Origin of the sequence: Aeromonas allosaccharophila, assembly GCF_000819685.1 — a bacterium.
GTDB lineage: Bacteria > Pseudomonadota > Gammaproteobacteria > Enterobacterales > Aeromonadaceae > Aeromonas > Aeromonas allosaccharophila.
Genome location: NZ_CDBR01000017.1, coordinates 57,672 through 113,838, shown reverse-complemented (window position 1 = coordinate 113,838; position 56,167 = coordinate 57,672). Strand labels below are relative to the sequence as shown.

Here is a 56,167-nt window from a genome sequence, read left to right as displayed (position 1 = left end):
AGAGTTGGCTCTCTATTGTCTGAATTTGGAGCGGGAAACGAGACTCGAACTCGCGACCCCGACCTTGGCAAGGTCGTGCTCTACCAACTGAGCTATTCCCGCATTGGTCTGGCTGACTGCCTGACTACGAGGACGCATTCTAGCGATGTTCCTCGCCCAGTCAACCAGAAATATTCAATTACCTGATCGTTCGGGCATTTTTTGCCCTTTTTGAACAGTTTTAGCGCCTTTGGCCGTTTTCTGCCTCAAATCAGCGGAAACCTCACCTTGCGGCGCGGGTGACTCACAGCTTGGCGTGGTGGGTCAGATCGCCCCAGGCCGCCTTCATGTACTGGAACATCGACCAGAAGGTGAGCACGGTGGCGACATAGAGCATCACGTAGGCGAGCCACACCATCCAGACGTTGTATTGCCAAATCAGACCGGTGAGCGACACCATCTGGATCATGGTCTTCCACTTGCCAATCCAGCTGACCGCCACCGAGGAGCGTTTGCCCAGTTCGGCCATCCATTCACGCAGGGCAGAGATGATGATCTCCCGGCCAATCATGGTCATGGCGGGGATGGTGACCCAGATGGTGTTGTAGTGTTCGACGATAACCACCAGTGCGGCGGCGACCATGATCTTGTCGGCAACCGGGTCGAGGAAGGCGCCAAAGGCGGTGGACTGATTGAGCTTGCGAGCCAGATAGCCATCAAACCAGTCGGTGGCAGCGGCCAGAATAAAGATGAGGGCAGCCGCCAGATAGGACCATTGGTAAGGCAGATAGAACAGGATGACGAAGACGGGAATGAGCAAAATCCGGAAAAACGTCAACAGGTTAGGTATGTTTGTCATTATTTTTTCAGCCACTTCTTGTACGTCGCTACATAGTGCGCCAAAGCCGATTTGCGATGCAACCGCACTGGCGCCCGTCCTGGTCTTCTTAATCCATCAATCTTCTCAAGATGCGGGGCCATTATGGCATTTACGGCCCCCCCGCGTCACGGCTCTTGTGCATCAAGGAGTTAGCGATTTTTCCTGGCTGCTGGCTGCGCCTAAAAGCTGTTCAGGCGCCGTGCAAGCCATCGTGGATGGTCTGGGCCAGCTCCTGACTGATGCCGGGTACCTTGGCCAGTTCATCCACGCTCGCCTTTTTGACCTCCTGCAGGCCGCCCAGATATTTGAGCAGTGCCTGCCGCCGTTTCGGGCCCACCCCCGGAATATCCTCCAGACTGCTGCTGGTGCGGGCCTTGGCACGCCGCGCCCGGTGGCCGGTAATGGCAAAACGGTGGGATTCATCGCGAATATGCTGAATAAGGTGCAAAGCGGGCATATCTGCCGGCAAATGCAGCTCTTCGTGGCTCTCCCCCATGATAAGGGTCTCCAGCCCCGCCTTGCGGGTAACCCCTTTGGCAATCCCCACCAGCAGCGGGTATTTGCCGCCGAGGAACTCCAGCTGACGGGCCAGGATCTCTTCGGCGCGACGCAACTGGCCAAGGCCGCCGTCAATAAACAGTACGTCCGGCACCTTGTCCGGCTCCTGCTGCTTGCCAAAGCGGCGCTCCAGCGCCTGCTCCATCGCCGCGTAGTCATCACCACCGGTGATGCCGTCAATGTTGAAACGACGATATTCCGATGAGAGCGGCCCCTCCCGGTTGAACACCACGCAAGAGGCCACCGTGCGCTCCCCCATGGTGTGGGAGATATCGAAACACTCCATGCGGGCGATCGGGCGCTCCAGCTCCAGCAGCGCTTCCAGCTGATCGTAGCGAGCAGTCATCGTACTCTTGTGAGCAAGCCGCGAGCGCAGCGCCGTCTCGGCGTTGATGGAGGCAAGCTTGATAAAGCGGGCCCGCTCGGCGCGGGTACGGCTCACCACCCGCACCTTGTAACCTGCAGTCTGGCTCAGGGTCTCGGCGATGACGCTCTCGTCCTCGAGGGCCACATCGAGCAGCACCTCGCTCGGGATCTGCCGCCCCCCCTGACCCGACAGATAGAACTGCAGCAGGAAGGATTGCACTACCTCGTCAAGCTGGGTGTCGGCCGGTACTTTCGGGAAGTAGCTGCGCGAGCCCAGCACCTTGCCCTGACGGATAAAGAGCACGTGGATGCAGGCCGCACCTTGCTGGAAGGCCACCCCCACCACGTCGAGCTCGTCCAGCACGTTGCCGCTCACCGACTGCTGCTCGGTGACCCGGCGCAGCGCCAGGATCTGATCCCGATAGCGGGCCGCCTCTTCAAAGCGCAGATCGCCGCTGGCGGACTCCATCTTGCCTACCAGCTCGCCAATCACCTGCTGGTTCTTGCCCGCCAGAAACAGCTTGGCCAGCTCCACCTGCTGGGCATATTCGGCCTCACTCACCAGCCCGGGTACGCAAGGACCGGCGCAACGCTTGAGCTGATAGAGCAGGCACGGGCGAGTGCGGTTGGCATAGACCGCATCCTCGCACTGGCGCACCGGGAAGATTTTCTGCATCAAATGCAGGCTCTCGCGTACCGCGCCGCCAGAAGGATACGGGCCGAAGTACTCTCCCTTGATCTTGCGCGCACCACGATGCACGCCGATGCGCGGATGCTGGTGCGCGGTGATGATGATCCAGGGGTAGGATTTGTCGTCCCGCAGCAACACGTTGTAGCGGGGCTGGTACTGCTTGATCAGGTTGTGTTCGAGGATCAAGGCCTCGGTCTCGGTGTGGGTGACGGTGACCTGGATATCGGCGATCTGGCGCACCAGGGTGCGGGTCTTGATGCTATCGACGTTGGTGCGAAAGTAGGAGGCGAGCCGCTTTTTCAGATCCTTGGCCTTGCCGACATAGATCACGGTGCCACCGCTGTCATACATGCGGTAAACGCCGCTCTGATGGGTGACTGCGCTCAGAAACGCCTTGCTGTCGAAGAGAGGTTCGGGAGAGAGGGTCATCAGCTACTCGGCTCACACAAAGGCAAAAATTGACGGTCAGAGCATACTGCCCCCGCCGCCTGAAAAGCAAAGGGGCAGAAAAGCAAAAAGGCGGCACTCGCCGCCTTTGTGACCACACGCCACCTGATTACAGGGTATCGGCATCCAGCATGCCATAGCGAATGGCCAGATGGGTCAGTTCCACGTCACCGTTGATCCCCAGTTTGCTGAACAGACGATAGCGGTAGCTGTTGACCGTCTTCGGGCTCAGGTTGAGCTGCTCGGAGATCTCGGTCACCTTCTGCCCCTTGGTGATCATCATCATGATCTGCAGCTCGCGCTCGGAAAGGGACTTGAAGGGATTCTCGTCAGCGGAGGCAAACTGGCTGAGGGCCATCTGCTGGGCAATCTCCGGGGAGATGTAACGCTGACCGGAGTGCACCAGCCGGATCGCCTGGATCATCTCGTCAGGGGCTGCTCCCTTGGTCAGGTAACCGGCGGCGCCCGCCTGCATCACCTTGGTGGGGAACGGATTTTCTGAATGAATGGTCAGCACTATGATGCGCACATCGGGGCGGATCCGCAGAATTTTGCGGGTTGCTTCCAGACCACCAATACCCGGCATGTTCATGTCCATCAGGATCACGTCCGGATGGTGCTGGCGACAGAACGTAACTGCGGTCTCGCCGCTCTGTGCCTCGCCCACCACCTTGATCCCGCGTACATCTTCAAGAATGCGTCTTATCCCTGTACGCACCAGCTCATGATCATCGACCAGGAATACATTTATCACCCAAACACCCCGTTTTTATCTCGTTTTAGCCGCCCAGTTAGGGTTAACAGGGCGTCTTGCATCATAACCAAACTCGTCGCTTTGGCAAACCATGCGCGCCAAAAGTTTGAGAAAACCCATGTTTAGCGTTTAAAATCAAATAATTATATAAATTTTCAAAACAAAAAACGGTACCTTGCGACACCGTTTTTCATGACTTTCGTGCAGTGGCCATCACTTGGCCAAAAATGCGCGCACCTTCTCCAGATCTGCCTGGGTATCTACTCCCACCGGCGGCGCTTCAAACGCCTGGGCGACGTGGATCTTCTCCCCATACCAGAGCACCCGCAGTTGCTCCAGCGCCTCGACCTGCTCCAGCACGCTGGGCGCCCAGTCCACATAACGCTGGATAAATCCGGCGCGATAGGCATAGATGCCGATATGGCGCTGGTAGTGGTCACCAATTTGCTCGTGACTGTTGGCAAAGCGATCCCGATCCCAGGGAATGCTGGCGCGACTGAAGTAGAGGGCGTAGCCATCCTTGTCAGTCACTACCTTGACGGCATTGGGATTAAACGCCTCTTCGGCATCCTTGATCGGCACCGACAAGGTCGCCATCGGCGCCGTGGCGGCGGCCAGATTGTCCGCTACCTGACGAATGATGGCGGGCGGAATGAGTGGCTCATCCCCCTGCACGTTGACGATGATGGTATCGGCGGCAAAGCCGTAGTGACGGCACACCTCGGCCAGACGCTCGGTGCCGGACTGGTGATCCGGTGAAGTCATGCACACCTCGACGCCGGTGGCCTGCAGCGCCTGCTGCACCCGGGCATCGTCAGTGGCGACAATCACCCGATCGGCACCCGACTGCAGGGCCTTCTCCACCACGTGTTGCACCATGGGCTTGCCATGGATATCCGCCAGCGGCTTGCCCGGCAGACGGGTTGACGCATAGCGGGCAGGAATAACGACGACGAAACTCATGACGGCAACTCATCGCTATTGAGCGGACGGGCGCGGTTCTCCAGCAGTACCGGGATCCCCTCCTCCAGCGGATAGGCAAGCTTGTCGAAGCGGCAGACCAGCTCATGCACGGCCTTGTTGTAGTGCAGCTTACCCTTGCAGACCGGGCAGGCGATGATGTCGAGCAACTTGATGTCCAAAGCCAAAACGATACTCCTTCAACGATGTCGCGCTGGCGGCTTCATCACGCCAGCGATGGATGTCGAGCAACCAGATATTCCATGCGGGGCATATCACCCCCTGCTCTCCCGCCGAGGCGAGAGAGGTTAATCTTGCGCCTTGGCAGCGCCCTTCGCCCCCAGCTTGTGCAGCAGGGTGTCGAGCAGGGAGGCGGGCAACTCGGCACTGACCGGCAGATACCACCAGTTATCGAGGGCAAACGCGCGGCACTTGACCGCATCCTTCTCGGTCATCAGCAGCGGCTTGCTGGCAAAACGGCCCACCAGCTCATCCCGATCGAAGGGGTGATGATCGCCGTAGGCTGCCTGCTGATCCAGCTGATAGCCGAGCCCCTCAAGGGTGGCAAAGAAGCGGGGCGGATGACCAATCCCCGCCAGCGCATCAACCGGCCCCGACAAGGGGGCCGCCAGCGGCGCATCGTCGCGCACCCGACGCGGGGTGTCGGCAACCAGTTGCATGGGGTACTCCCCCTTGCCCGGCTCGCCGCCGTTGCAGATGATGCCATCCACCCGCTTGAGACGAGTGACCGGCTCGCGCAGCGGCCCCATCGGCAGCAGGCAGGCGTTGCCGAAACGGCGGGCACCATCCACCACCACCAGCTCAATGTCGCGGGCCAGCGCGTAGTGCTGCAGGCCGTCGTCGGTGATGATGATATCCACCTCACCGCTCTGCTCCAGCAGTCGTACCGCATCGGCCCGTTTCGGGGCAACCACCACCGGACAGCCGCAGCGCCGGGCAATCAGCACTGGCTCATCCCCCGCCAGCGCCGTGGTGCTGGTTTCATCCAGCCGATATGGATAATGGGGCGCCTTGCCGCCATAACCACGGCTCACCACCCCGGGGCGATAGCCACGGGCTTGCAACTGCTCCACCAGCCAGACCACCACCGGCGTCTTGCCGTTTCCCCCCACCGAAATATTGCCTACCACGATCACTGGCAAGGAGGCGCGATACCCCTTGCGCCAGCCGTGGCGATAGGCGTAGCGGCGGGTGCCGCTGATGATGGCGAACAGCAGGGCAAGGGGGGCCAGCAACCAGCGCCAGCCACTCTTTGCATACCAGAGCCGTTCCAGCATCAGGCCTTGTTTCCCGCGTTGCCAAACTGAATGGCGCGCAGCTGGGCATAGGTGCCGCGCTGCTCCATCAATGCTTCGTGGTTACCGCGCTCGACGATATGGCCTTCGTCGATCACCAGGATCTCGTCCGCCTTCTCGATAGTGGAGAGACGGTGAGCGATCACCAGCGAGGTACGGGCCTTGCACAGCTCGTCGATGGCCGCCTGAATGTGGCGCTCGGACTCGGTATCGAGGGCCGAGGTGGCCTCATCCAGCAGCAGAACCGGCGCATCGCGCAGCAGAGCGCGGGCAATGGCGACTCGCTGGCGCTGACCGCCGGAAAGAGAGGCACCATTCTCGCCAACCACGGTGTCGTACCCCAGCGGCATCTTGCTGACGAACTCGTCGGCGTGGGCGATGCGAGCGGCCTGCACGATCTGGTCACGGCTGTATTTGTCTTCTGCCGCGTAGGCGATGTTGTTGGCCACCGAGTCGTTGAACAGGTGGACATGCTGGGAGACCAGCGCGTACTGCTTGCGCAGCTCGCTCAACTTGTATTCACGGATGTTGATGCCGTCCAGCAGTATCTCGCCCTGATCGATGTCATAAAAGCGAGTCAACAGGCTGGCAATGGTGCTCTTGCCGGAGCCGGAACGCCCCACCAGCGCCACCGATTTACCCGCCTCAACCTTGAAGCTGACGTTGTGCAGCGCCGGGGTATCTTTGGTCGGATAGGTGAAGGTGACGTTGCGAAACTCGATCTCGCCACGGGCGCGTTCCAGAGTACGGGTGCCGGTATCCTGCTCCGGCTCGGTGTCGAGCAGGCCAAACAGGCTGTGGCAGGCGGTGATGGCACGCTGGAACTGGTTGTTGACGTCGGTCAGGCTTTTCAGCGGCTTGAGCAGCATCATCATGGAGGTGATCATGACGGTGAAAGTACCGGCAGTCAGGGTTGATTTGACGCTATCAATGGTCGCGACGTAGAGGAAGGCTGCCAGCGCGATGGACGCAACCATCTGCACCACCGGGCTACCGATGGCATCGGCGGCGACCATCTTCATGGTCTGCTGGCGCATGTTGTTACTGACCTGGAAGAAGCGCTTCTCTTCTACCTTCTGGCCACCAAACATCAGCACCTCTTTGTGCCCTTTGAGCATCTGCTCGGTGGAGGTGGTGATATCCCCTACCGCCTGCTGGATGTGACGGCTGATCTGGCGGAAACGGCGGCTGATCAAGCCAATGATGATCCCCACCAGCGGGCCAACCACCAGGAAGATCACCGACAGCTGCCAAGAGTGCCAGAACATCAGGCCGAGCAGGCCGACCACGGTCGCCCCTTCCCGCACCAGGGTCACTAGCGTGGTGCTTGCCGCCGAGGAGACCTGACTGGCGTCATAGGTCACCTTGGAGAGCAGATGACCGGTGTTCTGACGGTCGAAGAAGCTCATCGGCATCGCCACCATGTGATTGAACACCTGCTGCTGCAGACGCATCACTACGTGGTTGCCGACCCAGGCCATACAGTAGTTGGAGAGAAAGTTGGCAACACCGCGCAGGGCCACGATGCCGAGGACGAAGAAGGGCATCCATTTCAAGACGGTGCTGTCGTTGCCATTAATGCCCTGATCGATCAGCGGCTTGATGGAGTAGACAAAGGTGGTATCCACGGCGGCGTAGCCGAGCATCCCGATGATGCCACCGACCAGGCCCAGCTTGCGATCACGGACATAACCGAGCAGGCGTCGGAATACAGGCCAGCTCTCTTGTGAGGTTTCTTGTTGCATGAATAGCCGTTAGTAATGGAAATGACGGGCTATTCTAGCCAAAGCGCAGGATTACACCAAGCGTCGCCACCGATATAGAATCCATCCGCGGCGGAAATGACGGATTATTGCTCAAACCACGCTCGTGGTCGCCACCACTCGCCACCGCGCCGGTACCAAGGGCCCTGATCACGCTCGGCAGTCACACTCAACCCCGCTGCGGTGGGCTCAACCAGAATCGCCCCTTGCTGGCCGGTGATCCACTGGCGGGCATCCCGATAGCGGTCCACCACATCGGGGCGGGGAAAGCCCCATTGATTCATAAAACCGGCGCTGTGGATCACCTCCTGCGCCGCTACCGCCGCGACAAACGGGGGCGTGGAGGAGGTGCGACTGCCATGGTGTGGGCTCACCAGCAAGGTACTGGCCAACCCCTCCCCCTCCAGCGCCACCAGTCGCTGCTCGGCCTGCCGCTCGATATCGGCACTGAGCAACACGCTGCGCTCGCCATCGCTGATACGCACCACGCAGCCATCATTATTGTGCCCGCCGCCGGGTCGTTCGGGCCAGAGCACCGTAAACGCGAGCCCTTGCCAGCGCCACTGTTGCCCACGCTGGCAGAGGGTGGTTCCCTCGCTAAAGGAGTAAGAGGAGAGCTCGTGACGCACCGGCATGGCGCTGAGCAGTCGCCTGCGATTGCCGGCATGATCCCGATCCTTGTGGCTGATGATGAGGCGATCGATCATCCGGATCCCCAGATGGCTCAGCTGGGGCAGGATCACCGCATCCGCCATGTTGTAGCCACCGGGATAGCGATCACCGGTGTCATAGAGGATTGCACGCTCCCCCTTGCTGATCAGCACCGCCAGCCCCTGCCCCACATCCAGCACCCGCAGTTGCCAGCGTGGCGGTGCAGGCCAGCACGCCAACACCAGCGCAAAGGCGCCCGGCAACCACAGCCAGCGTGCCGGGCGCCACTGCGAGGCGAACCAGAGCAGCAACAGCAGGGTGCAAAGCGGCAGCCACCAGCCGGGCAGTGGCCACCACAGTTGCAGTTGTTCGGAAAGCCAATTCAGGATAGTCAGCACCCACCCGAGCCCCATATCCGCCAGCCAGAACAGGCCATAGGCGAGCGAGGTGGAGAGCGGCGCCAACAGCACACCGATCAGCGCTAGCGGAATGATGGCGATACAAAAGAGCGGCACCGCCAGCAGGTTGATCACCATGGCCAGCGGCGCGATCCCCTCGAACAAGGCGAGCTGCAACGGCAATAGACCGAGCAACAGCCAGAGCTGGATCTGCCATAGCCCCGGCTTGTCGTGGATGTATCCCACCAGCAGCAAGATGGCCACCGCAAGAAACGAGAGCCAGAAGCCGGCCGAATAGAGGGCGAAGGGATCCCAGAGGGTCAATACCACAAAGGACCACAGCCAGATGCGCCAGGCCGGCCACTCTCGCCGGCTCCAGCGCAGCACACTCCACACCAGCACCATGAGCAGGGCCCGCTCGGTGGCCACCGCAAACCCCGCCAATGCGCTGTAGACGGCGGCAAACAGCAGGGAGGTGATAATGGTGCCGCGCAGGCCAAACAGCCTGCCCAACCACCACCCGAGCACCGCCACCAGCGCGATGTGCTGCCCTGAAATCGCGATGATGTGAGTCAGGCCGCTGCCGCGAAACAGCTCCCACTGGGCATCCGTGATGCCGCTCTGCTCGCCAAAGGTGAGGGCCGCCAGCAAGGGTGCATGGTCAAGAGTGCGCCAACTATCGGTCGCTGCGTCCAACCAGCGTTCGCGCCAGCCCGGTGCAGCCTGATGAATGTCGATCACCCGGCGCAAATTGCCGGTGGCGGTGATCCCCTTGCCCAGCAGCAGACGCCGCCCATCCAGCCCCGCCTCGTTGGCAAGGCCATGAGCCGGTTTCAACGAGGTCACCAGCGAGATCCTGCTGCCCACTGTCATGGCGGGCAACGCCTGATAGGCATTGACCCGGATCAGGGGCTCAGGTGCCACCGGTTGCTCGTCAAGGGTGCTCACCCGCAGCAACAGCCGGACAAATTTATCCCCCTCGGGCTCTGCACTTTGCAGCTGTGCGGTTATCATGTGGCTCGTCTGATCGCCCAATCGCTCCAGCCAGGCCAGCCGATAGGCAAGATTGGCCTGCATCCATAGGATGCCGAGCAGGAAAAACAGCCACCGCCAGGCACGGCAATATGCAAGGGGGATCAGCAGGGACAGCAACAGGCCCCCCCATGCGAGTGAAGGTAACCATGGCCAGAGCAGTGAGGAGCTTGCCCCCAGGGCAAACGACAACAGACGCAGATCCATGGAGCAAGTATTTAGCAAGGTTTCAATATGCCCAAACGACTCATTAAACGCTGGATGCCCGATCAGCAAACCCTGAAAGAACACAAGCACTTGCGGCTGTTCGGCAAACTGCTGCTCGATGCCAACCTCTGGCACCTCAACCGCCGCTCGGCCGCCGGAGCATTTGCGGTGGGCCTCTTCATGGCCTGGGTGCCACTCCCCTGCCAGATGCTGCTGGCCGCCGGTGGCGCCATCCTATGCCGGGTCAATCTGCCGCTCTCGGTGGCGCTGGTCTGGATCTCCAACCCCTTTACCATGCCGCCCCTGCTCTATGGCGCCTATCTGGTGGGTTGCCAGCTGCTGGGACATTCGGCGCAGCAGATCGAGATTGAGTTCACCTGGGAGTGGCTGGTCTCGGTGCTGGGCACTGTAGCGCCGCCGCTGTTGCTGGGATCGCTGATCCTGGCCCTGCTGAGTTCCCTTATCGGTTACACCCTGATCCGCACCTTCTGGCGGATCAGCACGGTGCGCCAGTGGCAAAAACGCAAGATGGCCCGCGCATGCTGAGTCGCTGGTTTGCCCGTTTCAAGCTCGATCCCGACACCCTTCGCCAGCAGAAGTGGTTTGCCCTGTTTGGTGAGCGACTGCTCGCCCCGGCCCTCTGGCAAGGGAGCACCCGCGCCCTGAGCGGCGCGGTAGCGGCCGGGATCTTCGCCTGCTGGTTCCCCATCCCGATGCACTCGCTCATCGCCGTCGGGCTGGCCCTTGCATTCAGCCTCAACCTGCCGCTGGCGCTGCTGGCTGTCTGGTTCAACAATCCCCTGACTCTGCCATTCATGTATCTCTACGCCTATCGCACCGGCTGTCTGGTGTTGCACCAGACGCCGGAGCCTTTCCACCTTACCTGGACCCTCCACTGGCTGGAGCAGGAAGCGGCGACCCTGGTGCCCCCATTCCTGCTCGGCAGCCTGCTGCTGGCTGTGCTCACTGCCCTGAGCGGTGGCGCCCTGACCGCGCTGCTGTTGCAACTGCGCAAACGGTGGCAAGGCGCCCGCCACCGCTGAGCCACCCTTCCCATTGTTTGGCGATCAGCCGTTGGCGATCAAAAAAGCCCGTCACCAAGGTGACGGGCTTTTTATTACATAGTGCCAGAGCACAAGACGATGCGATTACAGTACCTTGGCGATGGCCTCGCACAGGGGATCGATGTTGGCACGGGTGATACCAGCCACGCTGATCCGGCCGGAGCCGACGATGTAGATGGCAAACTCGCTCTTGAGCTGTTCAACCTGATCCTTGGAGAGACCGGAGAAGGAGAACATGCCGTTTTGCTCGCGGATAAAGCTGAAATCCTGGCTCACGCCGAGGGTAGCCAGCTTCTCTACCAGCAGCTCGCGCATCTCGCGAATACGCACCCGCATGGCAGCCACTTCTTCGACCCACTCGGCATAGAGAGCCGGATCGCTCACCACGGCGGTGACCACAGCGGCACCGTGTGACGGCGGGTTGGAGTAGTTGGCACGGATCACGGTCTTGACCTGGGTAAAGGCCACATCGGCGATCTCTTTGCTCGCGCTGACCAGCGTGAAGGCACCGACCCGCTCGTTGTAGAGGCCGAAGTTCTTGGAGAAGGAGCTCGCCACCAGCAGCTCGTCATGGCACTCGGCGAAGATACGCAGACCTTCGGCATCCTCTTCGATCCCACGGGCAAAACCCTGATAGGCGAAGTCAAACAGCGGCAACCAGCCCGCGGCAGCACTCTGCTTGGCCAGGGCGCGCCACTGTTCGGCAGTGGGATCGATACCGGTCGGGTTGTGGCAGCAGCCGTGCAGCAGCACCAGATCGCCTTCCTGCACTTCAGCCAGCGAAGCCTGCATGGCGACAAAGTCGAGCCCCTTGGTGGCTGCGTCGTAGTACTTGTACCACTTGACGGTCAGGCCCGCGGCCTGGAATACGCTGACGTGGTTGGCCCAGGTGGGATCGGAGATCCAGATGGTCTTGGCCAGACCATTGCGCACCACGAATTCGGCCGCGATACGCAGGGCACCGGTACCGCCCGGCGCTTGCGCGGTCTTGGCTCGGCCACTGGCAACCAGCGCAGAGTGCTGCCCGAACAGCAGTTGCTGCACGATGCGGCCATATTCGATATTGCCTTCAATACCGAGGTAGTTCTTGGTCTTCTCATCGGTCAGCAGCTTCTGCTCGGCTTTCTTGACGCAGTGAAGAATGGGGGTGGCACCGGACTCGTCCTTGTAGATCCCTACGCCCAGATTGATCTTGTGGCTGCGAGAGTCAGCGCGGAAGGCTTCGGTCAGGCCCAGGATCGGATCCGCTGGGGCGGCAACAACCTTTTCAAACATGGTATTCCCTGTATTCCGTTGAGTTCGTTGGGTGGCAAAGCGGCTTGATAAACAAAAGCGCTCATCTGGCGAGCGCTTCGTCAACTCTTTATATCACCGCGTTCAATGGGGGAAAACCGCTTTTTGGCTCGCTTTCAGGCCAATTTCAACCAACAGCATGCCACGCTGGCGCCAGCGCGCACACCTCGGCCGACAAGCCACCATTGGACTCAACCAAACCGCTACAAACTGCTAACAATGACTTGGGGATCCGGCTCGGTTCCCACGGCCGAGCCTCAGTCAACGGTTGGGCATACGCGCTGAGGATGGGGGCCAGATCACGGGGCAGCCACCAGCTGGCCGGACGACCCAGCCGCTGGGCCAGCGCCTGCAGTCGATCCACCCCGCTAGGGTCGAGGGCGGTGAGATGGCTCCACAGCACATTGGGGGGCAAGGCGGCCACTACGTGCTGCAAGGCAAGGGGAGCCGAGGGGGGGGCCCACACCAGCAAGGTGCCAGCATCAAGGGGCAGCTCGGCAAAGGCGCCGACGCTGTCTGTGGTGATCACCCGCTCGATATTACCCTCCCCCCACAGGATCTTGCCAAGACCCGCCAGGGTGCGCTCGGGTAGGGCTACCTCCCCCAGTGCCTGCAACCAGGGGGCTGCGTCGATCAGGGTGCCGCCGCTGAAAAAGAGGCTGAACGGCTGGGCGGCACGCAAGCGCAACAGCTGATCGGCACAGAGCCGGATCCCCTTGTCCTCAAAATCGATCTGCTCGTTGGGGGTGAAGTTCACCTCTGACTTGCGATAGAGCGCCGCCAGCACCCGCTCGTTGACCTGCTCCCCCAATTGCCAACCCTGAGCATGCAACCACTCCTCGGGATCGGGGGGGGCGGTGGCGATCTCGGCCAGCATCAGCTCCCGGGTGAGATAGCGCCGTCCGGCCGGGGTGAGCTCATAGCTGTGGCTGCCATGGGCGAGCAGCAGCTGGTTATCCTTGAGCAGGCCCACCAGCGGTTGCCATTGGCGGCCACGGATCACCACAGGCGAGTGGCTCAGCAACTGCTGCGCCAGCGCCCGCCATTCGGGGTGACTAAAGTCGATCAATTACAATCCATCCCTGTCAGTGCTCAATCGGATAAACAGCCTGAAAAGGTACCGTTACCGGCCGATGACGCCAAGCCTCCCGCGCCAATTACGTGACCTTGCTCCCTGCAATTCTCCCCAAACAGAAGAGCCCACCGTGGGGTGGGCTCTTCCTTAGATAACACTCGACGCTTATTCGACGTTGAGGCGCAGCTCGGCGTCGTGCCAACCCAGTGGCAGGGTCAGCAGCTGATCGATCAGCTCCCGGCGATCGGATTTCTCCAGATAGGCGAGATAGAGCGGACGGCTCAGCGGCTGGCCCCCCTCCACCAGATGGAGCGCCCCTTTCTCGAGGAAGGGGCTGACCATCCGCCGTGGCAGGTAGGCAGCACCACCGTTGGCCAGCACAAACTGCAACGCCATGCTGGCGGAGCTGGAGTGCAGCACCGGGGTCTTTTGCAGACTCTGCAACCGGCTGGGTTGCGGCTCGAAGCTGGTGCCCCAATCGAGGTGGATGTGCGGCATCTGCATCAGGTTGTCGGCATTGGCAGCCGGATCCCGGCTCACCAGCTCGAACACCAGCTCACCGATGGGATGCAGGGCAATCTCGTCGATCTTGGTGGGCTCGGAGAGCAGGGCCAGATCGAGGGAGCGCTCCAGCAACTGGCGGCAGAGGTGCTCGCGGGAAGCCGTTTCCAGCCGCACCGCCAAGCCGGGTGCCAGCGCATAGATGTGATTGAGCCAGTCGTTGAAATCGAGTTCCCAGAACACCGCGGGCGCGCCGATGGCCAACTGCTGACTGAATCCAGGCGAGAGCGCCACATCCTGCTTGGCACGACCGAGGGTGTGCAAGATAGCGTCTGCGTAGGGCAGCAGACGCTCACCGGAGGCGGTCAGGCGTATATTGTTGCGATGACGGGCAAACAGACTGACACCCAGTTGCTGCTCTAGCTGGCGGATCCGGAAACTCACCGCCGACTGGGTCAGGTAGAGATTTTCAGCAGCCCGGCCAAAGTGCCGGGTCTTGCTGACCTCGATAAAGGTCCGAAGCAGCTCGGTATCCATTAATCGATGGACTCGTCACTGCCACCACCGCTGCCACCACCGACATCAAAGCTGGCACCACCGCTGCTCTCTTCGCTGGCACCGCCAACGACGGTGCAAAGGCGATGGACGCGCTTGGGGCCGATCACCTTGAGGTATTTGAACCACACCTTGGCATGGGGGTTGGCACCGGCCGCGCCGGACTTGACCTGCTCGACGAAGGCGGACTCGACATCGTCACGGGGAGTCAGATTGCCCTGATAGAGAGCCAGCATGGCGGTACCATACTTTTCCAGACTGTCCGCTTCGGCCACAGTGAATTCACCACTGCGACGCAGGCCACGGGGAAAATGTTTGAAGTCGTTGAAACGCTTGTCTGATTCGAAGCTCATAGTGCTCTTTTTCTGGTTAGTTTGACCTTTGCGGGCAAGTATCATCAGGCCATCGCTGAGTGCAAAATCAATTTTCTCACTATATTAATAAATATCTTTTATCGAAGTCACTTTGCCCCATAGCTGGCGCCGATTTTGTGGCAGAGCACACAAAAATCGTTGATAAATAATAAACTTATGTAAACGTACAGCCCGATTTCACGTCATTTTCTGGACAATTCAGGTAAAAATAAAGCGCCGAACGGCGCTTTATTTGTCACATCAGATGAACCAGCTGAACCCTGGGTTCAAACATGCTTACTCAATCATGGCCGGTTGGGCCAGGTTGTCGGCACGCCACAGGCGGTAGCGCACTTCATACTCCTGCGGCACGTAGATAACGAACGGCAGCTTGGAGTTGTAGTTCACGAAAAAGCCCTGACCGTAGATCTGGACGAAGGTCTCTTTCTGCTGGGCATCCGGGCAAGCCATCAAGGTAGTGATGGGGTCGGAGACCTTGCCCAATTGCAGATAGTTGTAGCCCCAGCCTTTGACGCTGTGCTGTTCCAGGTTGCCGGCAAAACGCGGTACGTTGCAGTCAACCATCATCTTTTTACCGACCTGCAGCTCGACCATCATGTCGGATTCTTTCTCGACTTCTGGCAGGCGGATCACCACACGTTCCTGATTCACGTCAGCGGCTGGGAACATGCTGATATCAAATTTTTTCGGCTCGGCGGCGAAGGCATGGCCACCCAACAACAAGGCGCCCAGCAGGCTAAAACGCAATACGGCTTTCATCTGTACCTCATGGGGTTGGTTCAACGCCGCTAGACTAACCGCTCCGCCGATTTCATGCCAGCGATCTGCTACGTAAAAAGTGCGTAAAATGATGCAGATCCGGCACACCATGACGTGATCTGGCTATTTTCTGACAGGGCGCACACTCCCGTTGCGGGAACCTCCAACAAAAAGCGAGGCCAACTGGCCTCGCTTCACACTCAAATGACACCACTTAGCTATTTAGCCGCCCCTTCATGGGCCTTGATCACGGCTACCGCCTTGTCGGGGAAGTCGCTGAACACCCCGTCCACATCGGCCTGATAGAGGAAGATGTTGAGCAGATCGGTGAAGTCCTTGGCATAGGCAGGGATCTGCCCCTCATCCTGACGGAAGGTATAAGGATGCACCTTGAGACCCGCCGCGTGGGCCTCTTTCACCATGCCGGTGAAGACCGGCTTGCCCAGGGTGCCCGGCTCGGTGACGATCATCGGTTTCCACGGGCCAATCCCTTCGGCATAGCTGGCGATGGTTTTCATCGCCCCCGGCTTGAACATCCAGTCATAGTTGTAGGGGGTCGCCTTGCCCTTGGCGTCGTAGACCATGGTCTCGTTCCAGTCGGTCTCGGCCATCAACTGCACCAGTTTCAGATCCATCCCTAAGGCAGGCATCAGCTCGCTGTTGATCCGCTTGAGTTCATCGGCATCGAAGCACTGCAGATAGACCTTGTCATCCTTCCCGGTGTAGCCGTACTCCTTGAGCACCTTCAGTACCGCCTTGGAGATATCCTTGCCTTCGTGGCGGAACAGCCAGGGTGCTTTGATCTCCGGGTAGATGCCGATGTTTTTGCCGGTGCTCTTGTTGAGCCCCTGGATCATCTCGATCTCCTCCTGGAAGGTGTGGATCTTGAAGTTCGACTTCCACAGCGGGAAGCGGGCCGGATAGACCGGCACCTGCTTGCCATCCACCAGCTGGAACGGCTCGGTCATGCGCAGGGAACGCACCTCGTCCAGGGTGAAATCCACCACATAATAACGGCCGTCCGGGCGGGCGCGACCGGGGAAATGCTCGGCCACATCGGTGATGCCATCGAGGAAGTGATCATGCATCACCACCAGTTGGTCATCCTTGGTCATCACCAGATCCTGCTCCAGATAGTCGGCCCCCATGCCATAGGCCAGCGCCTTGGACTCCAGGGTATGCTCGGGCAGGTAGCCGGAGGCGCCACGGTGGGCAATCACCACCTTGCCTTCATCGGCAGCAAACACGGGTAATGAGAGGGATGCCCCAAGGCTCAGGGCGATGAGGGAAACGGCGAGTTTTTTCATAGGTGAGGCTCTTTATTATTGTGTGTAGGTAATTGTTCTATCAGAGGTTTGTTGCATATTTACGGTAGAACGCGGTGGGCAGCAGCGCACTGCCCACCGTCACACATCAGCTCGCCTTGCGCAGAGCGTGATGATATTGGTCGAGCCAGATGCTCAGCATCTGCTGCTCTGACTCGTTCAGGCGCAGCCCCAGCTTGCTGCGGCGCCAGAGGATATCGTCCAGTGAACAGGCCCACTCCCGCTCGATGAGATAGCGCACTTCCGACTCGTAGAGACCGCCACCGAAGTGAATGCCACGATCCTCTTTCAGCCAGAGACGGGCATGGGCGCCATAGGCCTCGGCAATGCGCAGGGCGCTGCGATCGTCGAGCCAGTCAAACTCCAGCGCAAAGGCGCGGGCCAGCTCGCGTACCGAGCAGTCAAACTCGCCGCCGGGCAGACGGCTGGTCGCAGTCCAGTCATCCCCCATCTGGCTGAACCAAGGTTTGAGCTTGTTGCAAGCGGCCTGCGCCAGCTTGCGATAGGTGGTGAGCTTGCCGCCAAATACCGAGAGCAGCGGCGCACCATCCGATTCGCCAGAGAGTTCGAGCGTATAGTCGCGGGTCACCGCCTGCGGTGAATCTGACTCGTCATCACAGAGCGGACGCACTCCGGCATAGGTCCAGATCACATCTTTCGGGGCGATCTGGCGAGTAAAGTGGGCGTTGACCACCTTGCACAGGTAATTGATCTCGGCCTCGCTGATCTTCGCTTCCCGCGGGCTGCCGTGGTGCTCCACGTCGGTGGTGCCGATCAGCGAATAGTCCTGCTGGTAAGGGATGACGAAGACGATGCGATTGTCCTCGTTTTGCAGGATATAGGCCTCTTCGCGCTCATGGATGCGCGGCACTATCATGTGGCTGCCTTTAATAAGGCGAATGCCACGGGGGGATTTCTCGTTCAGGCTCTCGTCATAGAAGGTCTTGACCCAGGGGCCGGCCGCATTGACCAGACCACGGCAGGTGACGGTGAACTGCTCGCCGCCTTCTCGCTCCAGCGTCAGCGTCCAGTGTTTGGATCCGCGCACCGCCTTGATGCAGCGGGTGCGGGTCTGCACATCGGCGCCCTTGTCACGAGCCATCATGGCGTTGAGTACCACCAGCCGGGCGTCGTCAACCCAGGCATCCGAGTATTCAAAGCCCTTGTTGATCCCTGCGGTCAAGCCATCTTGCGGCAGGAAGCGCACGCCGCAGCTCCCCTTGAGCTTGTCGCGCTTGGCCAGATTGTCATACAGGAACAGGCCGGCGCGGATCATCCAGGCCGGACGCAGGTGCGGGCGGTGCGGCAGGCGAAAACGCATCGGACGGGCGATGTGAGGCGCCATACCGAGCAGCACCTCACGCTCCGCCAACGCCTCTTTCACCAGCCGGAATTCGTAATGTTCGAGATAGCGCAAACCGCCGTGGATCAGCTTGCTGGAGTTGGAGGAGGTGGCAGAGGCGAGATCTTGCGCCTCAAACAGGGCAACCTTCAGGCCCCGTCCTGCCGCATCGGCTGCGATGCCGACCCCGTTGATGCCGCCACCGACGACGACCAGATCATAATGTTCGCTCATGTTCACCTACTTTCATTTTTATGATTGCTATAACAGCAATGTTTGGTTTCGCTCATTTTAGAACATGAAAATACAACAAACGAACATTTTATGGCGAAAGTGTGATCGCCACAGCCCGCCAGAGGTGGCAAAAGTGGTACTGCAGGTGAGCGACAGGGATCAGGCTAAAACTGGCGAGTGAATAGCCAAAACAGCCAGGTTAGAGAGTTCTTTTTGCAATACCCAGAAAGGGGTGAAATGAACGTGAGAATGGGAGCAGGAACAGAAAGGAGGCCGCCCGAACGGGCGACCGGCACAGCCTTGGCCTCTTCAGCCGTCAGCAGATGTGGCAGGCGATCTGGTGTTGCGCCATCAATCGCGTCAGCTTTTCCGGTGGCTCCTGATCGGTAAAGAGGGCGTGGATCTGGTTGAGATTGCCCAGATTGACCATGGCATTGCGACCGAACTTGGTGTGGTCGGCGGCCAGGAACACCTGACGGGAGTGAGCGATGATGGCCTGGGCGATCTTCACCTCGTGATAGTCGAAATCGAGCAGGGAGCCGTCGTTGTCGATCCCCGAAATCCCGATGACGCCATAGTCCATGCGAAACTGACCGATAAAGTCGCGGGTCGCCTCCCCCACGATGCCGCCATCGCGGTTGCGGATCTCGCCACCGGCGATGATGACTGTGAAGTCATCCTTGGCCGTCAGGATGCTGGCCACGTTGAGGTTGTTGGTGACGATGCGCAGCTCGCGGTGATCGAGCAGGGCGCGGGCAATCGCCTCGGTAGTAGTACCGATGTCGATAAACAGCGATGAACCGTCGGGAATATTGGCCGCTACCTCGCGGGCGATGCGCTCTTTCTCCTTGAGTTGCATCACTTTACGGGCGCTGTAGGCGGTATTGACGGTACTCGAATGCAGGGAGGCACCGCCATGATGGCGCCGGATCTTGTTCTGTTCGGCGAGATCGTTCAGATCCCGGCGAATGGTCTGGGGGCTGACGTCAAAGTGGGTCACCAGATCGTCGGTCGAGACAAATCCCTGCCGCGTCAGGACGTCCAGGATCTCCAGATGTCGTTGGGTTTGCTTCACGCTTGCACTCCGATGATGAAACGAAAAAAGGCCCCGGCAGATGCGGGGCCTTTTGGCAGTTTACCTGATCCCCTTTGGGATCAATAAGCTGACGATCACGTTTTATGCCTTATTGGCAGCCGCTTTCTTGGCTGCAACGGCAATGTTCTCGTGTTTGAGGGTCATCGCCAGCAGGATGATGGAGAGCACGCACGATACGGTCAGCACCATGAAGCCGCCATCCCAACCGAAGTGGTCAACGGTATAACCCAGCATGGCGTTGGCTGCCACGGCGCCGCCCAGATAACCGAACAGACCGGTGAAACCTGCCGCAGTACCGGCTGCTTTCTTCGGTGCCAGCTCAAGAGCATAGAGGCCGATCAGCATGACAGGGCCGTAGATCAGGAAGCCGATAGCCACCAGTGCCATCATGTCGACGGTCGGGTTGCCGGCCGGGTTGAACCAGTAGACCAGCACAGCCACGGTCACCAGCACCATGAACAGGATACCGGCTGGCGCACGGCGGCCCTGGAACATCTTGTCAGAGATCCAGCCACACAGCAGGGTGCCCGGAATACCGGCCCACTCGTAGAGGAAGTAAGCCCAGGAGGAGTTGTCGACGGTAAAGTGCTTGGCCTCTTTCAGGTAGGTTGGCGCCCAGTCCAGCACACCGTAACGAATGAGGTAAACGAAGGCGTTGGCAATCGCGATGTACCACAGCAGTTTGTTGTGCAGCACGTACTTGACGAAGATCTCCTTGGCGGAAAACTCCTGCTCATGGCTCGCGTTGTAATCCTTCGGATAGTCGTCCTTGTACTCCTCGATGGGAGGCAGACCGACCGATTGCGGGGTATCACGCATCACGAAGAAGGCGATCACCGCGATGGCTGCCGCAGCCGCCGCAGGCACATAGAAGGCACTGCGCCAGTCGTTGAACCAGCCCATCCCGAGGATAAACAGCGGGCCAATCATGCCGCCGCCCACGTTGTGCGCCACGTTCCAGACCGCAACCACTTCGCCGCGCTCTTTCTGTGACCACCAGTGCACCATGGTGCGACCGCAGGGCGGCCAGCCCATGCCCTGTGCCCAACCGTTGAGGAACAAGAGCACGAACATGATGGCGATGCTGGAGGTCGCCCAGTGCATGGTACCCATCATGAACATGATACCGGCCGAGAGCAGCAAACCGGCGGAGAGGAAGTAACGGGCGTTGGAACGGTCAGAGACGTTCCCCATCAGGAACTTGGACAAGCCGTAAGCGATGGACACCCCGGAGAGGGCCAGACCCAGATCGCCACGAGAGAAACCCTGCTCGACCAGATAGGGCATCGCCAGACTGAAGTTTTTCCGTACCAGGTAGTAACCGGCATAACCGAAGAAGATCCCGAAGAACACCTGCCAACGCATGCGTTTGTAGAAGGGGTCGACCTTGTCAGCCGGGAGCCTGTCGATGTGCGCCGCAGGCCTGAAGAGACTAAGCATGTTCTGCTTCCTTATTGTTGTTATGGGCGGTTGAGGATGCCCTGACCATTCCGACGAACCATGTGAGTCCACTGATTCGTAAGCGAGCCCATTGTGCTCATATGCGCTCATTTAATCTGTGATGCATGCTCAAATATTTCATTTTTATTACAAATAAAAGTTCCAAATGAGCAGTTACTCATCTGCCTCAAACCCTTGCCGGGCAAGGGATAGGGAGTACCCCCTTAGTGGTATCTTGCCGCCATCAAGTTGCTATACGTCACATTTTCTTAGCAATGAGTGGGATCTTGTCCACATTTCCCATGGCAGGGGGATGGTGAATTTCGCGGGAAGGTTTATTTTCTCTCTCGTCCGATAACGAGCGCAAACGAGCATAACGTTTGCGCAAGACGCAAAAACAACAAGGAAACGTTTTCGGCCGCAACGGATAGACACAAAAATGAAAAACGGAACATTAAACCTCTATGGCCTCTACGGGTGGATATAAGGAATAAAGATATGAGCATACAAAGACCCAATACCCTGCTTGGCGAATGCATCGCCGAGTTTATCGGAACCGGCTTGCTGATATTTTTCGGCGTCGGTTGTGTCGCCGCTCTGGTGCTGGCAGGTGCCAACTTCGGACAATGGGAAATCTCCATTACCTGGGGTCTGGGCGTCGCGATCGCCATCTATGTGACCGGCGGTATTTCAGGTGCCCACCTGAACCCGGCCGTGACCCTGGCGCTGATGACCTTCTGCGGGTTCGACAAGCGCAAGGTAGTGCCCTACATCATCGCCCAGATGGCCGGTGCCTTCTGCTTCGCGGCCCTTGTCTACTTCCTTTATGGTAACCTTTTCACCCAGTGGGAAGTGACCCATAACGTGGTGCGCGGCAGCGTCGAGAGCCTCGGCACCGCCGGGATCTTCTCCACCTACCCGAACGCCCTGCTGACCAACATGCAAGCCTTCGCCGTCGAGCTGGTGATCACCGCCGTGCTGATGCTGGGCATCATGGCGCTGGGTGACAACAACAACGGCGCCCCCAAAGGTTTCGCGGCCGCCCTGCTGATCGGTATCCTGATCGCGGTGATCGGCGCCTCCCTTGGCCCGTTAACCGGTTTTGCCATGAACCCGGCCCGTGACTTTGGTCCGAAACTGTTCGCGTTCTTTGCTGGCTGGGGTGATGTCGCCCTGACCGGTGGTCGTGACAACCCCTACTTCTGGGTTCCGATCCTTGGCCCCATCGTTGGCGCCCAGCTTGGTACCGCTCTGTATGTCAAAGTGCTGGCTCCCTGCGTCCCGGGCAACCGTGTTGCCGCCGCCGAGCAAGCGACCCAAACCACCAAAGAAGAGGCTGCCGCGTAAGACGGCACCCAACGTAGAAAATAAACGTGGAGAACATCATGTCTGCAGAAAAGAAATATGTCGTCGCTCTGGACCAGGGTACCACCTCTTCCCGCGCCATCGTGTTTGATCAGGACGCCAACATAGTAGCGACCTCACAGCGCGAATTTACCCAGCACTACCCGAAAGCGGGCTGGGTAGAGCACGACCCGATGGAGATCTGGGCGACCCAATCCTCCGTCTTTACCGAAGTGCTGGCCAAGAGCGGCCTGCGCAGCGAAGAGATCGCCGCCATCGGTATCACCAACCAGCGTGAAACCACCGTCGTCTGGGAAAAAGCCACCGGCAAGCCCATCTACAACGCCATCGTCTGGCAGTGCCGCCGTACCGCAGCCATCTGCGAAGAGCTGAAAGCGCGCGGTCTGGAAGAGTACGTCCGTGACAACACCGGCCTGGTGCTGGATGCCTACTTCTCCGGTACCAAGGTGAAGTGGATCCTCGACAACGTGGAAGGTGCCCGCGAGAAGGCAATGAACGGCGAGCTGCTGTTCGGCACCATCGACACCTGGCTGGTCTGGAAGATGACCAATGGCGAAGTCCACGTCACTGACCCGACCAACGCCTCCCGTACCATGCTCTACAACATCCGCGACCTGAAGTGGGACGAGAAGATGCTGGACGAGCTGGGCATCCCGATGTCCATGCTGCCGGAAGTGAAACCCTCTTCCGAAGTGTACGGTTACACCACCCGTGGCGGCGGCTCCCGCATCCCCATCGCCGGTATTGCAGGTGACCAGCAGTCTGCCCTGTTCGGTCAGCTCTGCTTTGAAAAAGGGATGGCCAAGAACACCTACGGGACCGGCTGCTTCATGCTGATGAACACCGGCACCGAACCGGTTCGCTCCAATAACGGCCTGCTGACCACCGTCGCCATCGGTCCGAAAGGGGAAGTGAACTACGCGCTGGAAGGTGCGGTGTTTATGGGCGGCGCCACCATCCAGTGGCTGCGTGACGAGCTGAAGATCATTCACGATGCCCGCGATACCGACTACTTCGCCTCCAAGGTGGGTGACACCAACGGCGTCTATCTGGTACCGGCCTTCGTCGGTCTGGGCGCGCCCTACTGGGATCCGTATGCTCGCGGCACCATGGTCGGTCTGACCCGTGGCGCCAACCGCAACCACATCATCCGTGCCGCGCTGGAATCCATCGCCTATCAGAGCCGCGATGTGCTGGATGCGATGCAGCAGGACTCCGGCATCAAGCTGGCAGCTCTGAAAGTGGACGGCGGCGCCGTGGCCAACGACTTCCTGATGCAGTTCCAGGCTGACATGATGCACACCCCAGTGGTACGTCCGACACGCATCGAGACCACCGCCATGGGCGCCGCCTTCCTGGCGGGTCTGGCAGTCGGCTTCTGGAAGAGCTCCGACGAGCTGGAAGACAAATTCAGCGTGGACCGCGAGTTCATCCCGCAGATGGACAGAGAAGATCGCGCCAAACGTTACAGCGGCTGGCAGAAAGCGGTCGAGCGTTCACGCCGCTGGGCTGAAGAGGAGTGATCGGGCAACTGACCTCCCGTTGAGATAAAAACCAGAGAGGCCGACAGCAATGTCGGCCTCTTTTTTACATTCCCGGCAGGCTGTTACATTGCCAGTTGGGCGCCGTCTGCATAATTCACACATGCTGCGCCAACACCTTTGTGCGGCCACCCACAGCTCATCCAGGCCCACCGTATCAGAGTGATTGGCTGCCCAGCTGTTCTTTAAGAAAATCGAGCCAGACCCGCAGCCGGATATCCCGCTGGGCATCGGAGTAGAAGACCGCATTGATGGGGCGCGAGGCGCCGCTGTTATTGCGCGCCAGCACCTCCACCAGCGCCCCGCTCTCCCGATCCTGCCCGGTCATAAAATCCGACAGACAGACGATCCCCTGTCCCCGCAACGCCAGCTGGCGCAAGGTTTCGCCGCTGCTGGCACGCAGGCTGGGGGTGATGGCAAAGCGATCCCCCTGCTCGGCACTGAGCAGCGGCCAGTGGTTGAGGTGATCGGGATGCAAAAAGCCGAGCAGCTCGTGACCGCTCAGCAGATCCGCCGGTTGGCGCGGCGTACCACGCTCACTCAAGTAGGCGGGAGAAGCCAGCAGCCGCAACCGCGAACGGCCCAGCGGCAGCGCACGCAAGGAGGAGTCGGTCAGCTCGCCGATGCGGATGGCCATGTCCACCCGCCGCTCCATCAGATTGATAAAGCCCTCGGAGCTGTGCAACTGCAACTCGATGGCGGGGTAGCGGCGGCGAAACTCGCCGATGATCGGCACCAACCGGTGCAGGATAAACGGGGTGGCGGCATCGACCCGCAAGATCCCCTCCGGCTGTTCCCGGCGCATCAGCAGATGCCCCTCCGCCTCGCTCATCTCGGTCAGGATCTTCACCGCCCGCTGATAGAACCAGCTCCCCTCCTCGGTCAGACTGACCCGGCGGGTGGTGCGGTTGAGCAGCACGGTGGAAAGCTTCTCCTCCAGCCGCTTGATGCCACGGCTCACCACCGAATTGTCCATGCCGAGGTTCTCCGCCGCCTGGCGAAAACTGCCCGCCTCCACCACTGCCACAAACAGGGTCAGTTCATCAGAATGGGTCTTCATTGCTGTTATCCAGACAAGAGTAATGGGCCTTTATAGACGCAGGAGCTGTGGATTGGCAAGGGTCCGGTGGGCCAGATCTGTTTTTCTACAGAGAAGAACGTGACCGAGAGCCCACATCATGCTTGCGATTTGTCAGTACAATGCAGCCAGAAAAGCACCGTATGGCACCACTTATTTCACAAGGATCAATACCATGACATTTGAAGCGCGGCTGGCCGCCGCCCATCAGGAGCTGGCTCACAAAGGGGTATGGCAGTCCAACTACAATCCCCCCTTGTTCTGGTTGTTGCGCCAACTGGGTTGGTCTGTCAAACCGCCACATTACGAGAGCTGGCTTACCAACTTTATGGTATTTGGCATCGGCCTTGGACTGATCTGGAGCATACTGTTGTGGTTTTTCAGCTGGCAACCCATGGGAATGGATCTGCTATTTGCTCTACGTCAAACCGCCATTTTTGCGGGATTAATCGGCCTCATTATGGCCAGTGTCCTCAGGTTACGGCACAAGCAACTTAAACTGACTCCGTGGGAGCAACTTGCTGAGCACATCGATGCTGATGATGAGGGAGAAGAACGGCATGAACGTCCATGAAAAACTGAACTATGTAGAGTTTGCTGCACGGGATCTTGCAGCGACTAAAGCCTTCTTTCAGGCCGTATTTGGCTGGCAGTTTGTCGATTACGGCCCCGACTACTGCGCCTTTGCCGATGAGGGGCTGGATGGCGGATTTTATCGGGCGGATCAGTGCAGCCAGACAGCTCAGGGCGGCGCCCTGCTGGTGTTCTTCAGCGCCGATATTGAAGCGACTCAAGCCAAGGTGAGCCAACACGGTGGCACCATCAACCGTCCTCTTTTCGATTTTCCCGGTGGCCGCCGTTTCCACTTCGTTGAGCCCAGCGGCAATGAGTTTGCCGTCTGGTCAGACCCTTCCCGCGCCTGATGATGCAGGGCGGTACGTCCGCCCCTTTTCTCATTTTTTACATGCCACCATGGCACTTGCGCCATGTATTTCTTGCTGCCGGATTGCTGCTCTCCCCTCAATACTGTTTTGCGACCAGCGCCCTGTTTCCAGCAAGTCACGGTAGGCATACTGACCCTTCGTTTTTGCCAAGGAGGTTCAAATGTCATCACCCGTGATTGTGATTGCCCAGCTTGAAGCCAAACCCGAATTCGCCGCCCAGTTTCGCGCTGCCCTTGAGCCGCTAATCGCGGCCACGCTGCAGGAGGCGGGCTGCCAGCGCTATCAACTGCATCAGGACTTGGACAATCCAAACAGCTGGATGCTCTACGAGGTATGGGAGAGCGAAGCCGCCCTCACCGCACATCAGGGCCAGCCCCACTTTACCGAATTTGTCGCCAAGGCCGAGCCCTGGTTTGCCAGCAGCACCATTCGCCGCTATCAGCAGCTGGTCGCCTGACGGGCCCTTGCGCCGCTTTCCATTCAGCCCGCCAAGGGCCAACCACCACCCCATTGAGGAACGAGATGATCAATATGCCACCCATGGGTCTGGGCACCTTCCGCCTGAAGGGCGAGCCGCTGCTTGCCACCCTGACCAACGGTCTGGAGCTGGGCTATCGCCATATCGATACCGCCCAGATCTATGACAACGAAGCCGAGGTCGGCGCCGTGCTGACCCGCAGCGCCGTTTCCCGCCAGGATATCTATCTGACCACCAAGGTGTGGACCAGCGAATTTGGCCCGGGCAAGCTGATCCCGAGCCTTGAGGTGAGCCTGGAAAAACTGGGCACCGACTATCTGGATCTGACGCTGATCCACTGGCCCTCCCCCAAGGATGAGGTGCCGATGGCGGTCTATCTGGAGCAATTGGCCGAGGCCAAGGCACAAGGCCTGACCCGGGAGATCGGGGTCTCCAACTTCACCGTAGCCCAGCTCAAACAGGCTATCGAGATCTTGGGGCCGGGGGCCATCGCCCACCAGCAGATCGAGGTTCATCCTCTGCTGCAAAACCGCAAGGTGGTGGAGTTCTGCAAAGCTCACGGTATCGCCGTCACCGCCTATATGCCGCTCGCCTATGGCAAGGTGCTGAGCGAGCCGCTGCTGATGGAGATTGGCAAACGCCACGGGGTATCGGCGGCGCAGGTGTCGCTGGCCTGGCTACTGGCCCAAAATATGGCGGTGATCCCGAGCTCCACCAAGCGGGAGCATCAGGCCGCCAATCTGGCCGCTCTCGATATCACCTTGAGCAGCGAGGAGATGGCCGCCATCGCCACGCTGGATCGGGGCGAGCGCTGCGCCAATCCCGACTTTGCCCCCGCGTGGGACTAACGCGAAAGGCCTGAGACTAACGCGAAAAAAGGGCCGGTTCTGCCGACCAGCCAGATAAAACAGGGAGAGCATCATGCTCTCCCTGTCTCTTTTCTTGCCTCACGCGTTGCCGCGCTTGCTGAACGTCCAGCCAACCTATTGACGCCAGATGCGGCCGCACAATCAGGGTGCGTTCTGACAGAGGGCGGGATCGAACACCTGATTCCAGTCTGATTTCATATCGACCACCACCCAGCCCCGCGCTTTTGCCTGCGCCAGCCCGTCGATCAGCTTGCCGCTGGCTGGCGGATGGCTGTCGTAGGCGTATTCGCGCTTGGCATCTGTGTGGTGTAGCAGCAGGCCAAAGGTGTGGTAATCCGGGTTGGTCGAGGTGTATTGCAGCATGGGCACATCGCCATCACTGTTGCCAAAGGCCGCCACAGGGCGCTGTCCCATAAAGAGGTGGATAGCCGCCGGCTTCGCCTTGCCATCATCAAAGAAGGCGCCATTCATGGTCTTGCGGATCTCGCTGCCCTCCCCGGTCAGGGCAAACTCGCCGAGGGTAAAGGAGCCAATCACCTGCTGGGGCGGGATGCCATACATCTGCTCGGACATCACCCGCATAAAGTCGACGCCACCGCCGGAGACAATCCAGGTCTGAAAGCCATTGTCCCGCAGATACCCCAGCAGCTGCTTCATCGGCAGATAACCGAGCTGATCGTAGTGGCAGCCAAAACGGGGATCCTTGCTGCTGTTGACCCAGCGGCTGACCCGCTCGGCAAACTCGGTGGTGGTCATGCCGCTGTGGGTCAGCCCCACCAGCTTGGCGAGCCCCTTCTCCCCCGATTTGGCCACGGCCTTGAGGTCATTGTTCAGCACTGCCGCGACGATGGGATCGGCCTTCCACTCCGGGTGTTCTGGTGCCAGACGCTTGATCTCGTCCATCGCAAACTGCAGCTGATAGGTCATGGGCGCTTCCGGCCAAAGGGTGCCGTCATTGTCAAACACCACATGGCGCTTCTCGGGCGGAATAAAGGTGGGCAGCTGCTGATCGGTGGCATTGGTCACCCAGCGGGTGATCGCCTGCTTGGCTGCCGTGTCATTCCAGGCAGAGAGGGGGTCGCTCTGGCCAGCCTGTACCGCAAAGGCGCCGCACAGCAGCAAAAGAGAGGAGAGTCGGTTCAATGTCATCATGTTACCTGTCAGCTGGATATTGCCTGTAGATGAAAGCGCGCGGCCATCACACCACCAGCGCGCATGGATTCAACACTCACGGGTTTAACAGGGACAACCCTATGGCGGCCAGCTTGTACTGGAGCTTAAGCAAGCTCAGAAAAGGAGCTGCGCTTAGTCCGTTCTGCGAGGCAGATCACTGCGTTGCGCTCGCGCGGCGGGCAACGCAATTCCATCCCACTCAGCGTTATTGCTGCTGATTTGGCAAAAGTAATTTGATGTCACCGTCATTTTTGCCAACAAATCGCATCGGCATACTGGCGCCATTCTCCCGTCGGGAGTCACTATCCAAGGAGTTGTTATGCCACTGGCGTTATTTGCCCTTACCCTGAGTGCCTTTGCGATCGGCACCACTGAATTTGTGATCGTGGGGCTTATCCCCACCATAGCCCAGCAGCTCAATGTCTCGCTCCCCTCCGCGGGCCTGTTGGTCAGCCTCTATGCCCTTGGCGTAGCCATCGGCGCCCCCGTGCTCACGGCGCTCACCGGCAAGGTGCCGCGCAAGTGGCTGCTGGTGGGGCTGATGGCGCTCTTTACCGCCGGCAACCTGCTGGCCTGGCAGGCTCCCGGTTACGAGAGCCTGATTGTGGCCCGCATCCTCACCGGACTGGCGCACGGGGTCTTCTTCTCGGTGGGCAGCACCATCGCCACCGGCTTGGTGGCCAAAGAGAAGGCGGCGAGTGCCATCGCCATCATGTTCAGCGGTCTGACAGTGGCGCTGGTAACCGGCGTGCAACTCGGCACCTGGATTGGTCAGGTATTTGGCTGGCGTGAAACCTTTCTGGTGGTGAGCCTGCTCGGTGTGATCGCCATGGTGGGCAGCCTGCTGCTGATCCCCAATAACCTGCCCAAGGGGGCGGCCTCGACCATCCGCGAACAGCTCTCGGTACTGACCAAGAAACCACTGCTGCTGGTCTACGCCAAAACGGCGCTCGGTTACGGCGGCGCCTTTACTGCGTTCACCTTCCTCGCCCCGATCCTGCAGCAGGTGAGCGGCTTTAGCGCCGGTGCGGTGAGCCTGATCCTGCTGGTCTACGGGGTATCGGTTGCCATCGGCAATATCTGGGGCGGCAAGCTGGCCGACAAGATGGGCCCCCTACCTGCGTTGAAGCTGCTGTTTGCCGGTTTGGCGCTGGTGCTGCTGGCCCTCACCTTCACCGCCCCCCATCCGGTGCTGGCGGTACTGACCGTGCTGGTGTGGGGCGCCTTTGCCTTCGGCAACGTGCCGGGTCTGCAGGTGCTGGTGGTCAAACAGGCCGAGCTGCACACCCCCAACGCAGTGGATGTGGCATCGGGCCTCAATATCGCCGCCTTCAACGTCGGCATTGCGCTCGGTTCCATAGTCGGTGGCTTGGTGGTGGAGCACCTCGGCCTGATGCACACCCCCTGGATCGGCGCCCTTATCGTGCTGCTGGCCTATGGGCTGACCCATGTCAGCGAGCGCCGCGAAGCCCTCCGGCTCGCCGCCTGTCAGGCATAAGCGGCGCCAGTAGGCCGCACTGCCTCTTCCTTCATCAAATAAAAACGAGCGGCATATGCCGCTCGTCTCTTTTCACGCTCTGTTATTTTTGTGAGTTGTTATGCCGTGCGGGAAACCACTGCCCCCTTGTTTACCGCCCGCGTGAGCCAGTAGTCGAGGCTGACGTAGCGGCCCCCGCCGTAAACCAGCAGCACCAGCAGTGGTTTGCCCCCCGCCGTCAGTTGCCGTCCCGTTCGTCCGCCTGCCAGCGCGCTTCCAGCCAGAGCAGGTTGCACAGGCCCAGCAGCAGGGCGAATCCGAGGCCCAAAATCCAGGTGAAGTACCACATAGCAGATCCCTTGAAGTCAGTAGAGTTGATGGCTGTCGCGCTTGATGCGGGCGCGGTCGAGCTTGCCGTGCACCACCCGATAGACCCAGCCGGTGTAGCCCAGGTTGACCGGCATCAGCACCAGCACGATGCCGAACATGATGGCCAACGTCTTGTAGCTGGAGGTGCTGTCCCACAGGGTCAAACTACTGACCGCATCAAGGGATGAAGGCAGCACGAAGGGGAAAAGGGCGATGGCCACCGAGCAGAGCATGGCGGCGCAGGCGATGGCGCTAGCTAGAAGCGCCATCCGGCCCCGCTCCAGCCAGGCGGCAATCCCGCTCACCAGCGGCGCCAGCGCCCCGATGAGCGGCACCAGCCACAGCAGCGGCTGCTCGTGGTAGTTGTGCAGCCAGCCAGCGACATGCGGGGTGACCCCCTTCATCAACGGGCTGATGGCGGCATTCGGGTCAAAGGGTTGTGTGCCCACCCCGGTCAGCTGAAACCCTTGCAGATCCACCAGATGCCAACCGGCCAGCAGGTAGCAGAGGGTCACCAGCGGGGCCAGCAGGATGGCGATGCCCCGTGCGCGCAGCGCAGGGGTGCCCGTCACCTTGGCCTGCAAGAAGCTGGCGCCGTGCAGCAGCAACAGGCTGATGGCGGTAGCCAGCACCGAGAGCAGCCAGCCCCAGTGGAAGTCAAACGCGCCGTAGTGCAGACGCAGCGCCGTATCGAAGCGAAACGGCAGCCCCTCCATCACCAGACCAATGGCTGCGCCCAAGATCAAGGCAGGCACCAGACCACCGGCCACCAGCGCCCGATCCCACCAGCGACGCCACACCGGATCAGCCAGCTTGCTGCGATAGTCAAAACCGACCGGACGCAGGAAGAGGCCAAGCAGCAACACCACCATGGGGATGTAGAGCCCCGAGAAGGCGGCGGCATAAACCAGCGGCCAGGCGGCGAACAGGGCACCGGCACCGGCAATCAGCCACACCTGATTGCCCTCCCACACCGGCCCCACGCTGTTGATCACCAGACGGCGGTCGTCGTCATCTTTCGACACCACCGGCAGCAGCATGGTGATGCCGAGATCGAAGCCATCCATCACGATAAAACCAACCATCATGAAGAGCACCAGCGCCCACCAGATGAGTTTCAGGGTTGCGTAATCCATCAGGCGATCCTCGCAAGTTCGGGTTGTTCACCGCTGTAGCGGCCGGTATGGAGAATGGCGGGCCCCTTGCGGATCACATGGCGCAACAGGAACAGCTCCACCACCAGCAGCAGGGTGTAGATGGAACAGATGGCGATGAGGCTGAACCAGAGTTGGCCCGGCTGAAGCAAAGAGACCGAGGCCGAGACCGGCAGCACATCGCTGATGGTCCAGGGTTGACGGCCAAGTTCGGCCACCAGCCAGCCCGCCTCGATGGCAATCCACGGCAGCGGAATGCTCCAGAGCAGGGTCTTGAGCAGCCGTGGCGAGTCTTGCAGCCGGTTGCGGCAGAGCTGGACAAAGCTCACCACCATCAGCCCCAGCATCGCGACGCCCAGCCCCACCATCAGGCGAAAACCGAAGAAGAGCGGCGCTACCTGCGGGATGGAGTCCTCCACTGCCTTGGCGATCTCCGCCTCCCCCGCCTTGGCGATATTGCTGGCATAGGGGGTGAGCAGCAGACCGTAGCCGAGATCCTTGCCGTGTTTGGCAAACTGCGCCCGGTTTTCGGCCGAGTCGTTACCGGCGCGGATCTGTTCGAGCGCACCGGAAGCCACCATGCCGCTGCGAATGCGCGCCTCGTGCTGCACCTTGAGATCCTTGATGCCGGTCACCGCCTCATCGAGGGATCGGGTGGCGATGATCCCCATCAGATACGGGATCTTGATGGCGACGTGAGTGGTCTGCTCCTGCTGATCCGGGAAGCCAAACAGGGTAAAGGAAGCTGGCGCTGGCTCGGTATGCCACTCCGCCTCGATGGCGGCGAGCTTGACCTTCTGCACCTCACCGGTGCGATAACCCGACTCATCCCCGAGCACAATGACAGAGAGGATGGCCGCCAACCCGAAGCCGGAGGCAATGGCGAAGGAGCGCAGGGCAAACTGCACCTCGGTCTTGCGCAGCAGATACCAGCTGCTCACCCCCATCACGAACATGGAGGCGGCCACATAGCCCGCCGCAACGGTGTGAACAAACTTCACCTGCGCCACCGGATTGAACAGCACGGCGGCGATATCCACCAGCTCCATCCGCTGGGTCAGCAGGTTGAACTCGGCCCCCACCGGGTTTTGCATCCAACCGTTGCCGATCAGGATCCACAGCGCCGAGAGATTGGAGCCGAGCGCCACCAGCATGGTCACCAGCAGGTGCTTGCCGCGGGAGAGCTTGTCCCAGCCAAAGAAGAAGAGCCCCACCAGGGTCGATTCGAGGAAGAAGGCCATCAGCCCCTCGATGGCCAGCGGGGTACCGAAGATATCCCCCACATAGTGGGAGTAGTAAGCCCAGTTGGTGCCGAACTGAAACTCCATGGTGATCCCCGTGGTGACCCCCATGACGAAGTTGATGCCAAACAGTTTGCCCCAGAAGCGGGTGATGTCCTGATAGATCACCTTGCCGGTCATCACATAGGCCGACTCGGCGATCACCAGGATCCAGGACAGCCCCAGCGTGAGGGGCACAAACAGGAAATGGAACAGGGCCGTGGCGCCAAATTGCAGGCGAGACAGGCTGACCACGTCATCCGGATTGATCATGCGTCACTCTCTTTTGTTGTATTTGCCGTGCACGTTTCGTGCGTGACAAGTACATCACGGAGCATGACACCTATAACAGATGCAGTTATATTGAATTACACCTATAACAGCTGATCCAGATCATGTCCCTTTACCAGCAGTTGGCCGACCGCCTGCAAAGCCAGATCGACGATGGCATCTGGCAACCGGGGGAGCGCATCCCCTCCATTCGCCAGAGCTGCAAGACCCACGGGCTCAGCCCCATGACGGTGTTGCAGGCCTATCAACTGCTGGAGAGTCAGGGGCGGATCCTCGCCCGCCCCCAGTCCGGCTACTACGTCAAAGCCGCCTCACCACAAGTCGTGCAGCATACGCCGAGCCAGACCCACTACAGCGGCTCGGTGGATATCAACGATCTGGTGTTCGAGGTGTTGCAGGCGAGCAAATCGCGGGATCTGGTGCCCCTTGGCATGTCGGTGGCAGACCCGACCCTGTTCCCCCATCCCCAGCTCGGGCGGGCGCTGGCCAGCTGCATGCGCAAGCTCGATCCCTTCAGCACGGTGGCCGACCTGCCCCCCGGCAACGAGGCACTGCGCCGCGCCATCGCCCAGCGCTACGCCAGTGACGGGGTGGCGGTCAATCCGCAGGAGATCATCATCACCACCGGCGCCATGGAGGCGCTCTCCCTCAGCCTGCAGGTGCTGACCGAGCCCGGTGACTGGGTGGTGGTGGAGTCCCCCACCTTCTATGGCGCCCTGCAGGCCATCGAGCGGCTGAAACTCAAGGCGGTGGAGATCCCGGTCATCCCGGGGGTGGGCATCGATCTGGCGCTATTGGAAGACGCCCTCAGCCAGATGCCGATCAAGGCGTGCTGGCTGATGGGCAATGTACAGCACCCGCTCGGCCACACCATGCCTGATAGTCACAAAGCGCGGCTGATGGCGCTGCTCAACAGCCATGGGGTGCCGCTGGTGGAGGATGACGTCTATGCGGAGGTCTACTTTGGCCGCGAGCGCCCCAAGCCGATCCGCCACTGGGATCAGCGTGGCGACAGCCTGCTCTGCAGCTCATTTTCCAAGTGTCTGGCACCGGGCTTTCGGGTCGGCTGGGTAGTGGCGGGGCCCCATGCCGAGCGGGTGCAGCGGCTGCAACTGATGTCCACCCTCTCCACCAATGTACCGAGCCAGCTGGCGCTGGCCGAGATGCTGCGCCAGGGCGGAGTCGATGCCCACTTTCGCCGCCTGCGCCACACCCTGGCCCAGCGCCAGCAGCAGATGCGGGCGGCCCTGCAACGGCTGTTGCCGGACGAGGTGCGGATCTCCTCCCCCGATGGCGGCTACTTCCTCTGGCTGGCGCTGCCTGCCCATTTCGACAGCCGCGCCCTGCACGTCAAGGCTCTGGGCAGCGGTTTTTCAGTAGCCCCCGGCGCCCTCTTTTCCAGTCAGGGGCAACACAACCACTGCCTGCGCCTCAACAGCTCCCATCCCTGGAGCGAACAGCTGGAGCAGGCCCTCACCCGACTGGCCGCGCTGATTGCCGCGCAGCTCGGTGAAAAGTAACGTGGCAAAGAGCCGCTGGCGAAACGAACAAAGGCCCGCAACGGGCCTTTGTGGTTGGGGAGTGACGCACCTTGGCTCGCCATAAAAAACTGATCATCTGGCCATGATCTGTGACTGCACCTTGAAGCCCAGCGCCTCATAGAGCGCTTGGGCACGCTCGTTGAAGGCCATCACCTCCAGCCGGATTTGCTGAGCATCACGGGCCTTGGCCCACTCATCGCAATGGGCGATCAGCGCCTTGCCAATCCCGCGGGAGCGGTGTTGCTCATCCACCACCACCGAGCCGATACGGCAAATCGGCGCACGGGTGAGAAAAGGCACAGAGTCATTGATATCGATCCGCGCCGTCAAAAAGCCCACCACCCTGCCATCCTGCTCGGCAACGCAGAACAGGCGCCCTTCGGCGCCGATGGCGCTCAGCAAAAATGCCCGCTCCTCTGGCGAAGGGGGGCTGAACACTTCGGGATAGTGCTGATGGTGGATCTCTCCAATCTGCCGGTTCAGCTCGACAATGGCGTCGATATCCAGTTCGCTTGCCTTGCGTATCTCCAACGGTTGCTCCTTGCAAAAAAGGTGATGGTCATGCGCCATCTTAGGGGCTGTGTCCCGCAATCCAAATAGGCTCATCCGTATCTTTTGACGAGCAACCTAAACAACAACGCCCCTTGAGCGGGGCGTTATCGGCAATCCATGGCGATGAGGGATATCAGGCGGGGGCGTTAAGTTGGGCCACCTGCCGCTCGATGCTCCCTTTGAGGTTGTCATCGAGTTTGAGGGCGCGCGCCAGTTCGTCGAGATAACCGCGCTCCATAAAGTGATCCACCTCGATGGCGAGCAGGGAGGCGAGATAGACCTCGGTGGCCAGCTCCATATCGGTCACTTCCCGCGCCAGCGCGTGGGGATCGAGGGGGCGGGCCAGCTCGGCGTCAATCCAGCGGGCGACGTCGCTCTGACCCTGTTCGGTCAGGTACTCCTGAATTTTCTGGCGCTCGGCGCCGTCGATATGGCCATCGGCCCGGGCCGCAGCCACCATGGCGCGCACCAAAAGCGCCGCGCGGGCATCCAGCGCATTGCCTTCCAGCCCACTGATGGGATGGGTCGGCTGGGCCGGTGCCGCCTGCTGGGCCTGCCAATCCTGATAGAGCTTGTAGGCCAGCCCGCCAAGGGCTGCGGCGCCGCCCACGGCAGCGGCCTTGCCACCATATTTGCGCACTTTTTTATTGCCCAGCAACAGACCGAGCGCGCCGCCGGCCAGCGCTCCCTGCATCTGCCCCTTGCGCTTGTCTCCGCCTTCATTGAGCCAGCCTTTGCCAGCCCCCAGCAACTGTTCCAGCATCTGTTTCATCGTGACACCTCGCTATTGTTCGGCCCATGCTGGCGCCAGACTGATGAACCAACAGTGAATGGGCCCCCATTATTGCACCGGCCCCTGTGCATCCTGCCGCCATTCGCGGTATACCTGAAACAGGTCAACAAGGAGCATCAGGATGCGCACCATCACCCCATTAGTCGCCTTGCTGCTGTGTGGCACCGCCAGTGCGGCCAGCGAGCTGGATCGCTCAGCCCAGCAGGCCAAACTGGATGCCGCCTGCCAGCAAGCGCAACAGCAACTGGTCGAGCAGGGCAAGCAACAGCGGATCGATGCCTGTATCAAGGAGGGGGGCAAGGCCGACAAGTGCCAGCAGGGGTTCGCCAGCTTTGGCCAGCGCGAGGGCAACAAGCGGCCCGATCTCAATAACCTGCCCCCCTGCCAACAGGCAGATGCCTATCGCAAAAGCTACCGTCAATGACGGTTAACCAAGGAGAGAGCATGACCCCACCCCGCGAACTGACCCTGCAATTTCTGGCCGAACCTTCCGACGTCAATTTCGGCGGCAAGGTGCATGGCGGCATGGTGATGAAGTGGATCGATCAGGCGGGCTATGCCTGCGCCGCTGGCTGGTGCGGCGGCTATGCGGTGACCGTCTATGTGGGGGGGATCCGCTTTTTGCGCCCCATCCAGATTGGCCAGCTGGTTGAGGTGCACGCCCAGGTGATCCACACCGGCACCACCAGCATGCATCTGGCGGTGGATGTCTACAGCCGCCACCCCACCGAGACCGAGCGCCACAAGACCACCCACTGCATCATCATCTTTGTGGCGATGGATGAGCACGGCAAACCGACCCCGGTGCCCCAGTGGCAGCCGCTGAGCGAAAGCGATCTGCAGTTGCAGCAGTACGCCAAAAAGCTGATTGCCCTGCGCGAGGAGATCGACAAGGAGATGCGCCAGCACCTCTGATCTTGGTGCCTCACAGCCCGATACAGCGGGCGCTTTCGGCCTACGGCGGCGCCCCTGTATAATCCCCCCCTCTCCCCGCAACCGGAACCCTGCCCATGTCACTGGAAACTGCCCCGCCCGAGGTGAAACTCGCGGTGGATCTGATTGAACTGCTGGAAACCAACCAGCTGGCCCCCGAGCTGGTACTGGCGGCGCTGGCCATTGTGAAAAGTGACTACGAGCGCAAGTTGGCGGAGGGGAAGGATCACTGATCCCTACCCGTACTTTTTACGCCTTATCTTTCCGACTTCAGTTTTTCTCCACAGAATAGAGCCACTTATTGCGGCCCCATCACCTCGTCGCAAAGGGCGATCAGGGCCGAGCTCAAGCGGGTGAGCGGCTCGCTTCCGCTAACTCCGGCATGGAGCGCCAGTTCCACCGGCGCTACCTTGGGCCACTGGGTCAGAGCCAGCTGATCGGCAGGCATCAGCCGTTTTGGCAGCAAGCTCACGCCGATGCCTGCACTCACCGCCCCCTGCAAGCTGGCGAGGCTGGCGCTGACATAGGCGATGCGCCAACGCCGGCCAAGGCCATCGAGCGCCTCGGTCATCTGCCGCCGATAGAGCCCTTCGCTCGGGAACACCACCAGCGGCAGCGGATCCCGTTCCCGGGCAGGCCAGTCGCGGCTATCGACCCACACCAGCGGTTCGCGCCAGCTGGCGAGCGGCGAGCCCTGGCCGCGTGTCTGCTTGACCAGCGCCAGATCCAGCTCCCCCGCCGCGAAGCGCTGCCAGATCTCGTGGCTCAGGCCGCTTTGCACCTCCAGCCGTACCTCGGGGTAGTCGCGGGCAAAGGCGGCAAGCACCGGAGTGATGGCGCCGGCGGCGAAATCCTCCGGCACCCCGAGGCTGAGCGCCACGCTCCCCTCCGTTACTTGTTCTTCGGCCTGTGCCAGCAGCGCCAGAATACGGCGGGCCAGCCCCAGCAATTTTTCCCCCTCCGCTGTCGCCACCACCTGACGGCCAGTGCGATCCAGCAGCGGGCAGCCGAGCTGCTGCTCAAGACGGCGGATCTGCTGGCTGATGGTGGATTGGGTCAGATGGACCCGTTCACCGGCACGGGTAAAGCTGCCGGTGTCGATAATGGCGACAAAACTGCGCAGTAACAGGGGATCCAGCATGGGGCGCTCCATTTACAAAACCACTGAAACCTATTCTATCATTTAATTTCCAAATGACTTTAGACCCCGCTAGGCTGGCGTTTCTTCCGTCAAATCAGGGTTTGTCACCATGTCACAGCCTCTTGTAGCGTCTACCCCTCTTAGCTCGCTCACCCCATCAACCTCACTCCAGACTCACCGACAGTGGCTGGAGCAGGCGGTGCAGCTGGCCAGAGCAAATCACCGGCAGGGGGGCCGCCCCTTCGCCGCCCTGCTGGTGCGAGATGGCCAGTTGGTGGCGAGCGCGGTCAACGGCATCCATCTGGATGGGGATCCCACCCGTCACGCCGAGCTGGAGGCGCTGCGCAAGGCAAGCCAGTGCGGGCCGCTCGCGGGGGCCATCGTCTATGCCAGCGGCCACCCCTGCCCCATGTGCCTCGGTGCGCTGGTGATGAACGGCATCGCCGCCGTCTATTACGCCTTTGATAACGCCGATGCGGCGCCGTTCGGCTTTGACAGCTCCGCCGCCTATCAACAGCTGGGGCTGACCCTTGCGCCGCAACCGCTGCCCCTGATCAAATTGTCCGTCTCCATGACGGCCGCGGATCTCTACGACTCCGAGCCGCAGAGCCATGACCATGAGTAAGAGAACTACCATCCACCCGGCAGCAGCGCGCCGCCAGCAGTTTGCTCTGCTGGTACTGGTGATCCTGATTGGCCTTAACCTGCGCCCCTTTCTCACCGCCATCGGCCCGCTGGCCCAAGCCATTGACCTGCGGCTGGCGCTGGGGATGGACACCCTAGCCTGGCTCACCCTGCTGCCGCTGTGGCTGATCGGGATTGGTGTGCTGCTCACCCCCAGCCTGCGTCGGCGCGCCAGTGCGCGCCAACTGCTGGGAACGGCCCTACTGCTGCTCGGCATCGGCAGCGCCATGCGCTTCGATGCCCAAAACGGCGCCTTGCTGATCGCCAGTGCGGCGCTCTGTGGATTGGGGTCGGCACTGGTGCAGGGGGTGTTGCCGGCGCTGATCAAGCAAGCGTTCGCCCACAAGGTGCCGCTGGTGATGGGGATCTTCTCCGCCTGCATGATGGGGGGCGGGGCGCTCGGGGCCAGCCTTACCCCACGGTTGGCGGCGAGCCTAGACTGGTCGCGGGCACTGGCGCTCTGGAGCCTGCCGGTGCTGCTGGCCCTCGTCTGGCTAGGGTGGAAAGTGCGTCTGCCACGGGCCGCAGCTGTCGCCATTCCCCACGGCGAGCAGCGGCTGATCACCCTGCCCCGTAGCTGGTTGCTGATCGTCTGCTTTGGCATCATCAACAGCGGCTACGGCATCGTGGTGGCCTGGCTGGCTCCCGCCTATATGGCGCAAGGCTGGAGTGCCGAGCAGGCGGGCGAGCTGGTCGCCTGGCTGGCACTGGCGCAGACTGCCAGCGGCCTCGGTCTGCCGCTGCTGGCGGCGCGCAGACTGGATCGGCGGCCGTGGATGGGCCTTGCTATCGCCATGCAACTGGCGGGATTTGGCGGTCTCTGTCTGGCACCACAGGCGGCCCCCATGCTCTGGTGCATGCTGTGCGGCGCCGGTCTTGGCGGCAGCTTTTCGCTGATCATGGTGATTGCGCTCGATCACCTGCCCGACCCGCGCCGCGCCGGTACCCTGAGCGCCCTGATGCAGGGCTTCGGCTTTATGCTGGCCGCCACCGGCCCCTGGGTGGCGGCGCGGCTCTATCACTATGTGAGCGACTTCGCGGCCGCCTGGCAGTGGCAACTGGGGGGCTTGCTGCTGATGAGCCTGCTGGTAGTGCGCCTCGACCCGCGCCACTATCCTCGCGTAATGAAGTTACCTACTAGCAGCGAGTCAACCCTTTCTGCGCCCCTCCCGGCCAGCTCTGCGGCCCAAAGCAACACACCGGCCTGAGGCCGGTGTGTTGGAGATGACTGGTGAGGCTGACCCCGTTCAGGGGGGCAACTCAGCGCCCCTTCTTTTGCCGCCCGGCGTTAGCGGTGCGTGGCTTGCCGGTGGCCGGTTTGCCACCCTTGCCGGGGGCCCCTTTTCCAGCACCGCCCTTGTTGGCGGCACCTTTGCCCGCGCCACCCTTGCCCACCGGCAGCTTCTTCTCGAAGGCTTCTGGGCCCGGCACATTGGGACGCCCGCCAATCTCGTGATCATCATCGCGGCGCGGCTTCTTGCCTTGGGCCGGTTTGGCGCTTTGCGCCGCAGGGGCCTTGGCCGCCTTGGGTTTGTCGCCTTTGGCCGGTTTCACCTCGGAGGAGGAGTCCTCAATCAGCTTGAACAGATCGATCAGCTCGTCGTCGGTGAGATCGCGCCACTCGCCCACCGGCAGCCCCTTGAGGCTGACGTTCATGATGCGGATGCGCTCCAGCTTGGTCACTTCGAAACCGAAGTGCTCGCACATGCGGCGGATCTGGCGGTTCAGCCCCTGCACCAGGGTGATGCGAAAGACGAACGGCGCCTCTTTCTTCACCTTGCACTTCTTGGTGACGGCACCGAGGATCGGCACCCCGGCCGCCATGCCGCGCACAAACTCGTCGGTCACCGGCTTGTCGACGGTCACCAGATACTCTTTCTCGTGATCGTTGCCCGCCCGCAGGATCTTGTTGACCAGATCGCCGTGGTTGGTCAGGAAAATCAGCCCCTGCGAATCCTTGTCGAGACGCCCGATGGGGAAGACCCGGGTGCTGTGGTTGACGAAATCGACGATGTTGTCCTTCTCGCCCGCCTCTGTGGTACTGACGATGCCTACCGGCTTGTTAAGGGCGATAAAGACCAGACTGTCCGCCTCGCGCGGCTCAATCACCTGACCATTGACCTTGACCAGATCGCCAACCTGTACCTGATCGCCAATCCCGGCGCGCTTGCCGTTGATAAAGACGTGGCCCTGTTCGATAAAGCGGTCGGCCTCGCGGCGCGAGCAGATGCCGCTCTCGCTGATGTATTTGTTCAGGCGCATGGATTCGTTAGCCAGCATGGGTCACCTGCCACAGGGTTTGGGCCGCGCCCGGTTGTGCCATCGCCTGTTCCGGCTGCGCCGGGGAGGCTGTCTGCTGCATCAGCCAATTCACTACGTCAAAGTTCTGCATACCATTCCATCTTCAAAAAAGGCCAATGCCAGCTTATCCATCAAAAAACGCCGCTACATTAGCATATTGCCCCGTCCAGCACGCCGGATAGTTCACAGATCGCCCCAGCAAAGGGCACAAATTGGGGCAGTATCACGGTCACAAGGGGGCAAACAAGGATACCGCCAAGGAGGAACAGAGAGGATTTAACCGGCAAAGCGGCAATGAAAACCAGGGGCTCATAAGGCATCGGGCGTATCAGCGCGTCAGGGGTAGCGGCTGACCTCAATGAGGTTTTGATCCGGGTCAAGGAAATAGACTGACTCTATCGGCCCGCAGGCACCGCTCTTGGTCACTGGCCCCTCGACAATCTCCACCCCGTGGCAGGCAAGCTGGGCCATCACCTGTGCCAGCGGCCAACGGGTGATAAGGCAGACATCCCCCGACCCCACCTGCGCCCGGTTGCGCGGCTCCTGCCCCGGCAGTTGCAGATTGATCTTCTGGTTGCCAAACCCCACCGCCCGGCGCCCCGCACCGAAAGTGATGGCCTCCATATTGAGCACCGAACTGTAAAACGCCACGGCCCGTTCGATATCACTGACCGTCAATACCAGATGGTCGATATGGCTGATCATGGTTACCTCCTGGTGGTGATCTGGCTGATGTGAGCGGCATATGCCCGCGAGCGTCCGACGGTCGCCGCCACTACGGACCACCCCATCATACCCGGCAAGGGAGATCCCATGTGTGCCGTGGCACGCAAAGAGAGCGCAAATGATCTGGTCAAATAAATCCGCCTTACTGCACCGCAGCGCACGCTTTCTCCCGCTGGGCCAACAGGGCTTCATCGTCACTGTCCATTGCCGCCAGAATCGCCTGATTGCAAGCGCGCTCCGCCAGCTTGGCCGGACTCTGTTTGGCATCCCCGATTTCAGCAATCATAGGTCGATAGCTGATCGCAGCCGAGCAGTACATGGTGCGAAATTTGGGCAGTTGCCAACTGCTGTCATCCTGCCGGGTCAAGTCATCACACAGCTTGTGAAACAGGGCGGACGCCTTGACCGTGCACTGGCTAAAGCGCCGTACATCTTGCTCGTAGGGACGGCAGACGCTTTTGGGTTGGATCTGCCAGAACTGGAAGACAAAGGGCACCTGCTCCCCCTCATATTCCACCACCAGCGTCTTGGGCTCTGTGCCGTAGTGATCCGACACCTGCTGCTGTACCAGATTGAGATAAGCCGAAAAAAGATAAGAAACCGGATCCATCACCACCTCCCTGTGGTTGTCACTGCCGGGCTCTATTACCGAAAACCGTGGCGATTTTCAAACGAGTAACAGGCGACAACAGCTTACTGATTTGGTTGGAAAAAATGATACTCTTCTCGCCACCCTCATGTACAACGTTCAAGGCCAGTGTGCGATGCAACAATGCGGTATTTATGAACAGCTCATTACTCAACTGCTGACATCTCGACTCGACCGCGAGCGCTTTTACGTAGGGGAACGCCAGCTTGAACCTGCCGAAGCGGCAGTCTGGTTATCGCGATTTCTGAGCCGGGTTTTGGAATATGCGGTGGGTTCGGTCACTGGAGAGGATCAGCTGCAACGGCAGATTGAGCTGGCTAACCAGTTATTGCTTTGGCTAAAGGATCGCACGCAAGACCCAGACTTTATTGGCGAGAACCTCATCGATAGTCAGGGGAAAATTCTGACGGCACTCTACCAGTTGGATAACCCCATCTCAGCCAATTTAAAGCAATATGCCGAAGATGTTTTCCCTCTGACCGGTCTAACGCAAAGTGAGCTGTTCTGCGGCAGCAATGCGGGCTTGTCGATGGAGTCGGAGATTAAACGGGAGATATTATCGGCAGATAGCATCTGCTGGCTGGTCTCATTTATCAAATGGGCAGGTATCCGTATTTTCCGTCATGAGCTGGAAGAGTTCACTCGCAGCGGCCGCCAATTAAAAGTAATTACTACCTCTTATATGGGGGCGACCGACGCCAAGGCGGTCGAATTTTTAGCCAGCCTGCCCAACACCGAAGTCAAACTCAGCTATAACACCCAGCGCGAGCGGTTGCATGCCAAGAGCTATCTCTTTTGCCGAAATACCGGCTTTCATACCGGCTATATAGGTTCCTCTAATCTCTCTCACTCTGCCCTCACCAGCGGCTTGGAATGGAACCTAAAAATCACCTCGCAAGAGATCCCTCATATTATCGAGAAATCCCTGAGTACCTTTGAAACCTATTGGGAATCCGATGATTTTGAGCTGTTTGATGGCAAGCTGGAAAGCCGTACAAAATTGCAGCATGCGCTGCAAGAGGCCCGCGGGGATAGTGACAAAAATAGCCCTGCCTATTTCTTTGATATCACGCCGTTTCCCCATCAACTGGAGATCCTTGAACAATTGGCGATGGAGCGCGCTTTACACCAGCGCTTTCGTAACTTGGTGGTGGCGGCTACCGGTACGGGCAAAACCCTGATCTCTGCCTTTGATTTTTCTCGTTTTTTGAAAACCAAACCCGATGCCAAGTTTCTGTTTGTCGCCCACAAAGAGGAGATCTTGCGCCAAGCATTGGCCTCATACCGCGGTGTGCTCAAGCAATCCAATTTTGGCGAACTGTTAGTCGGCGGCGCAGTGCCAACCCACTACCGTCAACTATTTGCCTCGGTGCAATCCTTGAATAACCAGCTGGCTAATTTACGTCTTAGCCCAGACTATTTCGATTACATCGTCATTGATGAGGTTCACCATATTACGGCGGCCAGTTATCGAGGTCTGCTCGCCACCTTTGAACCTCACATTCTGTTGGGATTAACCGCAACGCCAGAGCGCCATGATGGCGGTGATATTCTCGCTGACTTTTGTGGTGTCATCGCAGCAGAGATCCGCTTGCCCGAGGCCATTAATCGTCGCCATCTCTGTCCATTCCAATATTTTGGTATCGATGATGATACAGACTTGCGCCAAGTGACTTGGAAAAATGGCCGTTATGACATCACTGAGCTCACCAATATCTATACACACAATCAACAACGGGTGCAGAAGATAGTCCAGAGCCTCGATGAGATCGTCACCGATATTACCAAGATCAAAGCGCTGGCATTTTGTGTGAGCCGCGAACATGCCGATTTTATGTGCAAGGCATTTTTATTAAAGGGCATCAAGGCTGACATCCTCACCAGCGATAACCGAGACGATCGACATAGTAAGCAACAAGATTTGCGTACCGGCGTTATCAATATTCTCTGCGTGGTGGACATCTTCAACGAAGGGGTCGATATCCCGGAAGTCGACACCTTGCTGTTTTTACGACCAACGGAAAGTCTCACCATCTTCTTGCAGCAATTAGGACGGGGCCTGCGGCTGGCGAGCGAGAAAGAGTGCTGCACCGTGTTGGACTTTGTTGGGAATGCCCGTGCTGAGTATGACTTTGCCCAGAAATTCCGGGCACTGGTGGGTAAAACCAATAAGGCGATCAGCCACGAGATCAAACAGGGCTTCCCTCACGCCCCATTGGGTTGCCGCATCGAACTCTCAAAACAGACCCAAGAGTTAATTCTGAGCAATATCAAGAGGGCGACCCTCAATACCTCGCGCCTCATGGGCCTGATCCGCCGTTTCTCACTGGATTGTGATTTACCGCTGACACTGGCGAACTTTTTGAAGTTCTACCCTCACATCAGCCTTGAGGAGATCTACAAGCGCGGCAATTGGAGCGTCTTGGTCAAACAGGCCCACAACCATACCATTTCTGAAATGAGCGATGAGAAGCTGTCGACCCTCTACACCCGGGCCATCAAAACCCGGCTATTGGGCTGCGATGCACTCCATTACTTGAACTTCTTACAAACCTTGGTGGAAAACGCCTTTACCTTAACGGCCGAACACGATGAACGTATGGCCTTGATGTGCCATTACGACTTCTGGCAACAGAGCGGCCCCACTGCAGGCTTTAGCTCCTTGGCGCACAGCCTGAAACAACTCAATCAACCTGAATTAAGGGCCGAGCTGGCAGATCTGTTACCCATGCTGATCAACCGGGTGCAGCACGAACAAAGCGCCATGCCAAGCCTTCCCGGTAATCCGCTGCAACTGCATGCTCGCTATGCTAGAGAGCAGGTGCTGGTTGGCTTTGGCGCGACCACCTTCGCGCAGCAACCCACGGCTCGCGAAGGGGTCTATGTCATTGCAGAGCAAAATATCGAGTTGCTGTTCGTTACCTTGAACAAAACGGAACAGCACTTCTCCCCCACTACCCGTTATCACGACTACGCCATCAACGAGTCGCTGTTTCATTGGCAGAGCCAAAACAGCGCTCGCCCAGAACGGGGTAAGGGTCTGAGTTACATAAATCACAGAGCAGAGGGTAAGCGCTTGTTTCCGTTCGTCCGCGAGCAGAACAAAGATGAATTTGGCCGCACCCTTGGCTTTGTGAACTTTGGTGAGGTGGAGTACGTATCCCACACTGGCAGCCAACCGATGAACATTAAATGGCGTCTCACTATTCCGATGCCGCCATTTATGTGGAAAGAGGCCGCCAAACTGGCTGTTGGTTAGTAGGGATCGTCGCCCGGTGGGTATATGACGCAAAACCCACCGGATTCTTGCCCAAAACCCCGGCTAAATTATCCAGTTGCATAATAACCATGCGGCCTTGCGGTTGTTTAACTGGCCCTAACGTCAGATAATACCGCCCGCCTTCAAACCCGGATAACCCGACTTTCAGTGACGGTAATTGATGACTGAGTACCTGCTTTTATTGATCGGCACCGTGCTGGTTAACAACTTCGTGCTGGTGAAATTCCTCGGCCTCTGCCCCTTTATGGGGGTCTCCGGCAAGCTGGAAACCGCCATCGGCATGGGGCTGGCGACCACCTTCGTGATGACCCTCGCCAGTGCCAGCTCCTATCTGGTGGAGCACTATATCCTGCTGCCGCTGGATATCGCCTATCTGCGCACCCTCGCCTTTATTCTGGTGATCGCCGTGGTGGTGCAGTTTACCGAGATGGTGGTGCGCAAGAGCAGCCCTACCCTCTATCGCCTGCTGGGGATCTTTCTGCCCCTCATCACCACCAACTGCGCGGTGCTCGGGGTTGCGCTGCTCAGCATCAATGAGCGACACGACTTTATCCAGAGCGTTATCTACGGCTTTGGCGCTGCCACCGGCTTCTCGCTGGTGCTGATCCTGTTTGCCGCCATGCGCGAGCGTCTGGTCGCCGCCGATGTGCCCGCGCCATTTCGCGGGGTGTCGATTGCCATGATCACCGCCGGTCTGATGTCGCTTGCCTTTATGGGCTTTACCGGCCTTATCAAGATATAACCATGATCCATATTCTCTTTGCCATTCTGGTGCTCACCCTGCTGGCGCTGGCGTTCGGGATTATCCTGGGCTTTGCCGCCGTCAAGTTTCATGTGGAAGCAGACCCCATCGTCGATCAGCTCGATGCCCTGCTGCCCCAGACCCAGTGTGGCCAGTGCGGCTATCCCGGCTGCAAACCCTACGCCGAGGCGCTCGCCAACGGCGATCAGATCAACAAGTGCGTGCCCGGTGGCGAGGCCACCATGCGCAAGATTGCCGATCTGATGGGGGTCGAACCCCAGCCGCTGGGAGGCAGTGACGAGGCCGCCGTGCCGGTCAAAAAGGTCGCCTTTATCCACGAAGATCAGTGCATCGGCTGCACCAAGTGCATTCAAGCCTGCCCGGTGGACGCCATCGTCGGCGCCACCAAGGCGATGCATACCGTGATTGCCAACGAGTGCACCGGTTGCGATCTCTGTGTCGATCCCTGCCCGACCGACTGCATCGAGATGATCCCGGTGCCCACTACGGTCGATAACTGGAAGTGGGATCTCAATAACGTGCATGTTCCGGGCAAGATTCCGGTCAAGATAGTGGAATAAACAGCGGAGCAACCATGCATTCCTTACTCGAACGTATCAAAGCCGGCACGCTCTGGGACTTTCACGGTGGCATTCACCCCGCCGACAACAAGCTGCAATCAAGCCAGAGCCCGGTAGTAGACGCCGGTCTGCCGCCACGCCTCATCATTCCGCTTCGCCAGCACGCAGGCCCCGCCGGCGATCTGCTGGTGCAGGTGGGCGACAAGGTCAAAAAAGGGCAGCCGCTGACCCGTTATGCCAAGGGGCGGGTCGTCCCTGTCCATGCCTCCACCTCCGGCACCATCACCGAGATTGGCAACCACACGGTTGCCCACCCCTCCGGACTCGGCGATCTCTGTGTCATTCTCACCCCGGATGGGGAGGATGAGTGGGGCGAGCGCAATGGCAAAGCCGATTACTGGAATCTGGAGCGGGGCGAGCTGCTCGAACGCATTCAGCAAGCGGGGGTGGCGGGCCTTGGCGGCGCCGTGTTCCCCACCCACAGCAAGCTCGATGGCCGCGGCCAGCTCACCGAGATCCTGATCGTCAACGGGCTGGAGTGCGAGCCCTATATCACCACCGACGATCGGCTGATGCAGCAATACGCCGACGAGATCATGGATGGCATCCGGGTGCTCAAGCACCTGCTCAAACCGAAACTCACCCTGATCGGGGTGGAAGACAACAAGCCCGAGGCGATCGGGCAACTGACCCGCCACGCCACCGATGAAGATGTGCTGGTCAAGACGGTGCCGACCAAGTACCCCTCCGGCGGTGCCAAGCAGACCATCGAGCTGCTCACCGGCCGTCAGGTGCCCAAGGGTGGCCGCGCGGTCGATATTGGCATCATGGTGCTCAACGTCGCCACCGTGTTTGCCATCAAGCGCGCCATCATCGACGGCGAACCGCTGATCGAGCGGATCGTCACCCTCACCGGCGATAGCTTCAAAAAGCCCGGCAACGCCTGGGTGCGCCTGGGTACGCCGGTGCGCTGGCTGTTGCAGCGTTTCGAACTGCAACCGGAAGCGGAGCAGCGGGTGATCATGGGTGGCCCCATGATGGGCTTTACCCTGCCCCACGCCATGGTGCCTGTGGTCAAGGCCACCAACTGCCTGCTGGCGCCGACGCAGGCCGAACTGCCCGCCCCCGGCCCGGAGCAGCCTTGCATCCGTTGCAGCGCCTGCGCCGATGCCTGCCCGGCCACTCTGCTGCCGCAAGAGCTCTACTGGTACAGCCGGGCCAAGGAGTATGACAAGGCCGAGAAGCTCAACCTGATGGACTGCATCGAGTGCGGCGCCTGCGCCTGGGTCTGCCCGAGCGAGATCCCGCTGGTGCAGTACTACAAGATCGCCAAAGACGACATTCGCGAAGCCCGTGCCGAGGCCGAAAAAGCCGAACGCGCCAAGCAGCGTTTCGAGGCCAAGCAGGCCCGTTTCGAGCGGGAGAAAGCGGCCCGCGAAGCGCGCCACGCCGAAGCCGCCGCCCAGCGCCGGCAGGCGATGACTGCCGCAGGTGGAGAAGACCCGGTAGCAGCGGCGCTGGCCCGCATCAAGGCCAAGCAGGATGCGCCCATCACCGCCATTGCAGCCACAGGCGCAGTCGTGCCCGACAATAGTGCCGTGATCGCTGCCCGCGAAGCCCGCAAACGGGAAGCGGAAGCGCGCCGCGCTGCCAAGCTGGCGGAGAGCGCAAACAGCGAAACAGCTGCTGCGCCGCAATCCGCCGAGGCGGTTGACCCCGCCAGCGATCCCAAAAAAGCGGCCATCGCCGCCGCACTGGCGCGCGCCAAGGCCAAGAAAGCTGCTCAGGCTGGCGATAGCGCCGAGCCTGCTACAGCCGAAACCGCTGTTGCGCCTGCGGTAGATGCTGATCAGCAAAAGGCAGAAGTTGATCCGAAAAAAGCGGCGATTGCCGCCGCCATCGCCCGGGCCAAGGCCAAAAAGGCCGAAGCGAGTGGCGAACCGGTAAGCGCAGCCAACAGCGCGGCAGCCGAGGTCAACACGCAAAATGATGCCCCTGTCGATCCCAAAAAAGCTGCAATTGCTGCCGCCATTGCGCGGGCCAAAGCCAAAAAGGCGGCCCAGCAGGGTGACAGCGCTGAGGGCGATCTGACTGCAACCGCAGGCACCAGCAAATCCGCTGCAACCCAAAGCGATGCGCCATCTGCGGCCAGCGAAGCGGTCGATCCCAAGAAGGCTGCTATCGCAGCTGCCATTGCCCGCGCTAAGGCCAAAAAGCTGGCCCAGCAGGGCGAAAGTGCCGGTGTTGAGGATGCGAAGAGTGAGCCAGCTGCCAGCGCACAGACCCGCGACGAGACGGTAGCCAAGAGCGAAGTAACCACCAGCCACAGCGATACGGCTGAAAGCGAAGCGGTCGATCCCAAGAAGGCCGCTATCGCCGCAGCCATCGCCCGTGCCAAGGCCAAAAAACTGGCCCAGCAGAGCGCAAGTACCAGTGCTGAGGTAGCAAGTACCAGTGCTGAGGTAGCAAGTACCAGTGCAGAGGTAGAGAGTGCCGCTACTCAGGTAGACAGGGCCGGAGCTGAGGGTGAGCGCGCACCGGCCGAGCCGATGCAAAGCGATGCAGCCAGCAGTGAGCAACCACTTGCCGTAACTGCCGTGCCTGAAGCGAACGCCCCTGCAGCTGATGCCCCGGTTGATCCGAAAAAAGCGGCCATTGCAGCCGCGGTGGCCCGCGCCAAGGCGAAGAAGCTGGCGGCCGAGGCAGCCAGAGCCGCAGAGACCGCCGCTGAAGATGCCCCGTCAGCCGACCGAACAACCACAAGGTAATCGACAGACTCATGTTCAATATTGCGACTGCGCCGTTTGCCCATAACCGCAAACAGACCCGAACCCTGATGCTGCTGGTGATCCTGGCCTGCGTGCCGGGCTTGCTGGCCCAGACCTGGTTCTTCGGCTGGGGCTCCTTTATCCAGATCCTGCTGGCGCTGGTCACTGCGCTGCTGTGCGAGGCGCTGGTGCTCAAGCTCCGTGGCCGCGCCATCAAGCCTGCCCTGATGGATGGCAGTGCGGCGCTCACCGCCGTGCTGATCGGTCTCTCCCTGCCGCCACTGCTGCCGTGGTGGATGCTGGTGGTGGGCACGGCCTTTGCCATCATTGTCGCCAAGCACCTTTACGGCGGACTGGGCCAGAACCTGTTCAACCCGGCCATGGTCGCCTATGTGCTGCTGCTGGTCTCCTTCCCGGTGCAGATGACCAGCTGGCTGCCGCCGGAGAGCGTGCGCGCCTACAGCCTCGGCTTTGGTGATGCGGCGTCGGTGATCTTCACCGGCTTTAGCCTCGACGGCTACAGCATGGCCCAGCTCAAGCAGGGGGTGGATGGTCTCACCATGGCGACTCCGCTCGATACCCTGAAAACCGGCCTGACTCAGGGGCTCACCACTGGCGAGATCCTGAGCGGCCCGCTATTCGAGGGTTGGGGCGGCATCGGCTGGAGCTGGGTCAACCTCGGCTATCTGCTGGGCGGCCTGTTCCTGCTGCAACAGAAGGTGATCAACTGGCGCATTCCCACCGCGATTCTCGGTGCCCTGCTGGCGGCCTCCACCATCGGCTATCTGGTGAGCCCGGATGCGACTGCCACGCCCATGTTCCATCTCTTTAGCGGCGCGACTATGCTGGGAGCCTTCTTTATCGCCACCGATCCGGTCAGCGCCTGCACCACGCCGCGCGGCCGACTGGTCTATGGCGTGCTGATCGGGGTGCTGGTCTACATCATTCGCCGCTTTGGCGGCTATCCGGATGCGTTCGCCTTCGCCGTGCTGCTGGCCAACCTTTGCGTACCCTTTATTGACAGCCTGACTCGCCCGAAAGTGTATGGAGCCCGTCGCCAATGATGTTTCTGCCCTTTTCCCCCATCAAAGCTGACGGAGCCCGGACATGTTAAAGAGCATGCGCAAGAACGGCCTTATTCTGGCGATGTTCGCGCTGGGCTGTACCGCGCTGGTGGTACTGACCAACGAGTTGACCAAGGATAAAATCGCCCACCAGCAGCAGCTGGAGAAGCAGCAGACCCTCTCGGTATTGCTGCCAGAGGGGAGCTATGACAACGATCTGGTGGCCAGCTGCAAGCAAGTCACCAGCAGGAAGTATCTGGGCAGCGATCAGCCGCAAGCCCTCTATACCGCCAGCAAGAATGGCGTGGTGACCGGCTATGCATTGGAGGCGATCGCGCCGGATGGTTACAGCGGGGCGATCCGCATCGTGGCGGGTTTTGATGCCAAGGGCACCATCACCGCCGTGCGTGTGCTCGCTCACAACGAGACCCCGGGCCTGGGTGACAAGATCGAGCTGAAGAAATCGGACTGGATCAACAGCTTTGCCGGAAAATTCCTGACCCATGACAACGAGCCCCAGTGGGCGGTGAAGAAGGATGGCGGCGAGTTCGATGCCTTTACTGGCGCCACCATCACCCCGCGAGCCGTGGTCAAGGCGGTGAAGAACCTGCTGAAACTGCAGCAGGAGCAACCCGAACTGCTCAGCAACGCCCCGGCTTGTCCGGCGGCGAACTAACGGAGTCGAGCCATCATGAACCAGATGGAACAGATTGAAACGGGCACAGCCCCGATTGCCGAGCTGGAAAGCCGCAAGGGCGAGCTCAAGGAGCTGATGAGTCAGGGGCTGTGGAAGAACAACCCCTCGCTGGTGCAGGTGCTGGGGCTCTGCCCGACCCTCGCCGTCTCCTCCACCTTTACCAACGCGCTGGGACTGGGCCTTGCCACCATGGCGGTGCTGGTCTGCTCCAACCTCGCCGTCTCGCTGGTGCGCAGCTGGGTGCCGAAGGATATTCGCATCCCGGTCTACGTGATGATCATCGCCTCGCTGGTGACCAGCGTGCAGCTGCTGATGAACGCCTACACCTATGGCCTCTATCAGGCGCTCGGCATCTTTATCGCCCTGATCGTCACCAACTGCGTCATCATCGGCCGCGCCGAGGCCTATGCCTCCAAGAATCCGCCGCTGCTGGCGGCCCTCGACGGCCTGATGATGGGCCTTGGCTTTACTCTGGTGCTGCTGGTACTGGGCGGCATGCGCGAGATCATCGGCATGGGCACCCTGTTTGATGGTGCCGAGCTGCTGTTGGGCGAGTGGGCCAAATCCCTGCGCATCGAGCTGTTCCACGCCGATGCCAGCCTGCTGCTGGCGATTTTGCCGCCGGGCGGCTTTATCGGGTTGGGGCTGTTGATCGCCGCCAAGAACGCCATCAACGACTGGCGGGACCGCAAACAGGCGACCACCGTGGCCCACTGCAACGTTGCCCCGGCCCGCGTCCGGGCGACCGAGCTATGATCGGACGCAAGGCATGAACAACCAGAAACGCAGAGAGATCCTCGAGCGACTGCGGGAAAACAATCCCCACCCCACCACAGAGCTCAACTTCAACTCGCCGTTTGAACTCCTGATCGCCGTGCTGCTCTCGGCGCAGGCGACCGATGTCAGCGTCAACAAGGCGACCGACAAACTCTATCCGATGGCCAACACCCCGCAAGCAATGCTGGATCTCGGGGTGGACGGGCTCAAGGAGTACATCAAGACCATTGGCCTCTTTAACACCAAGGCCGAGAACGTCATCAAGACCTGCGCCATCTTGCTGGAGCGCCACGGTGGCGAGGTGCCGGAGAACCGCGAAGCGCTGGAAGCCCTGCCGGGAGTCGGCCGCAAGACCGCCAACGTGGTGCTCAACACCGCCTTTGGCTGGCCCACCATCGCCGTCGATACCCATATCTTTCGGGTCTCCAACCGCACCGGCTTTGCGGTGGGCAAGAACGTGGATCAGGTGGAGGAGAAGCTGCTGAAAGTGGTGCCCGCCGAGTTCAAGCTGGATGTCCACCACTGGCTGATCCTGCACGGGCGTTACACCTGTCTCGCTCGCAAGCCCCGTTGCGGCTCCTGTATCATCGAGGACTTGTGCGAGTATAAAGAGAAGGTCTATCCAGAGAGCTGAATGACTGGGCGCCACAACCGTCATACCTGTCTCGCTCGCAAACATCTGCGGCAGCGGTTCCTGTATCATCGAGGACCTGTGCGAGTATAAAGAGAAGGTCTATCCGGAAAACTGACCGCTCTACTTTTAGCCTCACGGCATACAAATCACCAACCCGGAGAACTGAGCAATGAGAATTCTGCATACCATGCTGCGTGTCGGCGATCTGCAACGCTCCATCGACTTCTACACCCGCGTGCTCGGCATGAAGCTGCTGCGCAAGAGCGAGAACAGCGAGTACAAGTACACCCTGGCCTTCGTCGGCTACGGTGACGAGAAGGATGAAGCGGTGATCGAGCTGACCTACAACTGGGGGGTGAGCGAGTACGAACTGGGCTCTGCCTACGGCCATATCGCGCTGGAAGCGGACGACATCTATGCCACCTGCGACGCCCTGCGCGCCGCCGGTGCCAAGATCACCCGTGAGCCGGGCCCGGTCAAGGGTGGCACCACCGTCATCGCCTTCGTCGAAGATCCGGACGGTTACAAGATTGAACTGATCGCCAAGAAAGATGCCGGTACTGGCCTCGGCGACAGCGTCTAAGCAGCCCTAATCCCGCAGCCTAATGGCAGGATCAAAAAAGAGCGCAGATGCGCTCTTTTTTATGTCCGGCTGCCGATGACGGCGCTAGATCTCGCCGTTGCGCCCCATGCTGATCACCACCCGCCGGTTCTTAGCGCGGCCCTGCTCGGTTTCGTTGGAGGATACATGCTGCTTCTCGCCATGCCCCTCCACCGAGATCTTGCCGGGCTCCAACCCCAAGTCGACAAACACCTTCTTGATGGCATCGGCCCGCTTCTCGGAGAGTTTCTGGTTCGGCCAGCGGCCGCCATAACTGTCGCTGTAGGCGTCGATCACCACCACGTCGATGCTCTTGTCCGCCTTGATAAACTCGCTGATCATCGCCAGCCGTCGTTTGGAGGCGATGGAGAGCTGATCGCTGTTCTTGTCGTAGGTGAGCACGCTAAAGGCGATGTCGTTGAAGCTGTAGGGCAAGAGCCCGCTCAGACAGTCGATAAAGGCCTGATATTTGACCCGAAAATTGACTGACGACAGCGACACCCGCACCGCGCGGTTCTGGCGATACCAGTCCCGATACTGGAAAGTCGGCATTCGCCCCCCCTCCAGCTCGTCGAGCATGGTCCAGGCGGTTTGCCCCTCCACCAGACCATCGAACTGCTGATAGAAGCGCAGTTGACTCACTTCTCGCCCGGCAATCCCCGGACGCCATACCGGCGGCATGATGCCAAGGCTCACCGTCTGGGTCTGGGCCTGCGGCCGCTTGCCCTTGAGCTCAAAGTCGAGGTTGATCTTGCGCCCGGCACGGCTGACAAAAGCCCCCGTTCCCCAGTTGGGAATGGGATGTTCTAGGCGACACTCAATCTGGGTATCGGAGGTCAAACGCCAGACGGATTGATCCAGACCGGCACCGAATTCGGTGACCCCAGCCTGTAACTGCATACTCACGGATATGCTGACCAACCCCAACAACCAAGCGTTCAATTGCCTGCCCTCCACACGATCTCACAAGAGATATCGGCCAGGGAGGGTCAAGCTTTAGCGCAAATGGATCAGTGGGGGGATGCTCTCTCCAGCAACTTGAAGCTGGCAATACGTCCGGCCAGCTCCCGTGCCAACTGATCCAGCTCGGCACTGTTTTGCTGCAGGGTGACCGAGTGCTGACGGTGCGCCTCGTACACTTCGCGGATGGTCATCACATTGTGCTGGATATCGTCGGTCACGTAGCGCTGCTGCTCGGTTGCGGTTGCTACCTGCGCCGTCATGTCACTCACCTTGCGCACCTCGTTGACGATGTCGGTCAGCTCGTGACCCGCCCGCTGCGCTTCACTGACACTGAGACCCGCCTGCTCGCTGCCCGACTGCATGGCTACCACCGCCTGACGGGCCCCAACACGCAGGCGGGATAACATCTGCTCGATATCATCGGCCGCCTGCTGGGTTCGGGACGCCAGCGAGCGCACCTCGTCAGCTACTACGGCAAAGCCGCGCCCCGACTCGCCAGCCCGGGCGGCTTCAATGGCGGCGTTGAGGGCCAGCAAATTGGTGCGATCGGAGATCTGCTTGATGAGGTTGAGCGCCTCGACGGCAGATTCGGTGTCCTGATGCAGGTTGTTGACCAACACCTGGGTCTCGTCGAGGGTGCCGGCCACCCGTTCGATGGCGGTAATGGTCTGATCCACATCTTTGTCACCCTGCCGGGCACGACCGATGGCCTGCTGGGTTGCCAACGAGGTCTGGGTAGCATTGCGAGCGATTTCAGCCACCGTTGAGGCCATTTCAGTCGCAGCTGTTGCTACCAGCTCTACCTGACCGACGCCACGCACCACCCCCTCATTCACTTCGGCAATCACCTCATTTGAGTTGCTGGCACTGCGGGTCAGCACCTCACAGGAGCGGCGCACCTCCAACAGCAGCCCTTCGAGGTGTTGCAGGAAGCGGTTGAGATCCCGCGACAGTGCCCCCAGCTCGTCGCCGGATTGCCATTGCACCCTGACCGTCAGATCGTTGTTGTTGACGAGTTGAGAGAAGGTACGATGCAGTGCCATGAAACCCAGATGCACATCCCGCAACACCTTCCAACTGATGAGGGTGGTCAACAGCAGGCAAAAGAGCACCGCCAGCGACCCCCACCAGAAATTGCGCTGACTCTCGGTCTGCATCTGTTCAACCCGTTCGAACAGTTGCTGATAGAGCCGATCTTCCCCCTGCTTGAGCAGCTCGATCTTCTCGGTACTCAGGGCAAACCAGCGCTCTGGATCAACGCCGAAGCCCCCATCAGCCATCTTGCCAAGCGCCAGCTGCTCGAATTTCACCACCTCTTCCATGACCGGATTTTGCTCTATCTGCGCAAGTAGTTCCCGCTGCGGCTCGCTTGCCACAGCGCGAAAACGCTCAAGGTAACTCTGCTGGGCAGCCAGCAGGGACATAAACTGCTGCTGGGTTGCCGGGGTGAAGCTCCCTTTGGCAAACACATTGCTGAGGGTGGCCCGCTCCATCCCCATGCGCTCCTTGTTTTGCAAGAAAGCGGCGTAGGCATTGGTCTGCAGTGCGATCCCGGCATCTTGGCTGCGCAGGCTAATCTCATCCACTACCTTGAGCAAAGAGGCAATTAACTGGCTATAGAAGGCGACCTGACGGGGCGCTTCGATGGTCAGCTTGCTCAC

Annotated in this window: 55 protein-coding genes and 1 tRNA gene (1 of these 56 running past the window's edge); 24 read left to right on the top strand and 32 right to left on the bottom strand. The window is 60.1% G+C overall.

Going from position 1 to position 56,167, the window contains the following annotated elements; all coding sequences use genetic code 11:
* Positions 1-26 precede the first annotated feature (26 nt).
* From BN1115_RS03585 to BN1115_RS03545, 9 genes are all read right to left on the bottom strand, one after another.
* Positions 27-102, bottom strand: a tRNA-Gly gene (locus BN1115_RS03585).
* Positions 103-283: 181 nt separating this feature from the next.
* Positions 284-838 carry a CDP-diacylglycerol--glycerol-3-phosphate 3-phosphatidyltransferase gene (pgsA, locus tag BN1115_RS03580; RefSeq protein ID WP_042057638.1) on the bottom strand — a complete coding sequence of 185 codons (555 nt, stop codon included), beginning with the start codon at positions 836-838 and terminating at the stop codon, positions 284-286.
* A 211-nt stretch (positions 839-1,049) separates the two neighbouring features.
* Entirely contained in the window at positions 1,050-2,903 is a 1,854-nt protein-coding gene (uvrC, locus tag BN1115_RS03575; protein ID WP_042656095.1) for an excinuclease ABC subunit UvrC, read from the bottom strand.
* A 127-nt stretch (positions 2,904-3,030) separates the two neighbouring features.
* A complete protein-coding gene (uvrY, locus tag BN1115_RS03570) occupies positions 3,031-3,675 on the bottom strand; it encodes a UvrY/SirA/GacA family response regulator transcription factor (RefSeq protein WP_042656094.1) in 645 nt (214 codons plus the stop codon).
* 213 nt (positions 3,676-3,888) lie between these two features.
* The gene (gene kdsB, locus BN1115_RS03565; protein ID WP_042656093.1) at positions 3,889-4,638 is read right to left on the bottom strand and encodes a 3-deoxy-manno-octulosonate cytidylyltransferase; all 750 of its coding nucleotides are present in this window, start codon (positions 4,636-4,638) and stop codon (positions 3,889-3,891) included.
* On the bottom strand, positions 4,635-4,823 hold the full coding sequence (locus BN1115_RS03560) for a Trm112 family protein (RefSeq protein WP_005347033.1): 189 nt from the start codon (positions 4,821-4,823) through the stop codon (positions 4,635-4,637). Before BN1115_RS03560 ends, kdsB begins: the two co-directional genes overlap by 4 nt.
* Positions 4,824-4,943: 120 nt before the next feature.
* The gene (gene lpxK, locus BN1115_RS03555; RefSeq protein WP_042656092.1) at positions 4,944-5,933 is read right to left on the bottom strand and encodes a tetraacyldisaccharide 4'-kinase; all 990 of its coding nucleotides are present in this window, start codon (positions 5,931-5,933) and stop codon (positions 4,944-4,946) included.
* A complete protein-coding gene (gene msbA, locus BN1115_RS03550) occupies positions 5,933-7,696 on the bottom strand; it encodes a lipid A ABC transporter ATP-binding protein/permease MsbA (protein WP_042656091.1) in 1,764 nt (587 codons plus the stop codon). The genes lpxK and msbA overlap by 1 nt, the downstream gene beginning before the upstream one ends.
* A gap of 104 nt (positions 7,697-7,800) precedes the next feature.
* A complete protein-coding gene (locus BN1115_RS03545) occupies positions 7,801-10,002 on the bottom strand; it encodes a DNA internalization-related competence protein ComEC/Rec2 (RefSeq protein WP_042656090.1) in 2,202 nt (733 codons plus the stop codon).
* A gap of 27 nt (positions 10,003-10,029) precedes the next feature.
* Here BN1115_RS03545 and BN1115_RS03540 point away from each other — a divergent pair, with 27 nt between their 5' ends.
* A complete protein-coding gene (locus BN1115_RS03540; protein WP_042656089.1) occupies positions 10,030-10,548 on the top strand; it encodes a DUF2062 domain-containing protein in 519 nt (172 codons plus the stop codon).
* Complete coding sequence (locus tag BN1115_RS03535; RefSeq protein ID WP_042656088.1) at positions 10,542-11,045, top strand: DUF2062 domain-containing protein; 504 nt, start codon at positions 10,542-10,544, stop codon at positions 11,043-11,045. Before BN1115_RS03540 ends, BN1115_RS03535 begins: the two co-directional genes overlap by 7 nt.
* A gap of 105 nt (positions 11,046-11,150) precedes the next feature.
* Here BN1115_RS03535 and BN1115_RS03530 read toward each other — a convergent pair whose 3' ends face one another.
* The 9 genes from BN1115_RS03530 to glpT all read right to left on the bottom strand — a co-directional run bounded on the left by BN1115_RS03530 (position 11,151) and on the right by glpT (position 21,060).
* Complete coding sequence (locus BN1115_RS03530) at positions 11,151-12,341, bottom strand: amino acid aminotransferase (protein ID WP_042656087.1); 1,191 nt, start codon at positions 12,339-12,341, stop codon at positions 11,151-11,153.
* A gap of 145 nt (positions 12,342-12,486) precedes the next feature.
* A complete protein-coding gene (locus tag BN1115_RS03525; RefSeq protein WP_042656086.1) occupies positions 12,487-13,428 on the bottom strand; it encodes a hypothetical protein in 942 nt (313 codons plus the stop codon).
* 171 nt (positions 13,429-13,599) lie between these two features.
* A complete protein-coding gene (gene hdfR / locus BN1115_RS03520; RefSeq protein ID WP_005337525.1) occupies positions 13,600-14,472 on the bottom strand; it encodes an HTH-type transcriptional regulator HdfR in 873 nt (290 codons plus the stop codon).
* Positions 14,472-14,843 carry a MaoP family protein gene (locus BN1115_RS03515; RefSeq protein ID WP_042656085.1) on the bottom strand — a complete coding sequence of 124 codons (372 nt, stop codon included), beginning with the start codon at positions 14,841-14,843 and terminating at the stop codon, positions 14,472-14,474. The genes hdfR and BN1115_RS03515 overlap by 1 nt, the downstream gene beginning before the upstream one ends.
* Positions 14,844-15,140: 297 nt before the next feature.
* The gene (eco, locus tag BN1115_RS03510; protein ID WP_042656084.1) at positions 15,141-15,623 is read right to left on the bottom strand and encodes a serine protease inhibitor ecotin; all 483 of its coding nucleotides are present in this window, start codon (positions 15,621-15,623) and stop codon (positions 15,141-15,143) included.
* Positions 15,624-15,841: 218 nt separating this feature from the next.
* Positions 15,842-16,930 (bottom strand): glycerophosphodiester phosphodiesterase, encoded by a 1,089-nt coding sequence (gene glpQ, locus BN1115_RS03505; protein WP_042656083.1) that lies wholly within the window; start codon positions 16,928-16,930, stop codon positions 15,842-15,844.
* A 106-nt stretch (positions 16,931-17,036) separates the two neighbouring features.
* Positions 17,037-18,524, bottom strand: coding sequence for a glycerol-3-phosphate dehydrogenase (gene glpD, locus BN1115_RS03500; protein ID WP_042656082.1), 1,488 nt, complete (start codon positions 18,522-18,524; stop codon positions 17,037-17,039).
* Positions 18,525-18,840: 316 nt separating this feature from the next.
* Positions 18,841-19,599 (bottom strand): DeoR/GlpR family transcriptional regulator, encoded by a 759-nt coding sequence (locus BN1115_RS03495; protein WP_042012039.1) that lies wholly within the window; start codon positions 19,597-19,599, stop codon positions 18,841-18,843.
* Positions 19,600-19,701: 102 nt separating this feature from the next.
* Positions 19,702-21,060, bottom strand: a complete 1,359-nt coding sequence (gene glpT / locus BN1115_RS03490; protein WP_042656081.1) for a glycerol-3-phosphate transporter — start codon at positions 21,058-21,060, stop codon at positions 19,702-19,704.
* Between the two features lie 498 nt (positions 21,061-21,558).
* On the opposite strand from glpT, the gene BN1115_RS03485 reads away from it, so the two are divergent.
* Positions 21,559-22,407 carry an MIP/aquaporin family protein gene (locus BN1115_RS03485; protein WP_042057673.1) on the top strand — a complete coding sequence of 283 codons (849 nt, stop codon included), beginning with the start codon at positions 21,559-21,561 and terminating at the stop codon, positions 22,405-22,407.
* 38 nt (positions 22,408-22,445) lie between these two features.
* Positions 22,446-23,948 (top strand): glycerol kinase GlpK, encoded by a 1,503-nt coding sequence (gene glpK / locus BN1115_RS03480; protein WP_042057675.1) that lies wholly within the window; start codon positions 22,446-22,448, stop codon positions 23,946-23,948.
* 175 nt (positions 23,949-24,123) lie between these two features.
* Here the strand turns inward: glpK and BN1115_RS03475 are convergent, their stop codons facing one another.
* Positions 24,124-25,026 carry a LysR substrate-binding domain-containing protein gene (locus tag BN1115_RS03475; RefSeq protein WP_042656080.1) on the bottom strand — a complete coding sequence of 301 codons (903 nt, stop codon included), beginning with the start codon at positions 25,024-25,026 and terminating at the stop codon, positions 24,124-24,126.
* Positions 25,027-25,219: 193 nt separating this feature from the next.
* On the opposite strand from BN1115_RS03475, the gene BN1115_RS03470 reads away from it, so the two are divergent.
* From BN1115_RS03470 to dkgB, 4 genes are all read left to right on the top strand, one after another.
* Complete coding sequence (locus BN1115_RS03470; RefSeq protein WP_042656079.1) at positions 25,220-25,618, top strand: DUF6404 family protein; 399 nt, start codon at positions 25,220-25,222, stop codon at positions 25,616-25,618.
* Complete coding sequence (locus BN1115_RS03465; RefSeq protein ID WP_042656078.1) at positions 25,605-25,967, top strand: VOC family protein; 363 nt, start codon at positions 25,605-25,607, stop codon at positions 25,965-25,967. The genes BN1115_RS03470 and BN1115_RS03465 overlap by 14 nt, the downstream gene beginning before the upstream one ends.
* 181 nt (positions 25,968-26,148) lie before the next feature.
* On the top strand, positions 26,149-26,445 hold the full coding sequence (locus BN1115_RS03460; protein ID WP_042656077.1) for a putative quinol monooxygenase: 297 nt from the start codon (positions 26,149-26,151) through the stop codon (positions 26,443-26,445).
* Positions 26,446-26,510: 65 nt separating this feature from the next.
* Positions 26,511-27,314, top strand: a complete 804-nt coding sequence (gene dkgB / locus BN1115_RS03455; protein ID WP_042656076.1) for a 2,5-didehydrogluconate reductase DkgB — start codon at positions 26,511-26,513, stop codon at positions 27,312-27,314.
* Between the two features lie 162 nt (positions 27,315-27,476).
* On the opposite strand, the gene BN1115_RS03450 is transcribed toward dkgB, so the two are convergent.
* Positions 27,477-28,484: an HAD family hydrolase gene (locus tag BN1115_RS03450; RefSeq protein ID WP_042656075.1), complete on the bottom strand. Its 1,008-nt coding sequence runs from the start codon at positions 28,482-28,484 to the stop codon at positions 27,477-27,479.
* Positions 28,485-28,827: 343 nt separating this feature from the next.
* Here BN1115_RS03450 and BN1115_RS03445 point away from each other — a divergent pair, with 343 nt between their 5' ends.
* Complete coding sequence (locus tag BN1115_RS03445) at positions 28,828-30,006, top strand: MFS transporter (RefSeq protein WP_042656074.1); 1,179 nt, start codon at positions 28,828-28,830, stop codon at positions 30,004-30,006.
* Positions 30,007-30,223: 217 nt separating this feature from the next.
* On the opposite strand, the gene cydX is transcribed toward BN1115_RS03445, so the two are convergent.
* Genes cydX through BN1115_RS03430 form a run of 3 tightly spaced genes read right to left on the bottom strand, consistent with a single transcriptional unit; the run spans position 30,224 to position 33,061 of the window.
* Positions 30,224-30,334, bottom strand: coding sequence for a cytochrome bd-I oxidase subunit CydX (gene cydX / locus BN1115_RS03440; protein ID WP_005337572.1), 111 nt, complete (start codon positions 30,332-30,334; stop codon positions 30,224-30,226).
* 16 nt (positions 30,335-30,350) lie between these two features.
* Entirely contained in the window at positions 30,351-31,490 is a 1,140-nt protein-coding gene (cydB, locus tag BN1115_RS03435; RefSeq protein ID WP_042656073.1) for a cytochrome d ubiquinol oxidase subunit II, read from the bottom strand.
* Positions 31,490-33,061 (bottom strand): cytochrome ubiquinol oxidase subunit I, encoded by a 1,572-nt coding sequence (locus tag BN1115_RS03430; protein WP_042656072.1) that lies wholly within the window; start codon positions 33,059-33,061, stop codon positions 31,490-31,492. The genes cydB and BN1115_RS03430 overlap by 1 nt, the downstream gene beginning before the upstream one ends.
* A 122-nt stretch (positions 33,062-33,183) precedes the next feature.
* On the opposite strand from BN1115_RS03430, the gene BN1115_RS03425 reads away from it, so the two are divergent.
* Entirely contained in the window at positions 33,184-34,599 is a 1,416-nt protein-coding gene (locus BN1115_RS03425; RefSeq protein WP_042656071.1) for an aminotransferase-like domain-containing protein, read from the top strand.
* Positions 34,600-34,692: 93 nt separating this feature from the next.
* Here the strand turns inward: BN1115_RS03425 and BN1115_RS03420 are convergent, their stop codons facing one another.
* Together BN1115_RS03420 and BN1115_RS03415 are read right to left on the bottom strand one after the other, a co-directional pair.
* The gene (locus BN1115_RS03420; RefSeq protein WP_042656070.1) at positions 34,693-35,151 is read right to left on the bottom strand and encodes a GNAT family N-acetyltransferase; all 459 of its coding nucleotides are present in this window, start codon (positions 35,149-35,151) and stop codon (positions 34,693-34,695) included.
* 154 nt (positions 35,152-35,305) lie between these two features.
* Positions 35,306-35,944, bottom strand: coding sequence for a tellurite resistance TerB family protein (locus BN1115_RS03415; protein ID WP_042656069.1), 639 nt, complete (start codon positions 35,942-35,944; stop codon positions 35,306-35,308).
* 151 nt (positions 35,945-36,095) lie between these two features.
* On the opposite strand from BN1115_RS03415, the gene BN1115_RS03410 reads away from it, so the two are divergent.
* The 3 genes from BN1115_RS03410 to rsmS all read left to right on the top strand — a co-directional run bounded on the left by BN1115_RS03410 (position 36,096) and on the right by rsmS (position 37,131).
* A complete protein-coding gene (locus BN1115_RS03410) occupies positions 36,096-36,389 on the top strand; it encodes a hypothetical protein (protein WP_425247473.1) in 294 nt (97 codons plus the stop codon).
* A 20-nt stretch (positions 36,390-36,409) separates the two neighbouring features.
* Positions 36,410-36,880, top strand: coding sequence for an acyl-CoA thioesterase (locus BN1115_RS03405; RefSeq protein ID WP_042656067.1), 471 nt, complete (start codon positions 36,410-36,412; stop codon positions 36,878-36,880).
* A gap of 95 nt (positions 36,881-36,975) precedes the next feature.
* Positions 36,976-37,131 carry a pleiotropic regulatory protein RsmS gene (gene rsmS, locus BN1115_RS21520; protein ID WP_082034787.1) on the top strand — a complete coding sequence of 52 codons (156 nt, stop codon included), beginning with the start codon at positions 36,976-36,978 and terminating at the stop codon, positions 37,129-37,131.
* 65 nt (positions 37,132-37,196) lie between these two features.
* Here the strand turns inward: rsmS and BN1115_RS03400 are convergent, their stop codons facing one another.
* Positions 37,197-38,039: a LysR family transcriptional regulator gene (locus BN1115_RS03400; protein WP_042656066.1), complete on the bottom strand. Its 843-nt coding sequence runs from the start codon at positions 38,037-38,039 to the stop codon at positions 37,197-37,199.
* A 109-nt stretch (positions 38,040-38,148) separates the two neighbouring features.
* On the opposite strand from BN1115_RS03400, the gene BN1115_RS03395 reads away from it, so the two are divergent.
* Complete coding sequence (locus BN1115_RS03395) at positions 38,149-38,664, top strand: nucleoside deaminase (RefSeq protein WP_042656065.1); 516 nt, start codon at positions 38,149-38,151, stop codon at positions 38,662-38,664.
* Positions 38,657-39,931 (top strand): cyanate transporter, encoded by a 1,275-nt coding sequence (locus BN1115_RS03390; protein WP_042656107.1) that lies wholly within the window; start codon positions 38,657-38,659, stop codon positions 39,929-39,931. Before BN1115_RS03395 ends, BN1115_RS03390 begins: the two co-directional genes overlap by 8 nt.
* A gap of 52 nt (positions 39,932-39,983) precedes the next feature.
* On the opposite strand, the gene rluF is transcribed toward BN1115_RS03390, so the two are convergent.
* The 4 genes from rluF to BN1115_RS03375 all read right to left on the bottom strand — a co-directional run bounded on the left by rluF (position 39,984) and on the right by BN1115_RS03375 (position 42,360).
* Positions 39,984-41,003, bottom strand: a complete 1,020-nt coding sequence (gene rluF, locus BN1115_RS03385; RefSeq protein ID WP_042656064.1) for a 23S rRNA pseudouridine(2604) synthase RluF — start codon at positions 41,001-41,003, stop codon at positions 39,984-39,986.
* Positions 40,993-41,115 carry a hypothetical protein gene (locus tag BN1115_RS22865; RefSeq protein ID WP_005350832.1) on the bottom strand — a complete coding sequence of 41 codons (123 nt, stop codon included), beginning with the start codon at positions 41,113-41,115 and terminating at the stop codon, positions 40,993-40,995. The genes rluF and BN1115_RS22865 overlap by 11 nt, the downstream gene beginning before the upstream one ends.
* Positions 41,116-41,360: 245 nt before the next feature.
* A complete protein-coding gene (locus BN1115_RS03380; protein ID WP_042656063.1) occupies positions 41,361-41,729 on the bottom strand; it encodes a VOC family protein in 369 nt (122 codons plus the stop codon).
* 163 nt (positions 41,730-41,892) lie between these two features.
* Positions 41,893-42,360 carry a hypothetical protein gene (locus BN1115_RS03375; protein ID WP_042656062.1) on the bottom strand — a complete coding sequence of 156 codons (468 nt, stop codon included), beginning with the start codon at positions 42,358-42,360 and terminating at the stop codon, positions 41,893-41,895.
* Positions 42,361-42,514: 154 nt separating this feature from the next.
* Between BN1115_RS03375 and BN1115_RS03370 the strand changes: the two genes are divergently transcribed.
* From BN1115_RS03370 to gloA, 9 genes are all read left to right on the top strand, one after another.
* On the top strand, positions 42,515-45,658 hold the full coding sequence (locus tag BN1115_RS03370; RefSeq protein ID WP_042656106.1) for a DEAD/DEAH box helicase: 3,144 nt from the start codon (positions 42,515-42,517) through the stop codon (positions 45,656-45,658).
* Positions 45,659-45,839: 181 nt separating this feature from the next.
* Positions 45,840-46,421 carry an electron transport complex subunit RsxA gene (rsxA, locus tag BN1115_RS03365; RefSeq protein WP_005337600.1) on the top strand — a complete coding sequence of 194 codons (582 nt, stop codon included), beginning with the start codon at positions 45,840-45,842 and terminating at the stop codon, positions 46,419-46,421.
* A gap of 2 nt (positions 46,422-46,423) precedes the next feature.
* Complete coding sequence (gene rsxB, locus BN1115_RS03360) at positions 46,424-47,002, top strand: electron transport complex subunit RsxB (RefSeq protein ID WP_005350799.1); 579 nt, start codon at positions 46,424-46,426, stop codon at positions 47,000-47,002.
* A gap of 14 nt (positions 47,003-47,016) precedes the next feature.
* On the top strand, positions 47,017-49,770 hold the full coding sequence (gene rsxC, locus BN1115_RS03355) for an electron transport complex subunit RsxC (RefSeq protein ID WP_042656061.1): 2,754 nt from the start codon (positions 47,017-47,019) through the stop codon (positions 49,768-49,770).
* Positions 49,771-49,781: 11 nt separating this feature from the next.
* Complete coding sequence (gene rsxD / locus BN1115_RS03350; protein ID WP_005337606.1) at positions 49,782-50,834, top strand: electron transport complex subunit RsxD; 1,053 nt, start codon at positions 49,782-49,784, stop codon at positions 50,832-50,834.
* Between the two features lie 43 nt (positions 50,835-50,877).
* The gene (gene rsxG, locus BN1115_RS03345) at positions 50,878-51,510 is read left to right on the top strand and encodes an electron transport complex subunit RsxG (RefSeq protein ID WP_005359614.1); all 633 of its coding nucleotides are present in this window, start codon (positions 50,878-50,880) and stop codon (positions 51,508-51,510) included.
* A gap of 15 nt (positions 51,511-51,525) precedes the next feature.
* Positions 51,526-52,287, top strand: coding sequence for an electron transport complex subunit E (locus BN1115_RS03340; RefSeq protein WP_425247454.1), 762 nt, complete (start codon positions 51,526-51,528; stop codon positions 52,285-52,287).
* A 13-nt stretch (positions 52,288-52,300) separates the two neighbouring features.
* Positions 52,301-52,942: an endonuclease III gene (nth, locus tag BN1115_RS03335; RefSeq protein WP_042656060.1), complete on the top strand. Its 642-nt coding sequence runs from the start codon at positions 52,301-52,303 to the stop codon at positions 52,940-52,942.
* Between the two features lie 169 nt (positions 52,943-53,111).
* Positions 53,112-53,525, top strand: coding sequence for a lactoylglutathione lyase (gene gloA, locus BN1115_RS03330; protein ID WP_040099818.1), 414 nt, complete (start codon positions 53,112-53,114; stop codon positions 53,523-53,525).
* 84 nt (positions 53,526-53,609) lie between these two features.
* Here the strand turns inward: gloA and BN1115_RS03325 are convergent, their stop codons facing one another.
* Together BN1115_RS03325 and BN1115_RS03320 are read right to left on the bottom strand one after the other, a co-directional pair.
* Complete coding sequence (locus tag BN1115_RS03325; RefSeq protein WP_175566093.1) at positions 53,610-54,485, bottom strand: flagellar protein MotY; 876 nt, start codon at positions 54,483-54,485, stop codon at positions 53,610-53,612.
* Between the two features lie 68 nt (positions 54,486-54,553).
* A protein-coding gene (locus tag BN1115_RS03320) for a methyl-accepting chemotaxis protein (RefSeq protein WP_042656058.1) crosses the window boundary here: on the bottom strand, positions 54,554-56,167 show its 3' portion. It continues 360 nt past the right edge of the window; only the last 1,614 of its 1,974 coding nucleotides appear in the window; its start codon lies off the right edge, out of view — the gene reads right to left on this strand; it ends in the stop codon at positions 54,554-54,556.

What these genes read in the sequence shown, in the direction of transcription:
- rsxA (WP_005337600.1), top strand. Translation starts at nt 45,840, where the DNA reads ATGACTGAGTACCTGCTTTTATTGATCGGCACCGTGCTGGTTAACAAC.
- pgsA (WP_042057638.1), bottom strand. Translation starts at nt 838, where the DNA reads ATGACAAACATACCTAACCTGTTGACGTTTTTCCGGATTTTGCTCATT.
- BN1115_RS03445 (WP_042656074.1), top strand. Translation starts at nt 28,828, where the DNA reads ATGCCACTGGCGTTATTTGCCCTTACCCTGAGTGCCTTTGCGATCGGC.
- BN1115_RS22865 (WP_005350832.1), bottom strand. Translation starts at nt 41,115, where the DNA reads ATGCAGAACTTTGACGTAGTGAATTGGCTGATGCAGCAGACAGCCTCC.
- BN1115_RS03415 (WP_042656069.1), bottom strand. Translation starts at nt 35,944, where the DNA reads ATGAAACAGATGCTGGAACAGTTGCTGGGGGCTGGCAAAGGCTGGCTC.
- rluF (WP_042656064.1), bottom strand. Translation starts at nt 41,003, where the DNA reads ATGCTGGCTAACGAATCCATGCGCCTGAACAAATACATCAGCGAGAGC.
- msbA (WP_042656091.1), bottom strand. Translation starts at nt 7,696, where the DNA reads ATGCAACAAGAAACCTCACAAGAGAGCTGGCCTGTATTCCGACGCCTG.
- dkgB (WP_042656076.1), top strand. Translation starts at nt 26,511, where the DNA reads ATGATCAATATGCCACCCATGGGTCTGGGCACCTTCCGCCTGAAGGGC.
- BN1115_RS03515 (WP_042656085.1), bottom strand. Translation starts at nt 14,843, where the DNA reads ATGAGCTTCGAATCAGACAAGCGTTTCAACGACTTCAAACATTTTCCC.
- glpK (WP_042057675.1), top strand. Translation starts at nt 22,446, where the DNA reads ATGTCTGCAGAAAAGAAATATGTCGTCGCTCTGGACCAGGGTACCACC.
- BN1115_RS03400 (WP_042656066.1), bottom strand. Translation starts at nt 38,039, where the DNA reads ATGCTGGATCCCCTGTTACTGCGCAGTTTTGTCGCCATTATCGACACC.
- BN1115_RS03380 (WP_042656063.1), bottom strand. Translation starts at nt 41,729, where the DNA reads ATGATCAGCCATATCGACCATCTGGTATTGACGGTCAGTGATATCGAA.
- nth (WP_042656060.1), top strand. Translation starts at nt 52,301, where the DNA reads ATGAACAACCAGAAACGCAGAGAGATCCTCGAGCGACTGCGGGAAAAC.
- rsxD (WP_005337606.1), top strand. Translation starts at nt 49,782, where the DNA reads ATGTTCAATATTGCGACTGCGCCGTTTGCCCATAACCGCAAACAGACC.
- BN1115_RS03475 (WP_042656080.1), bottom strand. Translation starts at nt 25,026, where the DNA reads ATGAAGACCCATTCTGATGAACTGACCCTGTTTGTGGCAGTGGTGGAG.
- BN1115_RS03485 (WP_042057673.1), top strand. Translation starts at nt 21,559, where the DNA reads ATGAGCATACAAAGACCCAATACCCTGCTTGGCGAATGCATCGCCGAG.
- BN1115_RS03470 (WP_042656079.1), top strand. Translation starts at nt 25,220, where the DNA reads ATGACATTTGAAGCGCGGCTGGCCGCCGCCCATCAGGAGCTGGCTCAC.
- BN1115_RS03530 (WP_042656087.1), bottom strand. Translation starts at nt 12,341, where the DNA reads ATGTTTGAAAAGGTTGTTGCCGCCCCAGCGGATCCGATCCTGGGCCTG.
- kdsB (WP_042656093.1), bottom strand. Translation starts at nt 4,638, where the DNA reads ATGAGTTTCGTCGTCGTTATTCCTGCCCGCTATGCGTCAACCCGTCTG.
- BN1115_RS03545 (WP_042656090.1), bottom strand. Translation starts at nt 10,002, where the DNA reads ATGGATCTGCGTCTGTTGTCGTTTGCCCTGGGGGCAAGCTCCTCACTG.
- BN1115_RS03405 (WP_042656067.1), top strand. Translation starts at nt 36,410, where the DNA reads ATGACCCCACCCCGCGAACTGACCCTGCAATTTCTGGCCGAACCTTCC.
- BN1115_RS03430 (WP_042656072.1), bottom strand. Translation starts at nt 33,061, where the DNA reads ATGATCAATCCGGATGACGTGGTCAGCCTGTCTCGCCTGCAATTTGGC.
- glpQ (WP_042656083.1), bottom strand. Translation starts at nt 16,930, where the DNA reads ATGAAAAAACTCGCCGTTTCCCTCATCGCCCTGAGCCTTGGGGCATCC.
- BN1115_RS03450 (WP_042656075.1), bottom strand. Translation starts at nt 28,484, where the DNA reads ATGACATTGAACCGACTCTCCTCTCTTTTGCTGCTGTGCGGCGCCTTT.
- rsxG (WP_005359614.1), top strand. Translation starts at nt 50,878, where the DNA reads ATGTTAAAGAGCATGCGCAAGAACGGCCTTATTCTGGCGATGTTCGCG.
- uvrC (WP_042656095.1), bottom strand. Translation starts at nt 2,903, where the DNA reads ATGACCCTCTCTCCCGAACCTCTCTTCGACAGCAAGGCGTTTCTGAGC.
- cydX (WP_005337572.1), bottom strand. Translation starts at nt 30,334, where the DNA reads ATGTGGTACTTCACCTGGATTTTGGGCCTCGGATTCGCCCTGCTGCTG.
- BN1115_RS03370 (WP_042656106.1), top strand. Translation starts at nt 42,515, where the DNA reads ATGCAACAATGCGGTATTTATGAACAGCTCATTACTCAACTGCTGACA.
- BN1115_RS03460 (WP_042656077.1), top strand. Translation starts at nt 26,149, where the DNA reads ATGTCATCACCCGTGATTGTGATTGCCCAGCTTGAAGCCAAACCCGAA.
- glpT (WP_042656081.1), bottom strand. Translation starts at nt 21,060, where the DNA reads ATGCTTAGTCTCTTCAGGCCTGCGGCGCACATCGACAGGCTCCCGGCT.
- BN1115_RS03535 (WP_042656088.1), top strand. Translation starts at nt 10,542, where the DNA reads ATGCTGAGTCGCTGGTTTGCCCGTTTCAAGCTCGATCCCGACACCCTT.
- BN1115_RS03390 (WP_042656107.1), top strand. Translation starts at nt 38,657, where the DNA reads ATGAGTAAGAGAACTACCATCCACCCGGCAGCAGCGCGCCGCCAGCAG.
- gloA (WP_040099818.1), top strand. Translation starts at nt 53,112, where the DNA reads ATGAGAATTCTGCATACCATGCTGCGTGTCGGCGATCTGCAACGCTCC.
- BN1115_RS03540 (WP_042656089.1), top strand. Translation starts at nt 10,030, where the DNA reads ATGCCCAAACGACTCATTAAACGCTGGATGCCCGATCAGCAAACCCTG.
- cydB (WP_042656073.1), bottom strand. Translation starts at nt 31,490, where the DNA reads ATGGATTACGCAACCCTGAAACTCATCTGGTGGGCGCTGGTGCTCTTC.
- BN1115_RS03425 (WP_042656071.1), top strand. Translation starts at nt 33,184, where the DNA reads ATGTCCCTTTACCAGCAGTTGGCCGACCGCCTGCAAAGCCAGATCGAC.
- BN1115_RS03465 (WP_042656078.1), top strand. Translation starts at nt 25,605, where the DNA reads ATGAACGTCCATGAAAAACTGAACTATGTAGAGTTTGCTGCACGGGAT.
- rsmS (WP_082034787.1), top strand. Translation starts at nt 36,976, where the DNA reads ATGTCACTGGAAACTGCCCCGCCCGAGGTGAAACTCGCGGTGGATCTG.
- BN1115_RS03395 (WP_042656065.1), top strand. Translation starts at nt 38,149, where the DNA reads ATGTCACAGCCTCTTGTAGCGTCTACCCCTCTTAGCTCGCTCACCCCA.
- rsxB (WP_005350799.1), top strand. Translation starts at nt 46,424, where the DNA reads ATGATCCATATTCTCTTTGCCATTCTGGTGCTCACCCTGCTGGCGCTG.
- hdfR (WP_005337525.1), bottom strand. Translation starts at nt 14,472, where the DNA reads ATGGATACCGAGCTGCTTCGGACCTTTATCGAGGTCAGCAAGACCCGG.
- BN1115_RS03375 (WP_042656062.1), bottom strand. Translation starts at nt 42,360, where the DNA reads ATGGATCCGGTTTCTTATCTTTTTTCGGCTTATCTCAATCTGGTACAG.
- eco (WP_042656084.1), bottom strand. Translation starts at nt 15,623, where the DNA reads ATGAAAGCCGTATTGCGTTTTAGCCTGCTGGGCGCCTTGTTGTTGGGT.
- BN1115_RS03340 (WP_425247454.1), top strand. Translation starts at nt 51,526, where the DNA reads ATGAACCAGATGGAACAGATTGAAACGGGCACAGCCCCGATTGCCGAG.
- rsxC (WP_042656061.1), top strand. Translation starts at nt 47,017, where the DNA reads ATGCATTCCTTACTCGAACGTATCAAAGCCGGCACGCTCTGGGACTTT.
- glpD (WP_042656082.1), bottom strand. Translation starts at nt 18,524, where the DNA reads ATGAGCGAACATTATGATCTGGTCGTCGTCGGTGGCGGCATCAACGGG.
- lpxK (WP_042656092.1), bottom strand. Translation starts at nt 5,933, where the DNA reads ATGCTGGAACGGCTCTGGTATGCAAAGAGTGGCTGGCGCTGGTTGCTG.